Annotated in this window: 58 protein-coding genes, 1 tRNA gene and 1 other annotated feature (2 of these 60 cut by a window edge); of the genes, 19 read left to right on the top strand and 40 right to left on the bottom strand. The window is 44.3% G+C overall.

What is annotated here, in order from left to right:
• Positions 1–738, bottom strand: partial view of a M42 family metallopeptidase gene (locus BLQ32_RS10465; RefSeq protein WP_074510269.1) — the 5' portion only. Its footprint begins 318 nt before the window's first position; only the first 738 of its 1056 coding nucleotides appear in the window; the start codon lies at positions 736–738; its stop codon lies off the left edge, out of view.
• A gap of 102 nt (positions 739–840) precedes the next feature.
• Between BLQ32_RS10465 and BLQ32_RS10470 the strand changes: the two genes are divergently transcribed.
• A complete protein-coding gene (locus tag BLQ32_RS10470) occupies positions 841–2412 on the top strand; it encodes a two-component system sensor histidine kinase NtrB (protein WP_074510270.1) in 1572 nt (523 codons plus the stop codon).
• A gap of 28 nt (positions 2413–2440) precedes the next feature.
• Here the strand turns inward: BLQ32_RS10470 and BLQ32_RS10475 are convergent, their stop codons facing one another.
• From BLQ32_RS10475 to BLQ32_RS10500, 6 genes are all read right to left on the bottom strand, one after another.
• Complete coding sequence (locus BLQ32_RS10475; protein WP_083335304.1) at positions 2441–3049, bottom strand: PepSY domain-containing protein; 609 nt, start codon at positions 3047–3049, stop codon at positions 2441–2443.
• A 151-nt stretch (positions 3050–3200) separates the two neighbouring features.
• Positions 3201–3899 carry a PepSY domain-containing protein gene (locus tag BLQ32_RS10480; RefSeq protein ID WP_074510271.1) on the bottom strand — a complete coding sequence of 233 codons (699 nt, stop codon included), beginning with the start codon at positions 3897–3899 and terminating at the stop codon, positions 3201–3203.
• Positions 3896–5266, bottom strand: a complete 1371-nt coding sequence (locus BLQ32_RS10485; protein ID WP_074510272.1) for a sensor histidine kinase — start codon at positions 5264–5266, stop codon at positions 3896–3898. The genes BLQ32_RS10480 and BLQ32_RS10485 overlap by 4 nt, the downstream gene beginning before the upstream one ends.
• Positions 5250–5948: a response regulator transcription factor gene (locus tag BLQ32_RS10490; RefSeq protein ID WP_074510273.1), complete on the bottom strand. Its 699-nt coding sequence runs from the start codon at positions 5946–5948 to the stop codon at positions 5250–5252. Before BLQ32_RS10490 ends, BLQ32_RS10485 begins: the two co-directional genes overlap by 17 nt.
• Positions 5949–6009: 61 nt before the next feature.
• Positions 6010–7398: an aldehyde dehydrogenase gene (locus BLQ32_RS10495; RefSeq protein ID WP_074510274.1), complete on the bottom strand. Its 1389-nt coding sequence runs from the start codon at positions 7396–7398 to the stop codon at positions 6010–6012.
• A 61-nt stretch (positions 7399–7459) separates the two neighbouring features.
• Complete coding sequence (locus tag BLQ32_RS10500) at positions 7460–8386, bottom strand: Gfo/Idh/MocA family protein (protein WP_074510275.1); 927 nt, start codon at positions 8384–8386, stop codon at positions 7460–7462.
• 119 nt (positions 8387–8505) lie between these two features.
• Between BLQ32_RS10500 and BLQ32_RS19845 the strand changes: the two genes are divergently transcribed.
• On the top strand, positions 8506–8649 hold the full coding sequence (locus tag BLQ32_RS19845; RefSeq protein WP_175557101.1) for a hypothetical protein: 144 nt from the start codon (positions 8506–8508) through the stop codon (positions 8647–8649).
• Between the two features lie 96 nt (positions 8650–8745).
• On the opposite strand, the gene BLQ32_RS10505 is transcribed toward BLQ32_RS19845, so the two are convergent.
• The gene (locus tag BLQ32_RS10505; RefSeq protein WP_074510276.1) at positions 8746–9591 is read right to left on the bottom strand and encodes a DNA-3-methyladenine glycosylase family protein; all 846 of its coding nucleotides are present in this window, start codon (positions 9589–9591) and stop codon (positions 8746–8748) included.
• Between the two features lie 90 nt (positions 9592–9681).
• Between BLQ32_RS10505 and BLQ32_RS10510 the strand changes: the two genes are divergently transcribed.
• The 4 genes from BLQ32_RS10510 to BLQ32_RS10525 all read left to right on the top strand — a co-directional run bounded on the left by BLQ32_RS10510 (position 9682) and on the right by BLQ32_RS10525 (position 12344).
• Positions 9682–10404 (top strand): thermonuclease family protein, encoded by a 723-nt coding sequence (locus BLQ32_RS10510; protein ID WP_074510277.1) that lies wholly within the window; start codon positions 9682–9684, stop codon positions 10402–10404.
• 14 nt (positions 10405–10418) lie between these two features.
• Positions 10419–10940, top strand: coding sequence for a 2'-5' RNA ligase family protein (locus BLQ32_RS10515; RefSeq protein ID WP_074510278.1), 522 nt, complete (start codon positions 10419–10421; stop codon positions 10938–10940).
• Between the two features lie 51 nt (positions 10941–10991).
• Positions 10992–11064 (top strand) — tRNA-Val (locus tag BLQ32_RS10520).
• A 194-nt stretch (positions 11065–11258) separates the two neighbouring features.
• Positions 11259–12344, top strand: coding sequence for a tyrosine-type recombinase/integrase (locus tag BLQ32_RS10525; protein ID WP_074510279.1), 1086 nt, complete (start codon positions 11259–11261; stop codon positions 12342–12344).
• Positions 12345–12803: 459 nt separating this feature from the next.
• Here the strand turns inward: BLQ32_RS10525 and BLQ32_RS10530 are convergent, their stop codons facing one another.
• Both BLQ32_RS10530 and BLQ32_RS10535 read right to left on the bottom strand, forming a co-directional pair.
• Complete coding sequence (locus tag BLQ32_RS10530; protein ID WP_074510280.1) at positions 12804–13202, bottom strand: HNH endonuclease; 399 nt, start codon at positions 13200–13202, stop codon at positions 12804–12806.
• Between the two features lie 177 nt (positions 13203–13379).
• On the bottom strand, positions 13380–14228 hold the full coding sequence (locus BLQ32_RS10535) for a hypothetical protein (protein ID WP_074510281.1): 849 nt from the start codon (positions 14226–14228) through the stop codon (positions 13380–13382).
• Between the two features lie 337 nt (positions 14229–14565).
• Between BLQ32_RS10535 and BLQ32_RS10540 the strand changes: the two genes are divergently transcribed.
• Together BLQ32_RS10540 and BLQ32_RS10545 are read left to right on the top strand one after the other, a co-directional pair.
• Positions 14566–14751 (top strand): hypothetical protein, encoded by a 186-nt coding sequence (locus tag BLQ32_RS10540; RefSeq protein ID WP_074510282.1) that lies wholly within the window; start codon positions 14566–14568, stop codon positions 14749–14751.
• Between the two features lie 286 nt (positions 14752–15037).
• Positions 15038–15454 carry a hypothetical protein gene (locus BLQ32_RS10545; protein WP_074510283.1) on the top strand — a complete coding sequence of 139 codons (417 nt, stop codon included), beginning with the start codon at positions 15038–15040 and terminating at the stop codon, positions 15452–15454.
• 109 nt (positions 15455–15563) lie between these two features.
• Here the strand turns inward: BLQ32_RS10545 and BLQ32_RS10550 are convergent, their stop codons facing one another.
• Positions 15564–15902, bottom strand: a complete 339-nt coding sequence (locus BLQ32_RS10550) for a hypothetical protein (RefSeq protein ID WP_074510284.1) — start codon at positions 15900–15902, stop codon at positions 15564–15566.
• Between the two features lie 551 nt (positions 15903–16453).
• Here BLQ32_RS10550 and BLQ32_RS10555 point away from each other — a divergent pair.
• Positions 16454–17002, top strand: a complete 549-nt coding sequence (locus BLQ32_RS10555; RefSeq protein ID WP_074510285.1) for a hypothetical protein — start codon at positions 16454–16456, stop codon at positions 17000–17002.
• 202 nt (positions 17003–17204) lie between these two features.
• Here the strand turns inward: BLQ32_RS10555 and BLQ32_RS10560 are convergent, their stop codons facing one another.
• The 4 genes from BLQ32_RS10560 to BLQ32_RS10575 form a co-directional block, all read right to left on the bottom strand.
• Positions 17205–19238 carry a TRAP transporter permease gene (locus BLQ32_RS10560; RefSeq protein ID WP_074510286.1) on the bottom strand — a complete coding sequence of 678 codons (2034 nt, stop codon included), beginning with the start codon at positions 19236–19238 and terminating at the stop codon, positions 17205–17207.
• A complete protein-coding gene (locus BLQ32_RS10565; RefSeq protein ID WP_074510287.1) occupies positions 19228–19749 on the bottom strand; it encodes a DUF1850 domain-containing protein in 522 nt (173 codons plus the stop codon). Before BLQ32_RS10565 ends, BLQ32_RS10560 begins: the two co-directional genes overlap by 11 nt.
• A 75-nt stretch (positions 19750–19824) precedes the next feature.
• On the bottom strand, positions 19825–20805 hold the full coding sequence (locus BLQ32_RS10570; RefSeq protein ID WP_074510309.1) for a TAXI family TRAP transporter solute-binding subunit: 981 nt from the start codon (positions 20803–20805) through the stop codon (positions 19825–19827).
• A 112-nt stretch (positions 20806–20917) separates the two neighbouring features.
• Complete coding sequence (locus BLQ32_RS10575) at positions 20918–21502, bottom strand: phosphatidylglycerophosphatase A family protein (protein ID WP_074510310.1); 585 nt, start codon at positions 21500–21502, stop codon at positions 20918–20920.
• Positions 21503–21604: 102 nt separating this feature from the next.
• On the opposite strand from BLQ32_RS10575, the gene BLQ32_RS10580 reads away from it, so the two are divergent.
• From BLQ32_RS10580 to BLQ32_RS10590, 3 genes are all read left to right on the top strand, one after another.
• Complete coding sequence (locus tag BLQ32_RS10580) at positions 21605–22327, top strand: alpha/beta hydrolase (protein WP_074510288.1); 723 nt, start codon at positions 21605–21607, stop codon at positions 22325–22327.
• Between the two features lie 75 nt (positions 22328–22402).
• Positions 22403–22921 carry a YjcG family protein gene (locus tag BLQ32_RS10585; protein ID WP_074510289.1) on the top strand — a complete coding sequence of 173 codons (519 nt, stop codon included), beginning with the start codon at positions 22403–22405 and terminating at the stop codon, positions 22919–22921.
• A gap of 1 nt (position 22922) precedes the next feature.
• On the top strand, positions 22923–23354 hold the full coding sequence (locus BLQ32_RS10590) for a GNAT family N-acetyltransferase (RefSeq protein WP_074510290.1): 432 nt from the start codon (positions 22923–22925) through the stop codon (positions 23352–23354).
• A gap of 62 nt (positions 23355–23416) precedes the next feature.
• Here the strand turns inward: BLQ32_RS10590 and fabI are convergent, their stop codons facing one another.
• A complete protein-coding gene (fabI, locus tag BLQ32_RS10595; RefSeq protein WP_036807295.1) occupies positions 23417–24187 on the bottom strand; it encodes an enoyl-ACP reductase FabI in 771 nt (256 codons plus the stop codon).
• Between the two features lie 294 nt (positions 24188–24481).
• Positions 24482–25852 (bottom strand): magnesium transporter, encoded by a 1371-nt coding sequence (gene mgtE / locus BLQ32_RS10600; RefSeq protein WP_036807298.1) that lies wholly within the window; start codon positions 25850–25852, stop codon positions 24482–24484.
• A 94-nt stretch (positions 25853–25946) separates the two neighbouring features.
• Here mgtE and prpE point away from each other — a divergent pair, with 94 nt between their 5' ends.
• A complete protein-coding gene (prpE, locus tag BLQ32_RS10605; RefSeq protein ID WP_074510291.1) occupies positions 25947–26684 on the top strand; it encodes a bis(5'-nucleosyl)-tetraphosphatase PrpE in 738 nt (245 codons plus the stop codon).
• On the opposite strand, the gene BLQ32_RS10610 is transcribed toward prpE, so the two are convergent.
• From BLQ32_RS10610 to BLQ32_RS10625, 4 genes are read right to left on the bottom strand one after another with little or no spacing between them, the layout of a single operon-like run.
• Entirely contained in the window at positions 26669–27556 is an 888-nt protein-coding gene (locus BLQ32_RS10610; protein WP_074510311.1) for an RluA family pseudouridine synthase, read from the bottom strand. The genes prpE and BLQ32_RS10610 overlap by 16 nt on opposite strands.
• 11 nt (positions 27557–27567) lie before the next feature.
• Complete coding sequence (locus BLQ32_RS10615; RefSeq protein WP_036807304.1) at positions 27568–28368, bottom strand: NAD kinase; 801 nt, start codon at positions 28366–28368, stop codon at positions 27568–27570.
• Positions 28365–29042, bottom strand: coding sequence for a GTP diphosphokinase (yjbM, locus tag BLQ32_RS10620; RefSeq protein WP_036807307.1), 678 nt, complete (start codon positions 29040–29042; stop codon positions 28365–28367). Before yjbM ends, BLQ32_RS10615 begins: the two co-directional genes overlap by 4 nt.
• 22 nt (positions 29043–29064) lie before the next feature.
• Entirely contained in the window at positions 29065–29454 is a 390-nt protein-coding gene (locus BLQ32_RS10625) for a UPF0738 family protein (protein WP_074510292.1), read from the bottom strand.
• A gap of 124 nt (positions 29455–29578) precedes the next feature.
• Between BLQ32_RS10625 and BLQ32_RS10630 the strand changes: the two genes are divergently transcribed.
• From BLQ32_RS10630 to BLQ32_RS10640, 3 genes are all read left to right on the top strand, one after another.
• Positions 29579–30160, top strand: coding sequence for a CYTH domain-containing protein (locus BLQ32_RS10630; protein ID WP_074510293.1), 582 nt, complete (start codon positions 29579–29581; stop codon positions 30158–30160).
• Positions 30161–30280: 120 nt separating this feature from the next.
• Positions 30281–30679, top strand: a complete 399-nt coding sequence (locus tag BLQ32_RS10635) for a globin domain-containing protein (RefSeq protein ID WP_036807316.1) — start codon at positions 30281–30283, stop codon at positions 30677–30679.
• Positions 30676–31473, top strand: coding sequence for a ClpXP adapter SpxH family protein (locus BLQ32_RS10640; RefSeq protein ID WP_074510294.1), 798 nt, complete (start codon positions 30676–30678; stop codon positions 31471–31473). The genes BLQ32_RS10635 and BLQ32_RS10640 overlap by 4 nt, the downstream gene beginning before the upstream one ends.
• 478 nt (positions 31474–31951) lie before the next feature.
• On the opposite strand, the gene pepF is transcribed toward BLQ32_RS10640, so the two are convergent.
• The 10 genes from pepF to BLQ32_RS10690 form a co-directional block, all read right to left on the bottom strand.
• Positions 31952–33760, bottom strand: a complete 1809-nt coding sequence (gene pepF / locus BLQ32_RS10645) for an oligoendopeptidase F (protein ID WP_074510295.1) — start codon at positions 33758–33760, stop codon at positions 31952–31954.
• Positions 33761–33820: 60 nt separating this feature from the next.
• Positions 33821–34912, bottom strand: a complete 1092-nt coding sequence (locus tag BLQ32_RS10650; RefSeq protein WP_175557102.1) for a competence protein CoiA — start codon at positions 34910–34912, stop codon at positions 33821–33823.
• Positions 34913–35050: 138 nt separating this feature from the next.
• Positions 35051–35707 carry an adaptor protein MecA gene (mecA, locus tag BLQ32_RS10655; protein ID WP_053165614.1) on the bottom strand — a complete coding sequence of 219 codons (657 nt, stop codon included), beginning with the start codon at positions 35705–35707 and terminating at the stop codon, positions 35051–35053.
• Positions 35708–35946: 239 nt separating this feature from the next.
• A complete protein-coding gene (gene spxA, locus BLQ32_RS10660; RefSeq protein WP_175557103.1) occupies positions 35947–36342 on the bottom strand; it encodes a transcriptional regulator SpxA in 396 nt (131 codons plus the stop codon).
• A 367-nt stretch (positions 36343–36709) separates the two neighbouring features.
• Entirely contained in the window at positions 36710–37918 is a 1209-nt protein-coding gene (locus BLQ32_RS10665) for a putative glycoside hydrolase (protein WP_074510296.1), read from the bottom strand.
• 159 nt (positions 37919–38077) lie between these two features.
• Entirely contained in the window at positions 38078–39016 is a 939-nt protein-coding gene (locus BLQ32_RS10670; protein WP_036804279.1) for an ABC transporter ATP-binding protein, read from the bottom strand.
• Complete coding sequence (locus BLQ32_RS10675) at positions 39006–40073, bottom strand: ABC transporter ATP-binding protein (RefSeq protein ID WP_074510297.1); 1068 nt, start codon at positions 40071–40073, stop codon at positions 39006–39008. Before BLQ32_RS10675 ends, BLQ32_RS10670 begins: the two co-directional genes overlap by 11 nt.
• A gap of 15 nt (positions 40074–40088) precedes the next feature.
• Positions 40089–41108, bottom strand: coding sequence for an oligopeptide ABC transporter permease (opp3C, locus tag BLQ32_RS10680; RefSeq protein ID WP_036804289.1), 1020 nt, complete (start codon positions 41106–41108; stop codon positions 40089–40091).
• Entirely contained in the window at positions 41105–42043 is a 939-nt protein-coding gene (opp3b, locus tag BLQ32_RS10685) for an oligopeptide ABC transporter permease (protein WP_036804290.1), read from the bottom strand. The genes opp3C and opp3b overlap by 4 nt, the downstream gene beginning before the upstream one ends.
• Positions 42044–42245: 202 nt before the next feature.
• Positions 42246–43952 carry a peptide ABC transporter substrate-binding protein gene (locus BLQ32_RS10690; protein ID WP_036804292.1) on the bottom strand — a complete coding sequence of 569 codons (1707 nt, stop codon included), beginning with the start codon at positions 43950–43952 and terminating at the stop codon, positions 42246–42248.
• A 241-nt stretch (positions 43953–44193) separates the two neighbouring features.
• Here BLQ32_RS10690 and BLQ32_RS10695 point away from each other — a divergent pair, with 241 nt between their 5' ends.
• Positions 44194–44535: a DUF3899 domain-containing protein gene (locus BLQ32_RS10695; protein ID WP_036804294.1), complete on the top strand. Its 342-nt coding sequence runs from the start codon at positions 44194–44196 to the stop codon at positions 44533–44535.
• 43 nt (positions 44536–44578) lie between these two features.
• Positions 44579–44789, top strand: a binding site (T-box leader).
• 44 nt (positions 44790–44833) lie between these two features.
• Entirely contained in the window at positions 44834–45823 is a 990-nt protein-coding gene (gene trpS, locus BLQ32_RS10700) for a tryptophan--tRNA ligase (protein ID WP_074510298.1), read from the top strand.
• 44 nt (positions 45824–45867) lie between these two features.
• Here the strand turns inward: trpS and BLQ32_RS10705 are convergent, their stop codons facing one another.
• The 8 genes from BLQ32_RS10705 to BLQ32_RS10740 form a co-directional block, all read right to left on the bottom strand.
• Positions 45868–47568 (bottom strand): peptide ABC transporter substrate-binding protein, encoded by a 1701-nt coding sequence (locus BLQ32_RS10705; protein ID WP_074510299.1) that lies wholly within the window; start codon positions 47566–47568, stop codon positions 45868–45870.
• 187 nt (positions 47569–47755) lie between these two features.
• A complete protein-coding gene (opp4C, locus tag BLQ32_RS10710; protein WP_036804299.1) occupies positions 47756–48673 on the bottom strand; it encodes an oligopeptide ABC transporter permease in 918 nt (305 codons plus the stop codon).
• Positions 48674–48685: 12 nt separating this feature from the next.
• The gene (gene opp4B / locus BLQ32_RS10715; protein WP_053165617.1) at positions 48686–49651 is read right to left on the bottom strand and encodes an oligopeptide ABC transporter permease; all 966 of its coding nucleotides are present in this window, start codon (positions 49649–49651) and stop codon (positions 48686–48688) included.
• 155 nt (positions 49652–49806) lie between these two features.
• On the bottom strand, positions 49807–51534 hold the full coding sequence (gene opp4A, locus BLQ32_RS10720; RefSeq protein ID WP_074510300.1) for an oligopeptide ABC transporter substrate-binding protein: 1728 nt from the start codon (positions 51532–51534) through the stop codon (positions 49807–49809).
• A gap of 27 nt (positions 51535–51561) precedes the next feature.
• A complete protein-coding gene (locus BLQ32_RS10725) occupies positions 51562–52572 on the bottom strand; it encodes an ABC transporter ATP-binding protein (protein ID WP_074510301.1) in 1011 nt (336 codons plus the stop codon).
• Entirely contained in the window at positions 52569–53615 is a 1047-nt protein-coding gene (locus BLQ32_RS10730; RefSeq protein ID WP_074510302.1) for an ABC transporter ATP-binding protein, read from the bottom strand. The genes BLQ32_RS10725 and BLQ32_RS10730 overlap by 4 nt, the downstream gene beginning before the upstream one ends.
• A 250-nt stretch (positions 53616–53865) precedes the next feature.
• Entirely contained in the window at positions 53866–55107 is a 1242-nt protein-coding gene (fabF, locus tag BLQ32_RS10735; protein WP_036804309.1) for a beta-ketoacyl-ACP synthase II, read from the bottom strand.
• 27 nt (positions 55108–55134) lie between these two features.
• Positions 55135–56067, bottom strand: coding sequence for a beta-ketoacyl-ACP synthase III (locus BLQ32_RS10740; protein ID WP_036804311.1), 933 nt, complete (start codon positions 56065–56067; stop codon positions 55135–55137).
• Between the two features lie 187 nt (positions 56068–56254).
• Between BLQ32_RS10740 and BLQ32_RS10745 the strand changes: the two genes are divergently transcribed.
• Complete coding sequence (locus tag BLQ32_RS10745) at positions 56255–56440, top strand: YjzD family protein (protein ID WP_036804313.1); 186 nt, start codon at positions 56255–56257, stop codon at positions 56438–56440.
• A gap of 31 nt (positions 56441–56471) precedes the next feature.
• Here the strand turns inward: BLQ32_RS10745 and BLQ32_RS10750 are convergent, their stop codons facing one another.
• Positions 56472–57671: the 3' portion of an ATP-dependent Clp protease ATP-binding subunit gene (locus BLQ32_RS10750; protein WP_074510303.1), read on the bottom strand. 936 nt of this gene lie beyond the right edge of the window; the window shows 1200 of its 2136 coding nt (coding positions 937–2136); its start codon lies beyond the right edge, outside the window; the stop codon is at positions 56472–56474.

Genomic DNA, 57671 nt, shown 5'->3' on the forward strand with positions numbered 1-57671 from the left:
TGCCCCCATATCCACAGCAATGTATTCTGCTGTTTGTTCCGGAATATTGGAGTTGCCGCCGTATCCGATTTCTTCATTATTCGAAATGTAGAAATGGGTAGTATGCGGCAATTCTTCGCCTGAAGCCTTCAATTGCTTAAGCAATTGAAGCAGCAGCGCCGTACTGGCTTTGTCATCCAGATGGCGGGATTTGACGTATCCTGAAGCCGTCGCCGCAAAACGCGGGTCAAACGATACAAAATCGCCCACTTCGATGCCGAGTGCCCGGACTTCATCTGCCGAAAAGGCTTTTTCATCCAAACGGACTTCCATATTATTTTCATCCCGATCAGCGGTGCCAGCGTCCTTATAGACATGGACCGTCGTCTGATGCATCAGAATCGTGCCAGACAAAGTTGTGCCATCCGCTTTATGTATAAGGCAGTTTTCGCCTTCAATCGCATTAAATTTAAACCCGCCGACAAGTGATAATTTCAAACGGCCGGTTGGTTTGATTTCTTTAACCATCGCGCCGAGCGTATCGACATGGGCCGTCAGCAAGCGGTGCCTGCTTTGGTCTTTCCCCTGAATGGTCGCAATGACTGCCCCTTTTTGCGTCATTCTGTATTCAGCGTTCCAGTCGCTCAAGTGCTTTTTGATGGCCTTCATAATGTCCATTGTATAGCCTGATGGACTGGGAATTTCCACTAGCTCTTTCAATAAATCCAGCGTTTCTTGTTTATTCCACTCAACTGCCATGCTTAACGCCTCCCTAATTACTTTATCATATCAAAATGAATCATGTTCTGACAGGGCATTCTATAGTAATATTAGTACGAATCCCCAAGATTGAGGTGCATTATGGAGCGTTCTTCAACCAATCAAAACAGAAACAGGCTATTTATCCATTTATTTGGAGGCGCGAGCGTTATCCATTTGCTTCTCCCGCTGATTGCCGATTTTCCTATGGCCACTTATTCCCCGTTGTTCGGGCTAGCATCTTATATTGTCCTACTTGTCCTTCAAACTGTTAAATACAATGAGCGGAAAATTCAAATTCTGGTTCTTCTTTTCATGAACCTTTATGTATTTATCTTAAATTTCGAGGCATTGTCTGCAGTAACGGTCATCTACTTTGCGATCCCGATTATTGCATCCGCCTTGTACTACGATACGTTGCCGATCATCGCCTTAGGGGTATTGACCGCCATCGAAACCTTTTTACTGGCTTTTGTTTTTGATGAATTAAGCGACAGAGCATCTGTCCACTATGTTCATTTATCGCTATTTGTTTTTATACTCTGCATCCTGCTTTTGACTACGCTCCATTCGCTTTATTTCAGCCGAATCTGGTCGCAGCTGGAACAGCAGAACGAATCGATGGAGAAAGCGCTCATATCAAAAGAAGGCTACCTTCAACTGTTTTTTGAAACGGCCAAAGACGCGTTTGCCGTTTTTGATACGGACAATAAAATCATTGCCATCAATCCCGCTTTTGAAGAATTGTACGGCTGGACATTGGAAGAATGCATCGGGCAGTCGATTTCGCTCGTTCCGCCTGAAAAGTCAGAAGAAGCGGCCGTCCGCACCCTGCAAGTCCAAAAAGGCGAAAGTTTTTCCTTGCTTGAAACCGTGGACGCCAAAAAAGACGGCACCCGCTTCCATGCCCAAATCACTTTGTCGCCCATTACAGACGAAGCAGGAAATGTCGTGGCTACTTCCGTTATTTCACGGGATATTTCGTATCAGAAAGAAGCGGAACGGCTCATTGTCCAAGCTGAAAAAATGAAGCTTGCCGGGGAGATCGCCGCAGGTGTTGCCCACGAAGTCCGAAATCCGATGACAGTGATTTCCGGCTTTGTGCAAATGATGCATAATGATCTGGATCATCCGTACAAAGATTACACGAAGTTGATCCAATCTGAATTGGAGCGCATTAACCTTATCATCAGTGAGTTTTTGGTGTTGGCAAAACCACAGGCTTCTGAAGCCAAAAGGATCAGTTTGCGCCAAACCTTGGAGGATATTTTTGTTTTGTTCGGCCCGGAGCTGAACAGGCAAGGCATTCAATTCATCAAGCATTGGGAAAAAGATGATTTTGATGTCCAGGCGGAAGACCATCAGCTGAAGCAAGTGCTGATCAACTTGATAAAAAATTCAATCGATGCAATCGAACGGCAAGGCGAAATCACCTTAGTTATTGAAAACTTCGACGATGGATTCGTGTCGCTGCGCATTCGGGATAATGGCGTTGGCATTCCCGAAGAAGTAATGGCGCGTATATTTGAACCGTTTTACACCACCAAAGCGACCGGAACGGGCCTCGGCCTGATCATTTCCCAAAAAATCATCCGTGAACACGGCGGCAGCCTGGAAATCGACAGCCAGGAAGGAAACGGCACCACCGCCACTATTCTTTTGCCAAAAGCGTAAAAAAAGAGCCCAAGGGCTCTTTTTTTAATCAATCATCGTCGTTGTCGTCATCATCATTTTTGTCGGTTTCATGTTTGATGATGGAACCGTCTTTTGCATTGACGGTCACTTCGTGTTCGGTTTTGCCGTCTTCGATTTCAAATTCGTATTGTGCAACACCGTCGTCATTGTCCAATTCCATGTCTTTTACCGTTCCGTTAGCTGCTGCAAGAGCGGCTTTTGTTGCTTCTTCTGAACTGATCAAGCCTTCAGTTGAGACAATATCGTCTGAATCGTCATCGCGGTCGTCTTCTTTTTCACGTTTTTGTTCCAAGACTTCCCCTGTGTTGGCATCAAATTTCAAATCGTACTCATAGCCTTCGTGCGTCACGTCTACTTCATAGTAAGCACGGTTCATATTTCTTTCCAATTCAATGTCTGTGATGGTTCCGCCCACAATTTCAAGCGCTTTTGCAGAAGCGTCATCAAACGTAAGCTTCGTTGCTTTTTGGTTAGACTGCTGATTGCTGTTTTGGACATTGGCACTGTTTGAATTGGTTTCAGATGTTCCTGCTGGATTTGCGTCTGTGTTGGCCAGTACAATACCTCCAAAAGTTAACGCGCCTGCTACTACCGGGATGTAAATGAATTTTTTCATGTTAATCTCTCCTCCTCATATGTTCTATCTTTACTATAGCCCCCGCTTCTGTGAAGACGATTAAGGGTTTATTAGAATTTGATGAGAAATTTAAGAAAACAAAAAAACACTCAGGCAGAAAGGCAACTTTCCCGCTTGAGTGTTTTTTGGTTTAATCGTCCCATTCAACCGTTAAGGTTTCACCACGGATTGCATGGATCTGGACCGTCACTTCCCGTTCGGATTCTTCATTTTCAATTTCGATCAGATAATAGCCTCCGCCTTCGGTCTGTACAAACTCGGCTTCCTGTACTTCGCCGTCGAGCGTTTGTTTCGCAATCGCGATGGCTTCGTCCTGGGTGATGGCCGCATCCGGTTCGGGCTCCGGTTTCACATCCGGTTTCGCAATGGGTTCAGCGGTGATGTTCCCAATTTCTCCTGTCGCCGCTGCTACAATCACAGTTGTGATATTTTTTTCATCTTTTATTTTCACTTCGTATTGCTGGTTGTCTTTCAAATACGTGACGCTTTCCAGCGTTCCGTCCACTTTTTTTAATGCAGCCGCTCCTGCCTGTTCTTCGGTCAATCGGGTAGCTGGTTCTTTTTTCTCGATCAGTTTCATCGATTCCACCTGTCCCGTCGCTTTGTTGACCATTGCGGTATAAAGGCCATCCGCTTTATTGAAATCCACCGCAAAACGGTTGTCCACTTCGGAAGTTCCGACAAGTTCTCCTCCGTATAGATCCAGCACCGACTGCTCTGCCTCTTGTGCACTGATGCTTTCGCTGCCGATAAACGGATTCAAGAGAAAGGCAATGACAATTACTCCAAGCAAAACCGTCCCGGCCGCCATTAACATCCATTTTTTCATCCTGATCCCTCCTGGCTTGATTGTACCGCGCCAACATTAAAATCCGATGAGAAAATGATGGAAACTGTCGTACCCATTTGTTCAATGCTTTCAATTTCCAGCTTGACTCCCAGTGAATCAGCCAATTGTTTGGCAAGGGATAAGCCAAGTCCGGATCCTCCGGTGTCACGGCTTCGCGCTTTATCCACACGGTAGAATCGTTCAAAGATAAACGGCAGCGATTCTTTAGGGATGCCGATGCCATAATCCCGGATTTGGATGACAGTGTGCCCTTCGTTTTTTGCAATCACTTCAATACGGTCGCTTGAGTATTTCCGCGCATTGTCGAGCAGAATATACAACAGCTGCTTGAGTTTCGCCAAATCGGTCGTGACGTATAATTCCGGAGAACTGGCAGTCAGCTGAAATTCCCGGTTATAGGAAGTCCCAAGCGCTGCAGTCGTTTGCTCAAGTACTTTCGTGACATTCACGTTGGTCAATTCAAGCTGCGCCTCGCTTTGGCGGGCAATGTGCAAAAGCTGTTCAATCAATGCCTTCATGCGGTCGGTTTCAGTCCGGATGGCTGTCAATCCTTCATCGGCAATTTTTTCATCCTGCATGCCGCGCCGCTGCAGAAGTTTGGCATAGCTGCCAATGACCGTTAAAGGCGTTTTCAATTCATGAGACGCATTTGAGACAAATTGTTCCTGCTTGGTATAGTTTTCTTCAAGAAGGGCCATCATTTCATTGAATGTCCGGCCCATCTGTCCGATTTCATCATTCGTTTCCTCGGTGATCTGCAGCTTCTCAAATTGACCGTTGCGCTGGATGCGCGTCATCGTATTGGTAAGATCGGTAATAGGCTTCGTAATGAGCCGCCCGAGGACGATGCTTGAAACCACTACCGGTATCATGGCCAGCAAAGCTACCGTGATCAAGACAAGGCGCAGCGTTTGAAGATTGCCGCTCACTTCCCTCATCGATTGGGCAATCGTCAAATTTGCCACTTCGCCGTCCGTCCAAATGATCGGCGTCGTCACATAAGCGAATAGCTCATCTTCCGCTTGAATGGTTCCGGATGCATCCGGCAAGCCTGCAGGAAGTTCTGTTGGAACCGCAGGGTCTTGAATCGTCCGGATCAGTTCCTTGCCGCCACGGGTAACTTGAATTGAACCGTTCACCGGCACATATCCCCGAAGCACATTCTGGGGATCTCCCGGATTCTCATTCAGCTTTGTAACCACTAGATTGGCTTCGGTGCGCAGTTGGTCCACTTCCGTTGAATACGTTAACCGGCTGAACGAAAAGTAGATGACGATCATAAGCACCAGCAGAATGACCAGCATCAGCAAAGTGGTCCAAATATGGATTTTATTTTTTAGCTTCATGGACATGCTCCTTCAGGACATACCCTACGCCCCGAACCGTCTGGATATAAGTGGAGGGCTCACCTGCATCGATTTTTTTCCGCAAATAGCGGATGTAGACATCGATGACATTGGTATCCCCGTAATAGTCGTAGCCCCAAACAGCATTCAACACTTGTTCGCGGCTCAACACTTGCTGCGGATGCTGCATCAAATACAGCAGCAAATCAAATTCGCGCGGCGTCAGTTCGACCGAACGTCCGCTACGGGTAACCTCACGCGTCGTTTCGTTCAATTCCAGCTGTTCAAAGCGGCAAACTTCGGAATTCCCGTTCCCTATCGACTGCCGGAGGCATGCGCGGATGCGGGCAAGCAGCTCTTCAATTTCAAATGGTTTCGTTACATAGTCATTAGCGCCTAAATCAAGGCCCGCCACTTTATCTTTCACATCGTTTTTCGCTGTCAGCAAAATAACCGGAATGGCAGGATCTGAAGTACGAATGCGTTTTAACACATCCAGCCCATGGATTTCAGGCAGCATCAAATCAAGCAGGACCAAATCCCATTCGTTTTCGCGGAACTGAATCAGCCCTTCCGAACCTGTATGGGCCACTCCTGTTTGATAGCCTTCATATGTAAGTTCCAGTTCCAACACGCGTGCTATGCTTTTTTCATCTTCCACTATCAGAATACGCTCTGTCATATCCGTCACCTCTTACTGTTTATTCTAGCAAACATAAAGAAAAAAGCGACCCGGAGGCCGCTTATTTCAATAAGGTTCTAACCATATTCACTTTGTTGCCATAAGGCGGAAACAGAACATTGGTCGACAGTTTGGTCGATTTTTTCAAGATGGATTTTGCATGAGTAAAAGTTTCAAAACTCGTTTTTCCGTGGTAGGAATTAACCCCCGAAGTACCGACTCCGCCAAACGGCAGGTAGACGCTGCCGACATGGGACACCGTATCGTTGATGCAGCCGCCGCCAAATGGCAATTCTTCCAGGAAGAAATTAGTGGCCCGCTCATTTTCAGAGAACATATAAGCGGAAAGCGGCTTCGGCAATTTGCGGATTTGGCGCAGCAGTGCAGGCAGGTCGTTGTACGTGATGACCGGCAAAATCGGCCCGAACAGTTCCTCTTCCATCGATGGGCTGTCCCAGTTGATATTGTCGAGTACAACCGGTTCAATATAACGCTCATTGCGGTCCATCCCGCCGCCAGTCACAATACTTGCCGCTTCTTTTTTGATGATCTCAGCGAGCCGGTCGAAATGCTGGACGGAAACGATGCGCCCGTAGTCCGGACTTTTCAGTGCGTCTTTTCCGTAGAAACTCCGGATGGTCTTGATCAACTTTTTCATGAACTCTTCTTTGACCGATTCATGGACGCAGACATAATCCGGCGCCACGCAAGTCTGGCCGGTATTCATCAATTTGCCCCAAGCAATGCGTTTTACCGCCAAGTCGAGATTAGCCGTCTGGTCGACGATAGCCGGGCTTTTCCCGCCAAGTTCCAGCGTGATCGGTGTCAGGCGTTCCGACGCAGCTTTCATGATCACTTTCCCGACATTGACACTGCCAGTGAAGAAAATATAATCAAAAGATGCATGGATAAGTGCTGTCACTTCTTCCCGCTCGCCTTCAACAACCCGAATATAGTAGGAAGGGAAAGCTTCTTCAATGATGGTACGCGTCACTTTCGTCACGTTCGGCGTGGTTTCGGAAGGTTTGACCACTGCACAGTTCCCGCCGACAATTGCCCCGATCAACGGCTCCATGATCAATTGGAACGGATAATTGAATGGCCCAATAATGAGAACGGATCCGTATGGTTCCCGAATGACAAAACTTTTGGCAGGCTGCAGATGAAGCGGTGTTTTCACTTGTTCCGGCTCCATCCAGTTGTCCAAATGCTTCGACATATAACCGATGCTATCAAGAATGAAACCTACTTCGGTTGCATAGGCTTCAAATTCGCTTTTTCCTAAATCCAATTTCAAAGCGTGGAGAATTTCGTTTTCGTGAGCTTTTATGGCTTGCTTCAGCCGCTCGAGCTGTGCTTTTCGGAAACTGACGCTTTTAGTGGCCCCTGTGTAAAAGAAATCACGTTGTTCGTTAATCATTTGTTCGACCGTCAATGCAGTAACTTCCATATATAAAGCCTCCTTCTTAGTGAAAACATCTTAGCATTAATTTTTTAATACTTCACTTCATTTAGCTCTCATCAAGCAATTGGTCGATGTACCGCTGCACAACGAGCCCTTCTTCAAAAGGCACCAGAAAAGTGGATTGTTCACGCATTGCCTGGAACAGTGAAGGAACTTCCAGAAAATCCGTAATGGGCTTGCGTTCTTCATGTTTTCTTTCTTCGTATAAATCCGACCAGTTCTCCAATGTCAAGACGCCTTCTTCGCCGTAGACTTTGAATTGCAGCAATTCTTTTTGCCCGATGCCGCTAAGCCCGGTGATCAAAAACGGAATGTTGCCGGCCGTTACCCCGTGCGCCACGATTCCCGTCTCGCAAAGCTCCGCTTGTTCTGGATAAGTGATGTGATGGGACAAAATCGTCAGCTCACCGAAGACCCGGTTAAAGAGCTGGAGGTAATGGGGAAACACTTCCCTTACAAAACCGCCTTGGCTTCTTGAGGCAATCCACGGATTTTGCTGCCACGCGCGCGGCCAATCCGGGAAAAAGGTCTGCAGCTCAATGCGCACCACTTTTCCGATATTGCCGCTCCGGATGCGCTTGACCATATCGTGTACAGCCGGCTTGTACATGAGCGGAAAATGCATCGCCGTTCGGATCCGGTTCTTTTTCGCTGCCTCCACCATTTCTTTTCCGTCTTCTGCGTTGTGCGCAAGCGGCTTCTCGCTCAGCACATGAATTCCGGCCCCCGCTGCACGTTTGGCAATTTCTGCATGGGAAGCGGGCGGCGTTCCGATATACAGCCAATCAATATTGGAATGGAGAATCGAATCGAAGGACTCACAAATCGGCACCCCGTACGTGTCATGAAGAAACTGCAGACGCTCCTGCTGTTCATCGTAAACACCTTTGATTTGTACTCTGCCTTCTTGCTGGATTTGCTTGATAATGCGCTCTCCCACGATTCCTGCTCCGATAATCCCGATCGAGATCATGTTACCCCTCTTTTCTGTAAGGCCTAAAGGCTTATTTTAGCTCTCTCTGTTTATTAGTGTAACCTTTAGGGGTATAGAATAGTCAAACAATTACAACACAAACCAAGGAGGAAAACATCATGAACAAACAAGCAAACTGGTGGGAACCGATTTTTTCAGGAGAATTGGAAGTTGGATTAAACAAAGAGAAGCTGGACAGCCTGGAACAGGAATCGTTTTTATATTTTGATGAGACGCAAATCGACATGGAGACCCACGCTTAATTGGTGCGCATAACTTTAGCAATCAGACGCTGCAATACATAGAAAACGCCTTGTTCAATCTATATTGAAAAGGCGTTTTGTCATGTCCGGAGGTTTTTATTCAACGCTTCTCCACAAATACAGCGAAGCGTAGGAAAGATAAGGCTCCCATTCCGGCAGATGAAGGAGAATTTCTTCAGCCTTCGGTTTTTCAGGCCGTCCCCATTGAATTTTTAACGCATTTTGCAGGCCGATATCCGCCAATGGAAATAAATTCGGGCGGCCCAGTCCAAACATAAGGAAACTTTGCGCTGTCCAGGGCCCAACCCCTCTATAATGAATCAATCGGGCGGCCACTTCATCATCGTTCAGCTTCGCCATATTTTCCAAGTCCAATTCCCCGCTCGCCATGGCCCGCGACAATCCAATCACATACTCGGCTTTTCGCGTGCTGAACTGAAGTTCCCTTAAACTTGCCGGCTCAAGCTGTGCAATCGTTTCAGGAGCCGGATAAAACCAGACGCCGTCTTTTTGTTCCCCGTATGTTTGGACAAACCGGCTCGTTAAAGTGTGGGCAAACGACAAGTTCAATTGCTGGTGGATAATGCTTTTCATCAAAGAGCCATACAACGAAAACTCGCGGACCAGCGGCGTTCCTCTATGCTCCTCAAACAGATGGGCCAGGCTGGTCCCCCGGAAATGTTCCGCGACGGGGTCAAGAGAGCGATTGAAATGCAGCAGATCCGCTATCAACTCAACTTGTTCTTCTGTCGCCTCGGTAATTTCAAACAACGGATTTCCGGTGGTCCCTATCGCTTTTACTTTTGCAACATTGCCTTCCGGCATCGGAATCCGGACGGAGCGGTCCGACAAATCGACTGCATGCAAAGGATCCAGCGACAGCCGCTCCAGTGCCCGGTCAAAATTATAGGCAAACGGCAATTCCAATCGCATTTCTCTCATCCCCTTTTTCTTCAACGGTATCTCACCCAGATTTTGATTGCAAGCCGCAGAAGCAGGAAATATAATGGAAAAATGAAAGCAGGGATAGCCATGAAACAAATTGCAGCTTTACTTACAGCTTTGATGCTGCTCACAGGATGCACAGCACTGGAGTCCACCGATACAGGCGGGACAACAGACCAGATTGATGTAGAAGTCACTTCCGTAATTGACGGAGACACCATCAAGATCATGTACGAAGGCAAAGAAGAGACAGTCCGTTATTTGCTGGTGGATACACCGGAAACCAATCATCCGCGCCTCGGAAAACAGCCCCTTGGCAGCGAAGCGACCGCAGAAAACAAACGGCTCATCGAATCAGGCGACGTTTCCATTGAATTTGATGTAGGCGACCGTTTTGATGATTACGGCCGTTTGCTTGCTTATATTTATGTGGACGGGGAACGCGTGCAGGAACAGCTGCTTGAAGCGGGACTCGCCCGTGTAGCCTATGTTTATCCCCCCAATACCCGCTATGTCGACGAATTCGAAGAAGTGGAAGATTCTGCTAAAGAAGAAGGGATCGGCATTTGGGAGTTTGAAAACTATTCAACAGACCGCGGTTTTAATGCCGATGCATATGGAAAAGAATCCAGTCAATCCAAATCCGAGTCCCCAAAAGGCGATTGCCGGATCAAAGGAAATATCAACCGGAACGGAAATAAGATTTATCACATGCCGGGTGAAGGGTCCTATGAGCAGACCAATCCTGAGGAATGGTTTTGTTCGGAGCAAGAAGCAAAAGATGCAGGATTCAGAAGCACCGGAAGCTGACAAGGAGGTTATTTATGCAAGTCATCGTTTTACGGCTTGATTACCAGTCGTCCACCATTTTCGAGCAGCTTCAGCAGCAGGCGCAAAACGCTGCCTCCAAGCAAAAAGCGGCTTTGCCGCCGCATATTACGCTGCAGTCGTTCACCCAGTCCAGCCCGCTTGAGCTGAAAAAAGCCATTGAGCCTTGGGCAGCGAAAATGAAGCAATTTTCTTTGTCTTTCGCTTCGCTCGGCTTCTTCAAACAGCAGGGCAGTTTTTACGCGGCACCGGTTGTCACCAAGCCATTAGCCCAAATGCATTCGGCACTCAGCCTGTCGACTCAGGAATTTACCGGGCACAATGCTTTCTATACGCCGGATCAATGGGTGCCCCATGCGACCATTATCAACCATATTGCACCGCCGTTCTGGGGACCGCTGTTTGCCCGTCTTTCAATGGAATTCGAACCTTTTGAAGCAATGGCCGTTGCCATCGAATGCTGGTCTATTGTCCAAGGGAAAGCGCAAACGGAATGGAGTATTTTTCTATCGGAATAAGTATTGACTTTTTTCCTGGGCACGATATAATTATATTTGTCCTGGAAATGAGATTCCTTAGCTCAGCTGGGAGAGCGCTACCTTGACAGGGTAGAGGTCGCTGGTTCGAGCCCAGTAGGAATCATTGGGTGCCAAACCCACAGCAAGCTTTAGGAACAAAGTTTGCTTATGAAAAGCCGTGTGAACTTTATTGTTCATGCGGTTTTTCTTTTTACGTTGCTATTATCAAATACTAAAATAATGTGTGCAGACCTGCACTCAACTTTTGAGCGGAACACTTCGTTATTCTGTAAACCACAGAATGAGGAGTGTTTTTTTATGTCCATCAACTTTTTTGAAGAGAAACCACGTATCGCTAAAAGACAACCGCACAAACGACAGCCAGAAAAAGTCATCAAAAGAGAAGATATTAAACCTGTATTTGAAAAGTTCCTTGACGCCAAAGTGAAGCAAAATCTTCGCCCCACTACTTTGAATAAATACGTTATTGCTTTTAAAAGTTTTGAAAAGTTCTACAGCACTGTTAGCGACCAACCTCTATACCTCAGCAATATCTCCACCGAATTAATCAGCGATTATGTATATTGGTTGAAAAATGATTGCATTAAGTTTGAAGGCCATAAATACACTCCTGCTCAGTTTCAGACCAAAGGACTTGCAGATGCTTCCGTGGAAACAAGAATTAAAAATCTAAAAACTTTCATGAATTGGTGCCAGAAAGAAGAGTTGATTCAGAAAAATCCTTTCGACAGATTTGAAGGATTCCAACAGAACAAAAAAGACATTGATATACTCACCCGCTCCGAAATTGACGAATTATTAAAGGTCGCAAAATTTCATTCAAAGAAGTCCTTTAAGCATTTTCGTGATTACGTCTTGTTGCATCTATTGGTAGACGGTATGTTACGCATTACCGAGGCATTGCTGATATCACCAAACGATATTAATCATTCTGACAAGTCAATACTAATCCAATCCGAAAATGCGAAGTCACGCAAAAGCCGTATGATTCCTTTATCGAATAAAACGTATCGACTGATTGAACAACTTCTGATTGAAAACGAGGCGTTCGAGGGCGAGGTCGATGATTTGCTGTTTTTATCGCTGAGCGGGAAAATGTTAAGTAAGAACAATGTGCTCAGGGATATAAGAAAATATGCAGTCGAAGCGGGAATCACCAAACGATTTTATCTGCATTTACTAAGGCACTCATCTGCCACACATTACTTGTCATCTTCAGGCGATGTAGAAAGTTTAAGGAAAATCCTTGGACATTCGGATTTACGAACGGTTCTCATATATGCCCACATGGCAGACAATACGGTTCAGGAACGACATGCCTCTGCTGGATTCTTCGGAACTGAAAACAAGACTTACAGAAAACGGAACAACAAGCGGATATGACAAAAAAGGTCTGGGCAATATGCTCAGGCCTTCTTTTTTGGTCTGTATTACAGTCTGTGAATATCTTACAGTAAAATGTCTGTTTTATTGCTAATCATCTACAGTAGTCAACTCCAAAAACACTGCTTTTTTGTTCTATTTCTATAGGTTTCTTGCAATTTTCTAATGTTTTTTAACGCCTTTTTCATCAGTTTTCTACGGCTTTTCGTGCATTGCTCCGTTATTCTGCTTGGAGTTTTAATAATTAAAGGGAAAAGTACGGGGAAGAAAACCATTGGTGGTGCGTGTTTGCTCGGTTTTCTTGTTAAAAGTCATGCAATTTTTCCATAAGATTTATACAGGTTTCCAGTATGATAATTCATATTTCCAAATAGATTTTGGTGGGAATCGTTTTTTTAGTTACCACCCACCCCTTAGTCCTCTTCTCCCCAAATGGTTTTTTCTTTAGACCTAGGGGGCTTACAAGCAGTACATATTTTCATCACTTGGCACTATAAATTCAAAATCAAGTTTATCCTGTGTTCCTAATTGTGTATTGCAAAGACGGCACAATGTCACCAAATTTGTTTCGTCCCATCGAAGTTCGGAATAGTTCTTTCGAGATTTGATGTGATGAACCTGAAGATTGCTTGATTCAACGATGTTGTATTTACTTAAACAACGCTGACAAGAGCCGCCATCTCTTTTGATAATTCGCAACCTCAACTTCCTCCAACGTGCCGACTTTAGAAACTTTGCTTCTTCCACTTCTTGTTCGTTTAAATGCTTTCTCCGCAGTGCTTTCTGTAATTTCTTACACGAACATGTATCCACTGAAGGAATAATTTTACCGCAACTACATATCTTCATTTTTGCCATTAATATCGTCTCCTTTATTATATCGTTTGCTTGTGTCACCGTTCCGTTTACTGATTAAGTATGAGGAAAGTATTCAGTAATTCAGTATGTTCCGTAGCGCATGAAGCAAACGTATTTACAAATGTTTAAGTTGAATAAGTAAAGCGGACGTTGCGGAGCAACGATCCGCTCATAACATCATGTGACCTGATAAAAATATTCTTTCAGTCGCTGTTTGATTTCTGGATTGATAATAGGTTCTTCTATCCTCACCAAGTACTTCATACCAAAAGTGGTTCCGATATCTTGTATGATTGTACCTTGCAATCTTTGCCTCTTTCCTTCAATAAACTCAGGTGCATGGTTTTGAGCATACAACGGATATATTTGATTTTCTAACGCTTCAGGCCATAAATTATTAAAGGCTGCTTCTATTGCTTTATGTACCAATGGAGAAACCTTTTCTCGCTGTGAATCAACAGCGTCTTTATCAAAGTCGAAGAATATATAATTAACGATTGTTTTGCAGTATGATGGAAATACTTCGCCAGTTTCCTTATCGTATTTCCTGGTTAAATTTAATTTTGTGCCATCTCTTCTTCTGATTGGGTTCTCAATCCAAACGGGTACTTGTGCTGGTTCTAGAATGATATTATTCTTTTTTAACGAAGCAATATAGTTACCTACAGTGCCACGTTTTTTCGTAATTCCCAGTTTTTTGGCGTGAAGGACGATTTCCTCCTGAACTGGGACAATTTTTTTATCGAGCATCGACTTAAGGATAAACTTCATCAATTCTATATCTTTGTCGCCAATATTGAATCCCAGAATATCTACAAATTCTTTATCCTGCTTCTCCTTTTGAGATACTATCCGAATGGTGTCCTCCAATATATAAGTTACAAATCTTCCACGTTTCCCATAACTAATATTATGGTCTTCTTCCAAATCCTTAATATACTTGCTTTTGTTTCTCCTAAAGGTATCTGCTTTTATTCCACCTAATTTTTGCTCGCACAGTTCCTCTGCAATAAATTCTTTTATCATTTTTCATGACTTCCTTTTCAAGTTTATTAGCGCTGAGTGCACTTGGCATCTTAAAGATACTTAATATAAGATGTCATGATGACTCAGCACTAAACTATTGTATTGACGAAACCTGAAATCGCAGTAGGACCTTTGAGGTATCTTTACGTTCTGTCCAATTTTGTACTAACATTGATTGCTCATATTGTTGCGTTTGTTAGCACAAACGCTTTTCCTGCTGGACTTCGCTCAGCAGGGCGACTTTTTCCCCTTGGGGTTATAAATATAAAAAGCAGATTGCCAGCACTTTAGTGATGAATGATAATATTATTAATACAAATCAAGGAGGAATAACGAAATGGGTATAACTGAAGAAACTGCTTTGAAGTTGGTCAAGTCGTTGGATAGTATCGGTTATGAACTGAAGCGTCAAAATGACATGAAGGAGGATTTAATACTGGAGAGGGTTGCTGACCAAGTCGCCTATCACGAACCGAACTTGGCAATGATAATCGACATGATGCGGAATAAATATGAGAACTGATATAAACATTATTTATAGCAGGCCTGAAGCAGATACGAAAAGTTTTCGTATCAGGTCTCCTCTTACGCCATAAGAGGTTTTTCATGCTGGGCATATAATGCCTATCCTTCGCGTAAATAATTCTTACGCATACATCTTTGTATTGGTTTAATCCCAAGGTCATTTGTAATGACCTTAAAATCACATCATATATCAGGACTTGCCACTTGGCAGGTCTTTTATTTTTGCATTGTAAACTTTTCCCACCATAGTTATACTTAGGAGAAAAGTTACATTGGGGTGAATTATGGAAAAGCCTAAATCATTCAAAGAGTCTATGGTAGAAATTAAAAATCAATTTAAAGAAGACCAGCAACGCAATAATGCAAAATTCAAGGCAGACCGTGAGCAAAACAAAATTCAAAACGCTGAGAGAAAAGAAGAGATTAAAAAAACAGCACAAATAAAAAAACAAGAGCAACAGCAGACACAAATTCAATCAGCGCCAGTAGAAGCACCTATTGTAAGAGCAACAAAAGCCCCGAAAAAACCGAAGCCGAAATCAAGACGAAGGAGTTCACTTGATACTTCTGGTGGGAAAAATGATGTGTTCAACCTATTTGCTCAAATGCTGCTTGGATTGATATTGTCTATTCCGATATTTTTAATAGGTCTGCTCGTTCTCGTCTTTATAGTAATGTTCATATGGACTTCAATTTTCTAATGTCACTAAACACCGTTTGCTTTACGCCAGCGGTTTTTTTATTTTGTTTTAATGTACTTACAAAGAGAAAAATAAAGACCCTGCCACAACGTGGCAGGATCGGTTCTGATTATAAATGTAGCGGGCTGAAATTCGGTTTTGTTTTTTCAGTGGTTGACATCCATTCTCCTAATTGGTCGAAATAGCCTTGTACTTCTTCTTTGCTCTTAGTTTGTGAAGCATCCCATATTTCCGAGATGAAGTATTCCAAGTCATTTGGATAAGAAATGGATTCCCCAGTAAATGCTTTTTCTAAAGTTGGATGACCGAACCTGTCGCAAGGTGCGTCTGTCGCTTTGTTAAATGTTAGCAACCAGCCTTCTTCTGTTTTTGTTAATTTATAAGTGTCATTATGTCCCCACCGTTGACTATACACACTTAATCTAAATTTTTCGCCAATATTCTGCATCTAATCTCCTCCTTAATTGTCAATAATTTCAGTTTAACATCAATCATTAAGATTTGACGAATAATACAGTTATATACTGGCAGATTTTGTCCAAGAATCTCAATCAGGTATCTCCAGCGTTAGCAGAGTATCAACTGGTCCTCTTGCTTCTACTATATTTTTTCTACTGGCGGGGCGGGGCTTTAGCAATATTAATTGAATATTAATATTCAGCGAACAAATGTTCCTACATGCTAATGTGCTAGTCTGATTTCTGTAAGAAACTGTTTATACACTCCAGTCGTGAAATATCATGCAAATCTACTCCAGAAACGTTGCAGAATCAACGATGTATGAAAAATGTATACATGACACTTCCACACATGTTCAGAAACGTTGTAGGACCAATGATGCTGAAAACATTTAGTTTACATAAGTAAAGTTATCGGAGGTTGAAACCTAATATCATATACACTTCATGTATACCATAAGGTGTCAAGAAATTTATGTAACTGCCTTCTCCTTACATCTTTTTGCCTTCCAATATACTGATAATAGGAGGCGAAATAATAATGAATAAAAAAGACCACGCACAATACGGACGATGGCACGAGATGATGGGTCGCTGTCATAATCCGAATCATAAATTATATAAATACTATGGTGCCAAAGGTGTCACAGTACATGAGCGGTGGCATGAATTTTGGAACTTTGTCGAAGACATTGATAACCGTCTGCCAAACGGTCATCTCCTTTATCAGTCACGCCTTGAATGGCAACTTGATAAGGATATTAAAGGCGGTAACATTTATTCGCTGGAGAACTGTACAGTAGTTACCGCAGACAGAAATCGAAAAGAAGCGTATAAAAAGCAACAGAGAAAAATTATTGTCTATGACGATACTCAAGAAATCGAATTTGAATCCGTATCTGAAGCAAGCAGGAAACTTAATATCGGCAGGAATGGTATCCAGTTTTGCCTGAAAAACGGTTGGCAGAATAAAGTAACAGGCTTTCGTTTCAAATATAAAAATGATGAAAGTTCTGTAGAAATGCACTCAAATTCTGTATATTTAACACAACAGAATAACGAAAGTGTTCATATATCAACGTTTCCCTGATTCTTGCCTGCAGGAATTTAAGTCACTCCTTGACAGGGTAGAGGTCGCTGGTTCGAGCCCAGTAGGAATCATTGGGTGCCAAACCCACAGCAAGCTTTAGGAACAAAGTTTGCTTAGAAAAAACCGTTGCCTTCTGGCAGCGGTTTTTTATTTTTTCAACTATAAGGGGGCCTGGAGCTAAAAGCTTCAGGCCCCCTTTTTTTTATGCTTCAGATGCTTTAGACGCCTTTTTATCACGCGCCGTCCACTGAATAGCCCAAAGAACAATAAATACTACCACTCCCACGTAGGAAAAGATGCCTTCCGGATACACCAGGGCGAGTCCGGTAACCAGTGCCAGGATGCGTTCAATCCAGGTAAGTTTTCGGTACCAAAACCCGATCAGCCCCGCACCGAGCGCAATCATGCCGGCAAAAGCAGTTGCCACAACCCAGATCAGTTCAAGCCAGGTCGTATCAATCATTAAGAGCGATGGAGACAGGACAAACATATAAGGAATGATAAACGCAGCAGCAGCCAGTTTAGAAGCTATGATGCCTGTCCGGATCGGTTCCCCTCCGGAAATGCCCGATGCTGCAAATGCGGCCAGCGCGACTGGTGGTGTAATATCGGCAATGATCCCAAAATAAAACACGAATAAGTGGGCAGAAATCGCGATGACCATCGGCACAGCAGCACCAGCCGGTTCATCCAGCATCAACAGCGTAATGATGGCCGGCGCTGCAATTGTAGAAGTGATGACGTAATTGGCGGTTGTCGGTGAACCCATGCCCAGGACAATGGCAGCGAGCATCGTGAAGAACAAAGTCAGCAAAATGCTGCCTCCCGATGCCGAAATCAAGCCGTTTGCCAGGCTTAGCCCCAGACCCGTTTTTACGACAACCCCTACAATAATGCCGGCTGCCGCGGTAGCCGCTCCGACCGCCAAAGCCGTCCGGGCACCGTCCACTAATGCATGAATCATGTCTTTTAAACTTAACCGCGTTTCTTTATTGATGGCACTGACCAGGATGGTAGCCAGAATGCCATACAAAGCCGCATGCATGGTCGGAACCCCTACCATCAAGAAGACGATAATAATTACAATTGGAAGCAGGAGATGTATTTTCTTCAATACCTCTCTGCGGTCCGGCAATTCGTCTTTTGTAAGACCTCTAAGGCCCACCCTTTTCGCTTCAAAATGCGTCATGATCCAGACACCTGAAAAATAGAGCAGCGCCGGAATCGCGGCAGCTTTCGCAATATCCCAATAGCTGATGCCGCCGATGAACTCGACCATCAAGAAAGCGGCTGCCCCCATAATCGGCGGCATTATCTGGCCGCCTGTGGAAGAAGTCGCTTCCACCGCACCTGCAAATTCTTTATTGTAGCCCAGTTTCTTCATCATCGGAATGGTGTAAGCCCCGGACGTTACAACGTTTGCGACGGAACTGCCGGATATGGTTCCCTGCAGCGCACTGGAGAAAATGGCGACTTTTGCAGGACCGCCTATTAAATGCCCAGCCAGCGAAACCGACAAATCATTAAAGTATTCCCCAACGCCTGTCTTTACCAAAAAAGCGCCGAACAATAAATAGACAAAGATAAACGTTGCGGAAACGGCAAGCGGCGTCCCCAAGATTCCGTCAGTTGTGTAAAACATCAGCTGGACCGTCGAATCCAGATCCTGTCCGCGGTGTTTCAAAAACCCGGGGAAATAAGGCCCCCAAAAAGCATAGGCTAAAAACAGCGAAGAAATGATGGTAATCGGAAGCCCGACAGCCCGCCTGGTAGCTTCAAGCGTCAGCACGATGGCAAGTATCCCGACAACCAAATCCATCTCCGTGACCCGGCCGACTCGGAACACCAAATCATCGTACATAATCGGCCAGTATGCCCCTACGGCCACCGCCAGCAAAGCGAGCAAATAATCGTAAAAAGGAACTTTGCGGCGATCGCCTTTCCGCTTCACAGCTGGAAACAACAGAAAAATTAGCGACAAGGCAAAGCCCAAGTGAATCGACCGCTGCAAATAAGCAGTCAATTGCCCATCGATGGCGGTATACAACTGGAAAAGCGAAAATGCCAACAAGCCGAAAAAGACGAGATGTTTGGCAATGCCGCTTAAATCGCGCGTGTTTGATTCGGGATCATATTTCTGCAGTATTTCTTTTTGCTTTTCCTCAGAGATGTAGCCTTCCTCTTCGGGAGGCAACTTCATTTTTTCTTTCTCTTTTGGAGGCAGCTCATTGCTCATCGATGTTCACTCCTCTTAATTGTTGGATAAGAGATAGACGCTGAACTTTAAAGGTGTAGGATTCGCCGCGGGTTAGCGTCTTTTTTAAATCGTATTTCCTGCCATTGTTCTTAAAAGACAAGCCTGCATCAATATCGCCAATGAAGATTCTGAAGTCGGGCAGTTCCCTTTTCATGCCGGTGATAAAATATTTCCCGTCTTTTTCGACAAAAGTTTCCCCTTCTCCTGCATTGGAGGGCATGCCAATATTGAAATCTTCATATTCCAATTCAACCATTCTCAAGTTATTGTCCGGAAGCACTTTGTAGCTCTCAATTACTTCGGATAAATGGATGGAATGGGTATATTCAATTTGAAAGTCCCGGGCATTGACTGGCAGGTGAGCCGCAATATTCCCGGTTTTATTGTCAATGAAAACATAATGTTTGTTTAAAGGCATCCATGCAGCTATGAAAAGCAAGATGGCAGTGACTAGGATAAGAAAGCTTAGCTGCAGCGGTTTTGACTCCATTAGACAAACTCCCCTTACGAATAAATAAATAACGACGATAAAGCTGCTGCTTTATCGCCAATTATTCTTGTCGTTTTATTTATTCACTTCGTCAAAATACTTCTGTGCGCCCGGATGGACGTCGATGCCAATGCCATCCAAAGCCGTTTCCGCTTTGATCAGTTTCGCTTTGGCATGCTGAATCTGATCGGTGTTTTCATAAATCGCTTTCGTAATATCGTAAACCAGATCTTCCGAAAGGTCATTTTGAACCACCAGCATCGCCAGCACGGAAACAGTCGGTACATCTTCCGTCAACCCGTAGGTCCCTGAAGCAATTGTATCTTTTGCATAGTAAGGATATTTTTCAATTAGTTCGGCCGCTTTGTCGTCCGCCACCGGAACAATGGAAACATCCGCTGTAGCACTTAAACTTTCCACCGCACCGGTCGGGGTTCCTGCAGTAATAAACGCTGCATCAATCTGTCCCCCCTGCAAACTTTCCTGGGATTCGGCAAAATCCAGGTTCTGCTCTTCAATGTCTTCCATGGTCATTCCGTGAATTTCCAGCAACTGTTCCGCATTGATGTAAGTTCCAGAAGCCGGAGCTCCCACAGAAACTTTTTTCCCTTTCAAATCTTCAAACGAAGCAATGCCTGAATTGGCGGTCGTCACTAACTGAATCGTTTCGGGATAAAGGGCACCGATGGCCGAAACCGTATCAATGACTTCGCCTTCAAACATATTCGAGCCTTCCGCTGCATAAAAAGCGGTATCAGTCTGAACAAAAGCAATTTGTGCGTCACCATCTGCAAGAGCGGTCATATTGGCAGCTGAAGCCTGGGATACCTCCGCAGTCGTATCAATGCCGGTTTCATTTTCAATGATTGTTGCCATTGCACCGCCCAGCGGATAGTATGTGCCTGTAGTTCCACCAGTTAGAACGCTCAGGAATTCCGGATCTTTCGCTTCGCCGCCTTCTCCGCTGTCAGTAGCTGTGTCTCCTCCGCAGCCTGCCAGAAAAACGGATCCTGCCAAAGCAATTGCTGTGAACAACCCAAATTTACGCTTAGCCATCATAAAATTCCCCCTTCTGAATTTTCTTAATATTTCGATTTCATCATAACATGTCTTTCGACTTGTTTGCCAACTGAATTTTCCAAAAATTATAAGGAGAAGGAACTTATTTTCAGGTTTCTGCGCCTTCTACATGAGTTTCCGGAGCGGTATCTTCCGGGGACACATCTTCAAACGTCATGCCTCTTTCTTCGAGGTCTCTTGTCCGGTGCGCGATGCGTGCAGATGCACAAGCGGCAATGCTTGCGACCAAATCATCCAAGAATGTGTGGACCGCTCCTCCGGCTTTCGTATCCAGCTTACGGATGATGCCCACTTTATTCTTGTCTAAATGGCCGAAAGTGGTCACTGCGATGCTGCCATATGTCAGAACGGCTCCAAGGCCGATCATTTCGTCTACTCCAAATAGCCCTTCATCCGAATCGACGATCTGCTGAAGCGGACGCGACAATTTTCCTTGCTCCGCCAGTTCATCCAATTCGATGCCCACAAGCAACGCGTGCTGCATTTCACGTTTCCGGAGAACACTTTCAACCGATTCAATGCAATGATCGATTGTCAGCCCGTCATTATAAGGCAATTGCATTTCAAGGACGATTCTTGCGATTTCATCCAAGCTGATTCCTCTGCGTTCTAACGCTTCATGCGTTGCTTTTGTCACTTCTTCTGAATGTACACGGAATTTTCCTCCATCCATCCCAAACATCCCCTTCCATTTTTCTTTAGCTTTCCTGCCCATTATACCTCTCTCTTTGAATATGTTACAATTTTCGTACAGAAAGCAATAGGAGGGTTATTGATGAATAAAGGCAGTGTCCAGGATTTAACCATTTACAGCAATGAATTGCAGGAAGAAATGCAGCTACTGGTTTACCTTCCTTCTAATTTTTCACCATTATATAAATATACTTTGATCATTGCATCGGATGGCAAAGATTATTTCCAGCTGGGGCGGCTGCCGCGGATAGCAGATGAACTTCTGGAAAATAACGAGATTGAAAGCATCATTTTCGTCGGTGTCCCTTATAAGGATGTAAAAGATCGCAGCAGCAAATATGAACCGACCGGCGAAAAACACGGCGCTTATTTGCGGTTCTTGGCACATGAACTGGTGCCATATTTAGATGAACATTACCCGACTTATCAAGTTGGTATGGGGCGCGCCTTGATCGGCGACTCACTTGCGGCTACCGTTTCTCTAAGTGCAGCTTTAAAATATCCGAATATCTTTGGGCGCGTGATTTTACAGTCACCAAAAGTCAGCGATGAACTGATGAAAGCAGTGGATGGCTTCAATTCTGCCAACTCATTCACCGTATACCACGTAATCGGCAAAGGCGAAACTGAAGTGAAATTAACTTCCGGAGGCACGGCTGATTTCCTGGAACCCAATAGGGAATTAAATAATTTAATGAAAAATAAAGGGTTTTCCATCTTTTATGAAGAATTTGATGGAGACCACACCTGGAAGCATTGGCAGCCAGACCTTAAACGCGCTTTGCTCCAAAATTTCGGTCTATAGTCAGGCGTTCGCAGCCTAGAAGTTTTTTTGGTATAATAATTTTAGAATTTTCACTACTGACTAGGAGGGTTATTTATGAAATTTGGAGTTGTTGCATTTCCAGCGAAAAAATTGCAGGACGTTGCAAATTCATACCGCAAACGCTACGATCCGCATTACGAATTGATTACACCTCACATGACACTGAAAGATGCGTTTGAAGTGGATGAAAACGAAACGAAGAAACTTGTGCAGGGATTGGAAGAAATAGCTAAGCGCCACAAGCCGTTTAAACTTCATGCTACCCGCGTGAGTACATTTTCTCCTTTAACCAATACCTTGTATTTCAAAGTCGATCCGGATCCAGGAATTTTGTCTTTGCACAAAGATTTGCATACCGATTTTTATGACAGCCAGACAAAATATTCTTATGTCCCCCATATCACCATTGCGCAAAAAATGTCTGATTCGGAACACGCAGATATTTTCGGCCAGTTAAAAATGGTCGGCATCGACCATGAAGAAATCATTGACCGCATCCATCTGCTGTATCAGCTTGAAGATGGATCCTGGACGGTTCATGATACATTCCGCTTAACAGGAGATGACCAGTAAATTGCAGAAAGTAACAATTGCAGAAACTCCACTCGAAAAAGAACAAGCTTTTGAAGTGAGAAGAAAAGTGTTCGTCGAAGAGCAAGGGGTTCCCTTGCACATTGAGATGGATGAATTTGATGAATCAGCTGTTCATTTTGTCGGCTATGAGCTTGAACAGCCGATTGCGGCTGCACGCATCCGCGAAATTGAAATGGGCACAGGCAAAATCGAACGGGTATGTGTACTTCCTGAATACCGCGGCCTGCATGCCGGGGTGCTCATGATGGAGGAAATGGAACAGTACGCCTTAAAAGCAGGCTTGTTCACATTAAAACTCAATGCCCAATCCTATGCCGTCCCATTTTATGAAAAACTCGATTATGTCGTAACCACTCCTGAATTTATGGATGCCGGGATTCCACACCGCGGCATGGAGAAAAAAATTATGTAAAAAAGCAGGGCACCCTAAAAAGGTTGCCCTGCTTTTATTTTTCTTCATTTTCAAAAAAATTTTTAAAGAACGTGATACCCGCTGTCGACATGGATAGTTTCTCCGGTAATTCCGCGGGACATATCGCTGAATAGGAAAGCCGCTGTGTCTCCGACTTCTTCAGGTGTCGTGTTGCGGTGAAGCGGCGCTTTTTCTTCAATTTCATGAAGAATCGTGTTGAAACCGCTGATGCCTTTTGCTGACAAGGTACGGATCGGGCCGGAAGAAATGGCATTTACCCGAATGCCGTGGCGTCCAAGGTCAGCCGCCAAATAACGTACGGACATTTCAAGTGAAGCTTTAGCTACGCCCATGACATTATAGTTCGGCATTACGCGCTCTCCACCAATATACGTCAATGCGACAATGCTTCCGCCTTCTGTCATAAGCGGCTTCGCGTGCTTCGCGATGACCGTCAGAGAATAGGAGCTGATGTTTTGTGCCAGCAAAAATCCGTCACGTGATGTGTCCGAAAAGTCGCCTGCCAATTCTTCCGTTTTAGCAAAAGCGATGCAATGAGCCAATCCATCGATGCTGCCCACTTCTTCTTTGATGGAAGCAAAACAGCTTTCTACGCTTTCATCGCTTGTTACATCACAAGGCAAAATCAGTTCATGATTGCCATCCAATGTCGCTACTAAATCGCGTACCGGCTTTTCAAAACGTTCGCCGGCATATGTAAAGATTAAACGTGCACCGGATTGATCCAGTGACTGTGCAATTCCCCACGCAATACTCCGCTTATTGGCAACCCCCATAACGACGTATGTCTTTCCTGCTAGTGATATTGACATTCTTTATTCCCCCTGCATTTTTTAATATTCAGAATGCCTCTATGCAGACATTCCGGACTTTTAACTTTTTAATTGTCCAGCGCTTGCCGGGACTAAACGGCCGCCTTCGCTTTTATTATTATCCAGCTCCGGCGGCCAGCCCTTCGAGTCGCTTCAGCCTTGCCCTGAATGGCAAAGTGCGCCATTCATGCCAATTCTTCCAGAGCTTGTCGGGACTAAACGGTCGCCTTCGCTTTTATTATTACCTGGTACTAATATTACCCTATAAAAAAGAAAAGTGCAATTCGCACTTTTCTAGAGTTGGTTTAAGAATGTCGTAGCCAGTCCCAAGTAAATCAGAATGGAAATAATGTCATTCAATGTGGTGATAAACGGTCCGGATGCAACGGCTGGGTCAATGTTCAGGCGATGGATCAGCAGCGGAATAAATGAACCGGCAAGGGTCGCCACAAAAATAGAACTCATGACAGCAGTGCCAACCAATGCACCGATCAATAATTCGCCTTTCCAAAAATACACGAGTCCAACGACGACCAATCCGCATACGACACCTGTAATCAAACCGGTGCCCGCTTCCCGGAACAGTAATTTCATTTTGCTTTCTTCTTCAATATCCCCTGTGGCAATCCCGCGGACTGCTACAGCAAGTGCCTGCGTTCCGCTGTTGCCCGCCATACCGGCAATCAACGGGATAAAGACAGCCAACAGTGCCACTTTATCGAGCGTCGCTTCAAACATTCCCATCAGATTGGCAGTCAGCATGCCGAGGAACGTCAGCAAAATAAGCCACGGCAAGCGTTTCTTTGCCGCTGTAAACGGTCCTCTGTCAAACGTATCCATATCGGATACCGCAGCCAGTTTGGAGTAATCGTCTGATGCTTCTTCGTCGAGGACATCGATGATATCGTCGACGGTTATAATGCCAAGCAAATGATTTTGAAAATCAATAACCGGCATTGCCAGGAAATCATAGTCCTTGATCATCCGTGCGACTTCTTCCTGGTCTTCACCGACCGATACAGAGACCACACGCTCATTCATGATGGATCTGATTAAGGTATCTTCATCAGAAATGATCAAGTCGCGCAAAGTAACGATGCCTGACAGGCGTTTATCTTCATCCACAACAAACACATAATAGATGGTTTCGGCATTCGGTGCTGCATTCCGAAGAATATTCATCGCTGAACGTACAGTCGAGTTTTCAGGGATGGAAACAAATTCTGTAGTCATGATTGAACCAGCCGTATATTCTTCGTAATGCAGCAAATCTTTGATCTGGCGCGCTGATTCTTTGTCCATGATGGTCAAATAGGCAGCAACCTGATCTTTGTTCAATTTATTGAGAATATCGACAGCATCATCGGTGTACATGGCAGAAAGCAAATCCGCCGCATAATGGACATTGATTTCTTTAAACAGATCTTCGTATTCATCATCATCTAATTCAATGGCTTCAAAAATGTCGGCCATTTCTTTAGGAGAGAGATACTGATACAGTTGATGGCGGATTTCTTGCTCCGCTTTTGCATAAAATGTCGCCTGGTCATATGGATGCTGGGCAAGGAACTCTTCCCGAAAACTTTCCAGGTCGCCGCTTTCCAATAAACCCAATAGCAGTTCGTCATTTATTTCTTTTTCATTCATTACTTTTTCTTCTATCATGTAAACTCCCTCCTTCCGATTGTTCAATGTCCTGCAATTTCCTTCTATACGTTACACTATGTGTAGAGATAATCAAGATTTAAGAGGTGATTTTTTGAAATACGATATTATCGGCGATATCCACGGCTGTTTCGACGAGCTGCTGGATTTAATTGCAAAACTTGGCTACGAAGAAATCCACGGTGTCTATGTCCATCCCGAAGGCCGGCAGCTGGTCTTTGTCGGAGACGCTATGGACCGGGGCCCTAAATCACTCGAAGTGCTCCAGCTCTTGTTTCGAATGCAGGATAAGGGCATTCTCTACTATTCCCCGGGAAATCATTGCAACAAACTTTATCGCTATTTTAAAGGCCATAATGTCCAAGTCAATAACGGACTGGAAACGACACTTGCCGAATGGAGGACACTTCCGAAAAAAGCGCAGCAGGCGTTCAGAGCCCGTTACCGGCGCTTTTATGAAGAGCTTCCCATCTACCAGGAACTTGGTACTGAACTGATTGTCGCCCATGCTGGCCTTAAATCAGAGATGATTGGGAAACCGCTTAGCAGAAGCATTGCCACTTTCGTTTTATACGGCGATATTACAGGTAGTTTTGATCAAAACGGCCGGCCCATCCGAAGAGACTGGGCAAAGTCCTACCGAGGGGAAAAGTGGATTGTTTACGGCCATACTCCCACCGAAAAGCCCTACATGATCAACCAGACCGTTAATGTTGATACGGGTTGTGTATTCGGGGGATCGTTGACGGCCTTTCGCTTCCCTGAAAGAGAACTGGTCGCTGTCTCTTCACACCAGCCTTATCAGCCGGACCGTTTTCATCGTTTTGCATAAATCAATTGTTCCATATCTTCTTTTAAAGGAGAAGTGAAATAAATGGGTTCTCCCGATACGGGATGGACCAGCTCAAGCGATTTGCAATGGAGCGCCTGGCGGGAAATTCCGGTCCGCTTTCCTCCGTATAAATCGTCGCCGAGCAGCGGATGCCCAATATGCGACAAGTGAACGCGAATTTGATGGGTTCTGCCCGTGTTCAATCCGAGCTCAACATGGGTAAAGCCGTCAAACTCCTGGAGGACTTCCACTTCTGTCTCAGCAAATTGGCCATCTTGGCGCACTTCCCGTTCGATGATGCTGGTATCTTTCCGGCCAATCGGTTCGGTAATCACAAACTTCTGCTCGGCAAACTTTCCATGGGCAAAGGCATCATACCGCCGTTTCATCACCTTTCCTTTTTGCTGCATGGAAAGCATGTGATGGATATGGCGGTTTTTTGCGATGCACACAAGCCCCGATGTATCACGGTCAAGCCGGGTAGCGATATGCAGCGTCGCCGGAATTTCGTTTACTTCGAAATGGTTGGCTACAATATTGGCAAGGCTTCCAGCAGGGTGTTCACGCGAAGGAATGGTGTTTTGCAGAGGGGGTTTATCGACAATCAGCAAAGCTTCATCTTCATAAACGATCTGCAGCGGCCCTGCCTCCGGGATCAATCCTTCCCCCAGTTCTTCATTCGGAAAAATAACGGTCACGGCATCATCTTTTTCCAAGACATGCCGGACCGTTACTTCATTTCCGTTGACTAAAATCTGGCCGCCGCTGTATTTGACAGATGCCAGCGTTCTTTTGGAAATTCCCCAATCGTGCAGGGCTTCCCGCAGCAAACCGGAATCTTTTGCGGTATATGTTAATTGGAACGGCTTCAATTGCTTCACTTTTAAACCTCACTATCAATGAATGAATCATGGACCCTTTTCCAAAATGGATGATTTCGGAACCGGGCAAACCGGACTTTCTCGTCTGCTACTCTGTACTCGATGGATTTTACGTCTTTATGGAGCAGCTGCAAATGGTCGACCGTTACCATAAAATCCACCGCTTTGACTGGACGCAGCGCACACCGGTGATGCGAAGGCAACACAAGCGGTGAGCCTACGGTACGGAAAACCCGATTGTTGATCGACGCCATTTCAGTCAGCTGCATCGCCTGCAGCGAAGGATGGATGATGGCTCCTCCAAGCGCTTTATTGTAAGCCGTGCTTCCTGACGGTGTGGACATGCACAATCCGTCTCCCCGGAACGTCTCGAAATGGCTTTCGTTTAGAAAGACATCCATGACGAGCGTTACGTCAGGAGATTTTACTGTCGACTCGTTCAACGCCAGGTAGACGGCCGGTTTTTCCTTATTGCGGTAATGGATGCTCGTTTCAAGCAGCGGGTATTCGATGACTTCGTAATCCTTTTTGGCAATCGACAGCACCAGCTTTTCAATTTCAAGCGGCTTCCAGTCTGCGTAAAATCCCAGATGCCCTGTATGTAACCCGACAAAAGCAACAGAGTCCAGCTGATTCCGGTATTTATGGAATGCATGCAGAAACGTTCCGTCTCCGCCAATGGACAAGACGACGTCAGGAGATTCTTCGCTCCATTCCAAACCAAAATCCTGTAAATACTCCCGTGCGGTGGCCATTAATTGATTGGATAACTCATCACTTCTCGATTGAATATAAAATTTCATCTCGATGATTTCCCTCCTTCACGATCATTCGGAAAATGTGTGCTCGGGGATTCTTTAAATTCGCTGAAATAAGCCTGAGCTTCCTGAATTTCATCCCGGATCTGCGACATTTCTTCGTCCAGCTGAAACGCAGCTTCTGCAGCCCGCTGCAGGCGGTTTTTAATTTCTGCCGGGAAAATCCCTTTGTATTTATAATTCAGCGAATGCTCGATCGATGCCCAGAAATTCATCGCGAGCGTGCGGATTTGTATTTCCGCCAAAATCAGCTGTTCGCCTTTGATCGTCTGAACCGGATATTCCACAATGACGTGGTACGAACGGTAGCCGCTTTGCTTCTCATGCGAGATATAATCTTTTTCTTCAACAATCCGCAAATCGTTGCGCTGGCGCAAGAGCCCCACGACCGTTTCAATATCTCCGACAAATTGGCACATCATTCGAAGGCCAGCAATATCCTGAAGCTGATGCGCCAGTTCCTCCGATGGCTCAAACGGAATGCCTTTTTCAAGTGTTTTATCATAAATGCTTGCCAGCGGTTTTACCCGGCCCGTGACAAATTCAATTGGTGAATTGGTGTTGTCGGTTTCAAACTGCTGCCGCATTCCTTTAAATTTAATTTTCAACTCATCTACTGCCTGTTTATAAGGTGCTAAAAAACGATCCCACTGACCCATAACCTGTCCCCCTCACTTCTCTTTAGCTGCGTGAAGCAAGTGCCTCTTGAAAAACTTCTTCAACCGCTGTGCGGAACACTTCGCCGTAATTATCATTTCCTTCAATATTCTCGATCAGCAGCCACATTTCCTCGTGGAAAGCGCTAAGCGGCATAATTTGTTCTCCCCATTGCAAAAGCGGCACTTCGGTTCTTTTCAGGGCCTCAGCCAGAACAGACCATGTATGCTGTTTGAAATGCACATAAATATATTCAGTTCCCGTATCCACTACATAAACAAAAGCGCAATCGTCGCTGTCTGCAAGCATTTTCCCTGCCGCTTCTACTGCTTCGAACGGCTCATTTGCCAGGATGCTGAATTGTATTTGGTTTTCGGTAATGGTTCCTTTTTCTACTTCAACTAATTTACGCAATGAATGTACTCCCCTTCTGCCGTTTTTGCCATTTCTATATAGGCATATTTTAACACAGCTCTGCCATTCGTTGCAGTTTGCGGCCAACTATCCGATAATAAATTTAACAGAGAGGTGTTTGATTATGTCCAAAGAACTTGAAATTGAATTTAAAAACATGCTGACCCAAAAAGAGTACGAACAACTGCTGGAACATTTCAGCTATACTGCAGCTGATGCCAAAACACAGGTAAATTATTATTTCGATACGGCGGACTTCGCTTTAAAATCGTTGAAATGCGCACTCCGTATCCGCAAAAAACACAACGGCTTTGAATGCACGCTAAAAACACCGGCGCCGGAGGGAAATTATGAAACCACCGATTTGCTGAATCAACGGCAGGCGCTAGAATTTATAGAAGGTGTTTCTCATGACGCACCGGAAGTTTGTGAGGCGCTGCAAACCTTAAATGTAGAACCCGCACAGCTGAAGATGATCGGCAAACTGACCACCCACCGCATCGAATTTGATTTTCAATCCGGTCTGCTCGTCCTGGACCACTCTGAATACGGAGAGACAGTGGATTATGAGCTGGAATTTGAAGTGGCGGATGCAAAAACCGGTGAACAGCAATTTACAGAATTCCTTCAGCAGCGACAGATCCCGCTTCGTCCGGCTGATAAAAAGATTGCCCGTTTCATGAACTCCGCCAAATCCGAGCACTGAAAAAAATTGCTAAATCCAGTGGATTATTCCACATCTCCCAATCGGTTCAGTCGATTTGTTTGAGAAATTCCTTCTCCGTTGTTAAAATGAATTTACAGCTAAAGCAAAGGAGACACAATAATGACTGGAAAACCGATAATTCCGTACGAAGAAATTGGTGCGGAACGCTTGTCACAGTTGATTGATGCATTTTATGCACGTGTGGCAAAGCATCCAAAGCTGCAGCCTATATTTCCTCAAGATTTAACTGAAACTGCGAGAAAACAAAAACAATTTATGACTCAATATTTAGGTGGACCTAATTTATATTCTGAAGAACACGGACATCCAAGACTTAAAGCGCGTCATCATCCTTTTCCAATAACGCCTGCCCGGGCCCAGGCTTGGCTGGAGTGTATGAGCGAAGCCATGGACGAAATTGGATTGGAAGGGAAATTCCGTGAAATCTTTTTCCAACGGCTTGTTATGACTGCTCATCACATGGTGAATGAGCAAGATAGCGAGGAGGAGTTAGAGTGAACAATCTGGACCTGGTTCAAGAAATGGACCATCAGGCTAAGCCACTGAAGCCCATGGAACTGTATGTTTTTTTTGACCCGTTAAATCCAGAATGCTGGGAACTGCAAGGAATCATCCGTAAGCTTCAAATCGAGTACGGCCACTACTTTTCCATGCGTTTTGTATTAAGCACCAAGCTGTTCACCTTGAATAAGATCAGTAAAACAGTCAACGTTGACACAACAAACCTTTCGCATCCGGTGCTTGCCTCAGTTGCCGTAAAAGCGGCGGAACTTCAGGGGAAGCGCGCGGGAAACCGTTTCTTGCATAAATTGCAGGAATACTTGCTGCTTCAGACGAAAGATGTTTCCTCCTATGCCATCTTGTTGGAGATTGCGGAAGAATCCGAACTGGACCAGGAAGAATTCAAACGCGATTTCCACTCGGTCCACACCGCAAAAGCTTTCCAATGCGATATGCATATCACTCGGGAAATGGAGATCGATGAAGTGCCAAGCATCGTTTTCTTTAACGAATGCATAGAAGACGAAGGCGTGAAAGTATCCGGACTCTATTCATATGATGTTTATCAAACCATTTTGCAAGAAATGCTTGGACAGGAACGGCTGAACCGCCAGTCTCCGCCATCACTGGAAGAATTGTTTTTAAAGTATTCTACTCTGGCTACGAGAGAAATTGCCTCTATATATAATATTTCTGAACAGACCGCTGAGCGTGAATTAAAAAAGCAGCTGCTTCAGCAAAAGCTGGAACGCATCAACTTGCCGGATCAGACTTTATGGACATTAAAATAGCCTTCCGCATCTGCGGAAGGCTTTTTTGTGCATCTTTTTATGTAGCTATGGCGCTTCCGCTTTTCTTTATTGTCTAGCTGCTGCGCCTAGCTCCTCGGGTCATAAGCCACTTTGGCTGTGCGGCTGAAAATATGCCGCTTCGCCAAATCGTCTTACGCCGGTCGGAGCTGAACAGGCGCTTCCGCTTTTCTGTAAAAAACGTGAAAGGCGCCTTCCGCAAGCAGAAGGCGCCTTTCCATATTACACAAAGGGGATGGGAGAAATGTTCACGCTCAAACAAAGGGGTGTATGTTTGTATGTGATTTATTTCACAACCTTACTTTATCACGGAATAATAGTTAATGCAATATTTCACAAAGAATTTCACAAATTTGTCATAATGTCATAAGTCAATCTATCTTCATATTTTCTTCATTACTATGTTAATAAAACAAAAAAAGAGAAAGCACATTTCAAAAATGCACTTTTCTCTTTAAGATTATTTTTTCAATAATAGTTTTTCCAGCTCAATCAGTTTTTCTTCAAAAACTTTGCAAGCTTCTGCAACAGGTTCCGGAGAAGTCATGTCCACTCCGGCTTTTTTCAATACTTCGATCGGATAATCCGAACTTCCGGCTTTCAAAAATTCGCTGATATAACGGTCGACTGCCGGTTGGCCTTCTTCCAAAATGCCTTTGCTTAACGCGGTAGCCGCACTTAAGCCAGTGGCATATTGGAACACGTAATAATTATAGTAGAAGTGTGGAATGCGTGCCCATTCCATTCCGATTTCCTCGTCCACCGCTACTTCTTCGCCGAAGTATTTTTTGTTGAGTTCATAATAAACTTCGGTTAAACGATCCGCTGTCAGCGCTTCGCCGTTTTGATCCATTTGATGAATCAGATGCTCAAATTCAGCGAACATTGTTTGGCGGAATACAGTGCCTCTGAACCCATCCAGCCAATGGTTCAATAAGTAAATGCGCTCCTGTTCATCTTCGGTTGTTTTCACCATATATTCATTTAAAAGAGCTTCGTTTGTTGTCGACGCTACTTCCGCAACGAATATGGAGTAATCTCCGTAGACGTATGGCTGAGAAGCACGCGTATAATAACTGTGGACACTGTGGCCGAATTCATGAGCTAACGTGAACAAATTGTCCACATTGTCCTGCCAGTTCATCAAGATATACGGGTTGGTGCCATAAGCACCTGAGGAATAAGCTCCGCTGCGCTTGCCCTTGTTCTCTTTAACGTCTACCCAGCGGTTGTTGATGCCTTCTTCCACAATTCCGGTATATTCCTCACCTAAGGCACTTAAGCCCGCCAGCATGGTTTGGGTCGCTTTCTCATAAGGGATTTCCATCTTCACTTCTTTTACTAAAGGCGTGTACATATCGTACATGTGGACTTGATCCAGGCCCAGCACTTCTTTACGAAGAGCCGCGTAGCGATGAAGCAAATGCAGATTGTTGTTAACCGTTTCTACGAGATTGTCGTAAACGCTCTCGGGAATATGATCGTCTGACAATGCCGCTTGGCGAGCCGATTCATATTTCCGGATACGGGCATTTACATTGTCCCGTTTAATGTTGCCTGACAAAGTGGAAGCAAACGTATTGCGGAATTTTCCATACGTTGCATAAACCGCTTTAAAGGCAGCTTCCCGAACCCCACGGTCTGAACTTTCAAGGAAACGGCTGTAATTGCCATGTGTAATCTGCACTTTTTCGCCGTCTTCATTTTCTATTTCCGGGAATTCCAAATCAGCATTGTTCAGCATGCCGAATGTATCAGATGAAGTGCTCACTACTTCCGATAATTGGGCAAGCAAAGCCTCTTGGTCTGCCGGAAGCACGTGGGGGCGGACCGAATTCAGTTCTTCAAGCGCATGCTTGTATAGCTGCAGGCCTTCGTGGCTTTCGATATAGCCGGTTAAGGCAGCTTCGTCCAATCCAAGAATCTCAGGGGTTAAAAAAGACAACCCAGTTGAGACTTTCGCATAAAGCGATTTGATCCGGCTATCCATCGCTTGATACGTTGAGTTTGTCGTATCCTGGTCATAGCGCATATGCGAATACGTATATAATTTCTGAAGCCGCTGCAGCAATTCGTCTTTATAAACCAAGACATTATACAAAGCTTCCGCACTTTCCTGCAATTTTCCTTGATAGGAATCCGCTTTTTCTGCCAAGGCAGTCACTTCTTTAAATTCCTGCTCCCAGACTTCGTTGGACTCAAAAATATCTTCGAGCTTCCAGGTCATTTCTGTAGGAACTTCATTTCTCAATAGTAATTTCTCCGCCATTGCAATTCCTCCTTTGCCCCACTCTTTCGGGAGTCGAACTACGTACTATTTTCTCAATTTTCATACGTTTTTGCAATAGTTATCATACAAAAGTTCCAAAAGAAGCTCACGCTCGTGCTTGCGCCGCTCCATCAAACGGCAGAGTTTCAGATAATGCTCCAAATGGTGGACAACGGTTGGAACGGAAGCCTCTGCTGCTAACTTTACTTGACCGCTTTTCACAAGTTCGGACATGGAAAGCCCTTGAGATTGTGCCAGAAGCGCTTGCAGCTGCCAGACAACGGAATGGCCTTCCAATAAATGATTGCCGGTTAACGGAGCTCCAATCGCCAGCGGGAGATTGTCTGCATCCAGCTGAAGTTCATAACAGGCACGCCAAAACCGATTCCGAAACCGATTTTGTACAAATTGCTGGCTGCGGAGAAAACGCCGCCTTTCGGTTGCTGCTAACTCAAAGGCCAGTTCGAATTCCGCCTTGGTCAGCTTGCGGGGCAGCGCAAAAGGAAAGGTCTGTTTTCCAGCAGCCAAAGACTTGATTTTAGCAATCCACCGAAAGCCGCCGAGGAAAAACAGGCTGGAGCAATAATAGAAGCGATTTGTCACTGGGTCGAACGACAAAAGAAAGGAACAATCTCTCGCTTGTTGAATTAAAGCACGCTCATAACTCTTTAATTTGATGATTTGAATTCCTTCCGTCTGCCCGCTTTTTGCGGATAACAGCCATAGCGGCTGGATTCCCTCTTCTAGATAGCCTTCTGTTCGTGCTTTGATCTGCTGAACCGGAATAGGGCTGCATTGAAATTCCACGGCAAACCGCTGGTCAATAAACAAGTCAGCCCGTTGCCGAATGATGGGGAAATACTTTTCGAGTTCTGCATGGTGATTTTTTTGTGTGAAAAAAGTATGGAGCATCGTTTTGCCGTGCAGATGCAATGGGGATTCGGATTCACTGAAAGTTGCACACTCCGAGTGGATTGTGTGGGAAAAATGGGGGATTTTAATGTTGCCGATTTTCAAAAGCAGGGATTCGCCGCAGGATGGACAAAAAAATTGCTCACTGGCTCTTAAGTGAGCCAAACGTTCCCGGTTTAGGTGTGGGTGCAAATAAATTAGTCGATTGGTCGATGTCTTAGCTACTAATATAGCATTCACTCTCCTTTTCTCGATTGTAGAAGAGTTATGCCGCTTAGGCAATATAAAATATTTAATGGTTTCCATCCAGTTTCTTTCGCTGGTCTTTACTTGCCCCTTAAATTTAAGCAAAAAAAATAAGACCTCCCATAGGAGGCCTTATCCAAAGTAATGCAGCACATTTGCTAATGCATCTTTTTTGAAGATGGGTTTGCCGTACTCCTCTAAACGGTGAATCGTAATTGGAGAACTTTGCAAGTATTCGGTGAATATACTGATATTGTCTTTAACGTCGCTTTCTGAATGAAGGAGTTCATCAAATCCTACATACAGATAGTATTTGTTTTCAAAGTGGTAAAGCGCTGATTCAATCGGCACGTACATTAAGCGGCGGGCCAATGGCAGCAATTCGTCCACTTCAGAGAAGACAAATGTGTATTCGAGTTTTTTCAAATCCGGTTCATCGAAGATTGGTTCAAATTCATCGAATTCGGATGCAGCTGCATCATCGCCGCCGAACATTTTGCGGCGTTCTTCTATATCATCAGGCAAATCAATTTTTTGCCCATCTTTAGTAAGTTGAGCTCGGGTAACCGTTACTTCAAGCCCTTTATCCATTGCCTGGACTTGAATCCACAGCGGCCCTTCCATAACGAAATCAGCTTCTTCGTTCACTTCGTCCATCATTTCCCAGAACAATTCTTCGCTTTTGTCTCTGTTAAACCAAATTTCGTCACGGCTAAAGCCACGTTCTTCAACATCAAGATAGGAAATGTAAAATTTCACTGTGTTATCATTGATTCGTTCGATCTCCATTTTACACCTCTCCTTTCGAAATGGACTAAGAGGATCGTCCTTCTATACCGTGCTGTGGTACTGCCTTAATTATATCCTGTTTTATAAAGGAAGAGAAAGTATATGCCTAAGGCTGCCTAAGCTTCAAGTAACTAAGAGTTTAATGGATTGTACAGATAAATGCAACTAATTAAAATAAAAGAAAAACTGTCCGGGATCCATTATGAATTGTCATAAAGACCGGACAGCTTAAAACCTTTTTAGTTCACCATACGCTGAGCCTCTAGCAATTGGTAAGCTCTGACTTTACGAGGCAGGAAGCGACGAATTTCATCTTCGTTGTAGCCAACCTGCAAGCGTTTTTCGTCCATAATAATCGGACGGCGTAGCAAACCTGGGTATTCCTGAATTAATTCATATAGACGTTGTAGAGGCAAGCTTTCTACATCAACATTTAATTTTTGGAAAATTTTCGAACGGGTTGAAATGATTTCATCCGTCCCGTCTTCAGTCATACGTAGAATTTCTTTTATTTCACTGATCGTTAAAGGCTCAGAGAAAATATTGCGTTCTGTATATGGAATTTCATGTTCTTCCAACCATGCTTTCGCTTTTCGGCAAGATGTGCAGCTTGGAGAAGTAAATAATGTAACCATCATAATGGAGCACTTCCTTTCGGATTCAAGTTAGTTCAGGAATTATTAAATTAGAATCACTATAATGTAGAAGCTTTACATTCATTATACAACAATCGCTATCTATTGAATATAGATATTGATAATATTTATTTAAAAAACTGATTGGATGTCACATAATTGCTACATAATTCTAAATTCCTTCATTTATTTATATTATTTATTTTACCCTTGTATAAAGACTTTAAACCCTCATTAATAAAATTTTTATTCTCAATTACGCATTCTGTTTGAAAATCACATACCCTTCTTTATATAGTACGATTGAGAATAGAAATAGTTGCAAAAAAAATAAACCCAATCCAATGATTGGGCTATTCTCTGCTTATCAAGGGGTGTAATCCACTCCTTTGGAATAGGTGTTCCCCGCATTCCATAACAAAAATTCCTGGATTCCATTCTCATTTAAAGCTTTTATTTGAGCTTCCACTTCTGCTTTTCCGTACCTTTTATAATTGCCGGCGCCTAAATAAGAAGCTGTAAAGTCCTGAAGCCAGGGCCGTGACACCGGTGGGTTTTTCAATGCCGCCAACTTTTTATTTTCAACTTTGGCGTATTCGGCCACTAATTTATATGGTTCCAAATCGGGTTTGGCAATGCCAAAATAAGAGGTCCAATGGCTGGGGTAAATCATGGAAGAAATGACATCCACATTTTCCGAGATTTTGGAGAAGTTCTGCCCAATGCCCGGCGCCTCCGGTAGTGTAGCTGAATAGCCGAAAATATCAACGGAAACTTCGACCCCGTAAGGCTCCAATTGCTCTCTGGCATATGCGACAAAGTCCGTTACTGCTTCCACTCGCCGCTGAACCGGATCAAGATCCGACTCGGCGTATTCTCCCATGGAATATTGCAGTGTATCCGCCCTGTGTTCAAATCCTTCCGGGAAACGGACATAGTCGAACTGAACTTCTTTAAACCCTAATTTAGCAGCTTCAATGGCGATTTGAACGTTGTAATCCCAAACCTCTTTCAAGAAAGGATTAACAAAAGATTCGCCCCTCCCGTTTTTCCATACGGTATTGCCATCGACAAAAGACCATTCGGGCCGTTCATTAGCCAGGACGGAGTCTTTAAAAACGACTACCCTGGCAATGGGATAAATCTTCTTTTCTTCAAGCCGCTCCAAGACTGCACGCGGTTCTTTTATGTAAGGTTCACCAATTTCAAGCGATGCGAGAGGTGTGCCTTCTTTCGGCTCATATGTTAAATGGCCAAAATCTTCTTTAATGTCTATCACCATCGCATTTAAATCTGTCGTATCCACCAATTCAACAAGCTGATCGAACCGAGCGCCGCCAGCAGAGTGGGCAGTGACAAAAATGCCTCTTACGGCATCCGGGTAATCAAAAGCTAAGCCGGAATCAAATGCAAATAATTTAGAAGAAGCCAGTACTTCCGGGTTAATCGTTGCAGCATGGTATGTACGTGTTGCAAAATCCGGCGGCTGAGACTCATCTTCGGCGGCTGAAGCTGGCGTAGCCAGCAAGGTTCCAAGCAGCAATGAACTAATTGCTATCGATAACTTTTTCTTCATTCAATCATGCCTCCTCTGTCAGTATCTGTAATTATTTTAACATTCTTCTGAATATTTTATATAGCAAAGCAAGAAGCTCTCCGACATTTTTTTCAATGTTTCCAGAATGTAAATACATAAAAAACGGATGCCGCATTGGCATCCGTTTTTCCATTTATCTTATCTTACAGCACTGGCAGCTTTTAAAGATTCAAATTCCTTCTCAGAACATTGAACAAAATGGCCAGGCGTGATTTCTCTCATTTGTACATTATCAGCTTCCGTGTAGTTGTGCGTAGCTGGATCGTATGATTTACGGACACGGTTGCGTTCGTAGTTCGGATCCGGCAGCGGAATCGCTGAAAGCAGCGATTGTGTGTATGGGTGCATCGGATTGTTGTATAAATCTTCAGCAGGAGCCAATTCCACAAGTTTACCGAAATACATAACGCCGATACGGTCGGAAATGTATTTTACCATCGACAAGTCATGGGCGATGAATAAATACGTTAGCCCTTTTTCTTCCTGCAGTTCTTTCAGCAAGTTGACAACCTGAGCTTGAATCGATACATCAAGTGCCGAGATCGGCTCATCGGCAATGATGAAATCCGGATCTACCGCAAGTGCACGGGCAATTCCTAAACGCTGGCGCTGTCCGCCTGAGAATTCGTGCGGATAGCGGTTTGCGTGCTCTTTGTTCAATCCAACCGTTTCAAGAAGGTCAAACACCATTTTCTTGCGGTCAGCAGCATTTTTAGCCAATCCATGGATATCAATGCCTTCTGCAATAATATCCATAACTTTCATACGCGGGTTTAATGAAGCGTATGGATCCTGGAAGATCATCTGCATTTTGCGGTTGAATTTTTTCAAGTCTTTTTTGGATTTTTTGCCGTGTACATTTTCGCCTTCAAAGAAAACATCCCCTGAAGTCGCATCATACAAGCGGATAATCGAGCGGCCGGTAGTGGATTTCCCACAGCCGGATTCGCCAACCAAGCCCAAAGTTTCGCCTCTGTAAATATCAAAACTGATATCATCGACAGCTTTCACTTCGTTCGCTTTGCCAACATTGAAATGCTGTTTTAGGTTTTTGATTTCCAATAATTTATCTGCCATTGTAAACCGCTCCTCCTTCATAATATCTGCTTCCTGGGAACTTCTTCATGCGTTCCACTACGGTTGCAGGAGGTTCAACTTGTGGTGCGTCGGGATGCAATAGCCACGTTGCCGCATAGTGAGTATCGCTTACTTTAAAGAATGGAGGGTTTTGCTCCATGTCGATTTGAAGTGCGTATTCACTGCGGAGTGCAAAGGCATCTCCTTTAGGCGGTGCCAACAAGTCCGGCGGTGTTCCGGGAATTGCGTAAAGTTTTGCATCTGAAGTATCCAAAGATGGCATTGAACTCAACAAGCCCCACGTATAAGGATGCTGCGGGTTGTAGAAAATTTCATCTACAGTTCCGATTTCGACAATTTTTCCGCCGTACATAACCGCTACACGGTCTGCAACATTCGCTACGACGCCAAGGTCATGCGTGATGAAGATAATCGATGTATCAATTTTCTTTTGCAGGTCTTTCATTAATTCCAGAATTTGCGCCTGGATGGTTACATCAAGTGCTGTAGTCGGCTCATCCGCAATCAAAATCTGTGGATTGCAGGCAAGCGAAATAGCGATAACGATACGTTGGCGCTGTCCACCGGAAAACTGGTGCGGATATTGTTTCATGCGCAATTCCGGTTTTGGCATCCCAACTAAGCGAAGCAAATCAATTGCTACTTTTTTCGCTTCCGCTTTGCTGATTTTTTGGTGCTTTAAAATCGGCTCCGTAATTTGGCGGCCAATTGGCATCGTCGGGTTTAACGAAGTCATCGGATCCTGGAAAATCATCGAAATGTCTTTTCCACGGATTTTTTGCATTTCTTTGTCGCTCAATTTGGTCAAATCACGTCCGCCAAAAAGAATCTCGCCATTTTTGAATTCAGCTGAATTCTCAGGAAGCAGGCGCATGATGGATTTTGTCGTAACGGACTTACCTGATCCCGACTCACCTACGATTGCCAGTGTTTCCCCTTTATATAAATCAAAGTTTACGCCTCGGATTGCTTTTACTTCCCCGCCAAAAGTGTTGAAGGAAAGTTCGAGGTCTTTTACTTGTAGAATCTTTTCCATTTGTAACTTTCCTCCTTAATCTTTCATCTTAGGATCAAGCGCATCACGAAGGCCATCACCGATCAAGTTAAAGCAAATCATGATTAAGCTGAGCAAAATCGCCGGGAATGCTAAAATGTGCGGCTGGTATTGAAGCAATTTGTATCCATCATTGATTAAAGTACCGAGCGATGCGTCCGGTGCCTGCAGCCCTAATCCGATAAAGCTCAAGAACGCTTCGAAGAAAATAGCGCTTGGAATTGTAAACATCGTGTTGATGATGATAATACCTAGAACGTTTGGCATCAAGTGTTTCCAGATAATGCGCGAGTCGCTGGCGCCTAAGGTTCTGGCAGCCAAGACGAACTCCTGGTTTTTATATTTAAGAACTTGTCCACGGACTACCCGCGACATTCCGGTCCAGCCGGTGATGGTCAGAGCGATGATAATGGCAATAATCCCTGGATCCATGATCAAGATAAACAAAATTACAACGACCAGGTTCGGAATACCTGTCAAAATTTCAACGATACGCTGCATTAAGTCATCTACGCGTCCACCGAAATATCCGGAAATCCCGCCGTAAATAACGCCGATCAACATATCAATCGCTGCCGCTACAAATGCAATGAACAGAGAAACTTGTGTCCCTACCCAAAGGCGGGAGAACATATCTCGTCCAAGACCGTCTGTACCGAACCAATAGTTGACTTCTACCTTTTTCATTTCATATAGATTAACTTCTTTGCCGCCTAAAGTTCCTACTCCGTCAAAAATTCCTAATTTCTCAAGGCCGGGAATTTTCGGTGGCAAGTTGGCATGCGTTATCGTTTGAGCATTCGGTTCGTATGGGCTGATCATCGGCCCTACGAATGACATGATAACAATTAGAAGAAACAGAATTAAACTGGCAATGGCACCTTTATTTTTCTTCAGGCGATGCCATGCATCTTGCCAAAAGCTGACACTCGGTTTTGAGATGCGCTCGGCTTGTTTGGTATCTACCGTAATTCGTTCAAACGAACCTTTCGGTAATTTTTCTAGATTTTGTGTCATGAGCTTTTACCTCCTGAAAGACGGATCCGAGGATCAATGATGCCATAAAGAATATCTACAATCAAAATAACGACAATTAAGAATACAGAGAAGAAAATCGTTGTGCCCATGATAATGGAGAAATCATTTACCATAATGGATTTAACGAACTGTTCTCCAATTCCTGGAATCGCAAAAATTTGTTCTACTACTAGTGAACCAGTCAGGATACCAACAGTCATTGGCCCTAAAACTGTAATTAATGGAATTAATGCATTGCGGAATGCGTGTTTGAAAGCGATTTCAGAACCACTGGCCCCTTTAGCTTTCGCCAACGTAATATAGTCTGAACCCAATACCTCGATCATTTCGGTACGGATAAAGCGTGCTGCAGTTGCAAGCGGGAACATCGCCAGTGCAATGGATGGCAGGACACTGGACATAAATCCGTCTTTCCATAAAGCGACTGGGAACCATTCCAATTTTAAACCGAAGAAATATTGCAGCATAGATGCAAAGACAAAAGACGGAATCGATATTCCGATGATCGCAATCAATGTACTGCTGTAATCCACCCAAGTATTTTGCCGCAATGCAGCAATCATACCAAGCAAAATCCCGATGATTGTACCAAGGACCATTCCTTGGAATCCGATTTGTGCGGAAGGACCCATTCGGCTCAAAATTAAATCTGTTACAGGAGCACCTTTAAACTGGTTAATGGAAATACCCAAATCTCCTTGTGCTAAGTTGAACATGTAATTAAAATACTGAACCGGTAAAGGATCATTTAAACCGTAAGCTTCTTCAACCACTGCTCTTTGTTCTGGAGATAATTTACCTGCGGAAGCAATAGGGGAACCCGGTAAAATTTTCATTAGGAAAAATGTAAATGTGGCAATTAAAGCTAATGTGAGTATCATGTAGATTAAACGTTTGCCGATGTATCGTGCCATGTTGCACCTCCATAAAAATTGTTCTCTATGTGACAAGACTTGTTTTTACATGTAAATAAAAGGCTTGTTTTATTCGAAAGTTAGCAGAAAATGGTCAATTTTCCGTGAATTCTCTTACATTAGAAAAGAGAGTATATCGTCCGTAAACAAGCAGCGATATACTCTCTTACTATTTGTTTTTCACAGTGGCCAATTTACAGAATTATTCTTTTCCAGAAATGTAAGCCCATTTGTAACTGAAGTCTCCACCGAATGGGTGAACAACAATATCATGAACATACGGTTTTTGAAGTGACATGATTCCGCGCTGATAAATACCAGCAATTGCTGCATCGTCTTCGATCAAGATTTTTTCAGCTTTTGCCATTGCTTCCCAACGAGCTGGAATATCTTGAGCCAATTCGCCTTTAGCTTGTTCGATCAATTTGTCGAATTCAGGGTTAGAGTAACCCATTTTGTTCTGTGCAGAACCTGTTACGAACAAATCTAGGAAAGTCATAGGATCCTGATAGTCAGGGCCCCAACCAGAGTTTTGGATATCGTAATCTTGTTTTTCGTCAAGTTCAAGACGTACTGCGAATGGAACTGCTTTCAGGTTGATAGTCAACCCTTCAAGGTTTCCTTCTAGTTGAGATTTCATGTACTCGTCCATTTTCTTGGCAAGTTCAGAATCTCCACCTAGCATTTCAAGAGTTACTTCTGTTACTCCTAGCTCTTTCAAGCCAGTTTCCCAAAGCTTTTTAGCTTCTTCAGCATTAAATTCGTTCATTTTTCCGTTTACTTCACGGAAATCTTTTTTGCTTTCATCAAATGTGAATTCAGTTGGTACTAAGAAATCAGCTGGAAGTGATCCGTTTGCCAATACTACGTCAACTAAATCTTGTTTGTTGTAAGCCATAGAGATTGCTTTACGGATGTTTACGTTAGCAAGTGGTGTTTCTTTTCCATTGCGTTCTTGGTTGAATTTCAAGTAGAACACAGTCGGTTCTAATTCTCTTACTACTTCTGGATCGTCAGCGTATTGCATTGCGTACTCACCAGATAGACCAGCACGGTCTTTTTCGCCTGAAGTATAAAGGTTAACCCCTGTACCAGACTCTTTAACAACGTCTACGTTGATTTTATCAAGTTTTACAGTTTCAGCATCCCAGTACTCAGGATTTTTTTCCATTGTCCAAGTCAGGCCAGTGCCATCCCAGTTTGTCAATGTGAATGGTCCGTTGTAAAGAAGGTTTTCTGAGTTAGAAGCATAAGCATCGCCCTTTTCAGTAACGAAAGCTTCTTTCTGCGGCAAGAATGTACCAAATGCCATCAATGACATGAAGTAAGGAACTGGACGCTCAAGTGTTACCACTAGAGTTTTTTCGTCTTTAGCTTCTACGCCAAGCTCAGCTTTGTCCATTTTGCCTTCTGAAATAGCTGCAGCGTTTTTAATTGTTCCAGCCATCATGTAAGGACCGTAAGGTGATCCAGTAGCCGGGTCAACTGCGCGCTGCCAAGAGAATACGAAATCTTGTGCAGTTACAGGTGAACCATCTGACCATTTAGCATCACGCAATTTAAAAGTGTAAGTTAAACCGTCTTCGCTGATTTCTGGTTCTCCTTCAGCAACTGCAGGTTCTGCAACGTTTTCCTGGTTCAAGCGGTACAAACCTTCGTTAACGTTGTTCATAATGTTGAATGCTACAGCGTCTTCAGCAAGAGCTGAATCCATTGTTGGTATTTCTGCACTTTCCATCAAGTTCAATTCTTGGACTGAGTCCATTTCTCCTGATGCACTTTCTTTCTCTTTGTCGCCTTCTGAATCTGATGGTTCAGTTGAAGTATCTTCCCCGCCGCCACATGCTGCTAGGAAGGCACTAAGAACTAAAACCAGGCTTAGTAGCCAAAATACCTTGCTGTTTCTCACTTACGTGACCCCCTTAAATTTTCTGAAAAATTGGTACACTGTTTATTATACATAATCTTTTTTGCTTGTACAGCACTTTTTTTTGACTAGTTACAACTTTATAACAATGGCATGTCAAAATTATTACACAAAAGAGCATGAATATTGGGTTTATGAGGAATTTTTAACAAAAAGAGTTTTAATATTTTTTGATTTTATTTATATTTTCTTCTACAATAGATGAGAATTGGGGTGCAAAAAAATGAAAAAATCCTTTATTGGAATAATCATTGTACAAGTTTTAATACTTTTGACTATGGTGTTCAGGAGCGAACCATTCTCTCTTTTATCCTATATCAATAATTCTTTTGTCTACGGAGGTACTGTATTATTTATCGGATTATGGGTTTTTGTAATCAGAACTGGAATTTTCGACATCTTTACCATGAGCATGCGAAAAGTCTATAAAGGCAAATCCACATTGGAAGATGACGAAATGCGTGCTCCTTCTGAAATAATGGCCGTATCAAGCGCTCCATTATTGATCATCGGCAGCTTTACGCTGGCAGCAATGATAATTTCACTCATTATTTATCAGTTGTAAGCTTGCTAATAAAAACTTCTTTGTATTATAATAAACCAATATATAATGAGCGATGAAAAAGAAGAGTAAATGCTGTTCCTTCTATAGAGAGTCTGTGGCTGGTGGAAACAGATGAAGTGCAGCATTGAATGGGCTTTTGAGCTGAACCGGTGAAGTAACAGTAGCCGGTTTCGTGTTCTTCACGTTATGAAGAAGAGTGGCCGGTGACGGCAACTAGGGTGGTACCGCGGAAAGACACATCATTCGTCCCTTTTTTGGGGATGTGTGATGTGTTTTTTTATATTGAGGAGGAATTTGGATGAAAAAAATCTTTTCAGGCGTCCAGCCTACCGGTACCGTTACACTCGGAAACTATATCGGCGCATTCAAGCAATTCACCGATCTGCAGGATGAGTATGATTGCATTTTTTGCATCGTGGACCAGCATGCCATCACAATGCCGCAGGACCGGCTGGAATTAAGAAAAAATATTAAAGCATTGGCTGCACTGTATTTGGCAGTCGGCATCGATCCGGAAAAAGTCACGCTCTTTATCCAATCGGAAGTGCCGGCGCACGCCCAGGCGGGATGGATGATGCAATGCATTTCAACCATTGGTGAACTGGAACGCATGACGCAGTATAAAGACAAGTCCGCGAAGAGCTCCTCTGTCTCTTCAGGGCTGTTGACGTATCCGCCATTGATGGCAGCAGACATCTTGCTCTATCAAACCGATGTCGTGCCAGTGGGTGATGACCAGAAGCAGCATATTGAACTGACGCGCGATTTGGCAGAGCGGTTCAATAAACGCTACAATGAAGTATTGAAGATTCCGGAAATCCGGGTTCCTAAAAATGGTGCCCGCATTATGTCGCTCCAGGATCCGACCAAAAAAATGAGTAAATCGGATACAAACAAAAAAGCAATTGTTACATTGCTCGATGACTTGAAAACCATCGAGAAAAAAATAAAAAGTGCTGTCACCGATTCAGAAGGCATTGTGAAGTATGACCCGGAAAACAAACCCGGCATTTCAAACTTGCTGACGATTGAAGCGGCATTAACCAACGAAAGCATCGAATCTCTCGTTTCGAAATATGAAGGGGCCGGCTACGGCGATTTTAAAGCTTCTGTCGCCAAAGCGGTTACTGACCACCTTGCTCCAATCCAAGAGCGCTACAAGGAATTGCTGAATTCCGAAGAGCTCGACCGGATTCTGGATGAAGGCGCTGAGAAAGCCAATTTCTTGGCTAATAAAACCTTAAAGAAAATGGAAAATGCGATGGGCTTGGGCCGGAAACGCAAATAACAAAAAAGGCTGCCGTTATGGCAGCCTTTTTTGTCTTTTTAAATTTACTGTTTTCCTGAAATGTATGCCCATTTATAGCCGAAATCCCCGCCGAATGGATGAACGACTATGTCGTTGACATATGGTTTTTGCAGCGCCATTGCTCCCCGCTGATAAATCGGTGCAATTGCCGCGTCCTCTTCAATCAAAATGCGTTCAGCCTGTGCCATGGCATCCCAGCGTGCCGGAATGTCGAGTGCCAGATCTCCTTTGGCTGATTCCACCAGTGCATCGAATTCAGGATTTGTGTAGCCCATTTTGTTTTGAGGAGATCCGGTTACAAACAAATCGATGAATGTCATCGGATCCTGATAATCCGGGCCCCAACCCGAATTCTGGATTTCATAGTCCTGAGCTTCATCCAGTTCCAGCCGGACATTAAATGGAACTGTCTTAATGGATACAGTTAGCCCTTCAAGATTTCCTTCCAGCTGGGCTTTCAAGTATTCGTTCATCTTCTTTGCAGTTTCCGTATCATCACCCAGATATTCAATTGTGACTTCCGTCAATCCTTCTTCTTCCATCCCTTGTGCCCATAATTCTTTTGCTTCTTCTGCATTGTATTCATTAATGTCGCCGTTGACGTCCCGGAAGTCTTCCTGGTTTTCATTAAATGTAAATTCAGCGGGCACCAAGTAGTTTGCTGGCAAAGAGCCGTTTGCCAACACGACATCCACCAAATCTTGTTTGTTGAAAGCCAAAGAGATTGCTCTCCGAATATTTTCATTAGCTAATACAGTAGGCTGGCCGTTCCGTTCCTGATTAAACTTCATATAAAAGATACTTGGTTCAAGCTCTCTTATCACTTCCGGGTCATCCGCGTACTGCATCGCAAATTCACCAGATAATCCAGTACGATCTTTTTCTCCTGAATTGTAAAGGTTCAGCCCTGTTCCGGGATCTTTTACAACATCGACATTGATCGTTTGAAGCTTAACGGTTTCTGCATCCCAATATTCAGGATTCTTCTCCATCGACCAAGTAAGCCCCGTACCGTCCCAGTTTGTCAGCATAAACGGCCCATTAAACAGCAGGTTATCTGAATTAGAAGCATATGCCCCTCCTTTTTCCGTAACAAAAGCTTCTTTTTGCGGCAGGAAAGTCCCGAAAGACATCAACGAAAGGAAGTAAGGGACCGGCCGTTCCAGCGTTACCACCAATGTTTTGTCGTCCGTTGCCTCAATGCCAAGTTCCGCTTTATCCATCTTGCCTTCTGAAATTGCGGCTGCATTTTTAATGGTTCCGGCCATCATATAAGGCCCATACGGAGAACCCGTAGCTGGATCCACTGCCCGCTGCCAAGAAAATACGAAGTCCTGTGCGGTGACGGGTGTGCCGTCCGACCAGTTGGCTTCACGGAGTTTGAATGTATAGGTCAACCCATCTTCGCTGACTTCCGGTTCTCCTTCTGCCATAGCCGGTTCTGCTATGTTTTCCTGATTCAGACGATACAATCCTTCGTTGACGTTATTTAGAATATTAAAAGCCACTGTGTCTTCAGCCAAGGCAGAATCCATCGTTGGAATTTCAGCACTTTCCATCAAATTCAGCACCTGTTCAGAATCCAACTCTCCTGAGGCACCACCTTCATTTCCTCCTTCCGAATTTTCCGGAGCCGGGGCATCACTATTGCCGCTGCATGCTGCGAGAAAGAAACCTAATCCCAATACCAAACAGAGAAACCAGTACATCTTCTTTCGATTCACTTAGCTCTCCTCCTTAATTTCCCGAAAAGTCTGTTAAGTAGATTATACAACTTATAATTTTAGTGTATAGTATTTATTTGATATTTTTTATTGATAAGAACTAAAAATTATTATATATAATAGAAGAAAATCAAAAATATTTATTTTTCAAATCAAAAAGGGCTACTATAAAAGCAGCCCTTCTGGTTTAACGCAATGACTTTGGATTTAAAGCATCTTTTAAGCCTTCACCAATAAAGTTGATTGAAAGGATTGTCAGTGTGATGACTAAAGCCGGCGGCATCCAGATCCACGGCTTGCCTTGCAAAACATCCGGCTCATTGGCAGAAGACAGCATATTGCCCCAGCTTGGCGTCGTTTGTGGAACCCCAAAACCTAGGTAGCTCAATGCCGATTCCACAACAATCATGCTGGCAAAGATTAAAGTTCCCTGGACAATAATCGTCGACATCACATTCGGCAACAAGTGTTTACGGATTACTTTCCACGGCGAACAGCCAATCGACAAGGCCGCAAGAATGTATTCATTCTCTTTTTCTGCTAAGACTTTACTGCGCACCAGCCGCGCCACACCGCCCCAGCTGAGTACCCCAATCACCATGATCAGCACCCAAAGGCCATCTACAATCCCATAAAGAACGGTATTTAAAACAATAACAAACACCAGGAACGGGAAGTTCAATACGAAATCAGTAAAGCGCATCAAAATGCTGTCCACTGCTCCGCCAAAAAATCCTGCGATGGATCCGACTACCGTTCCGAGAGTAATAACCATCAATGTTGCACTAAAACCTACTAATAAGGAAACCCGACCGCCGTAAAACAAACGGGTTAGTACATCTCTTCCGCTTTTGTCCGTTCCCAGAATGTGTTCGCCATTTGGCTGGATATTCATGGAACCGATATTCACTTTTGTAATATCCGGATTTGGTGACAGGTAAGGCGCCAGAAACGGTGCCAATAAGGAGATGACGGTTACGATTATAATGAAAATGGTGCTTGCCATTGCCAATTTATTGCGCAGGAACTTTTTCCGGGCAATCTGCCATGGAGATAAGCTTCTTTCCGGCTTCTTCTGCTGTGTAATAGTGGTTGATGATGCCATATTTGCTCCTCCTTAATCCAAACGGATTCGTGGATCCACGATTCCATAAAGTATGTCTGCTATTAAATTCCCTGCCAATGTTAAAAATGACAGGAGCATCGTTAATGCCATCAATATCGGATAATCCTTATTCGTTACCGAATCGAGGAACAATTGGCCGATTCCCGGATAGGTGAAAATGGTTTCTGTAATAATGGCCCCGCCGATCAATGCAGCAAAATCAAAGCCCAGGAACGTTACCAGCGGTATGATGGAATTCCGTAAAATGTGGACGTTGTAAATTTTCTTCATCGGCGTTCCTTTTGCACGGGCTGTCCGCACGAAATCTTTGCGCGAGTTTTCAATGATATCATTACGGAGAAACTGCGTATAAGAGGCCGTGCTCATTGCCCCGAGTACTATGGCCGGCAACAGGACATGGTGCAGACGGCTGAGCCAATATTCAAAAGTGCCGTCTTCAACCAAGATATCTACGGATCCCCCAAACGGGAACCAGTTTAAATGGAATGAGAAGAAGTAAATTGCAAATACAGCTGCTACAAATGAAGGAATTGCCAGCATGACATAATTGATGCCTGCGATGGCGTTATCACCGATGGTATACGGCTTCCGCCCGGAATACATTCCCATGATAAATGCCAGGATATACGTGATCAATAGCGCCATTACACCAAGAAAGAGGGTATTTGGAATTTTTTCCATGATGACATCGGCAACTGGCACTTTAAAACGCGTCGATTTGCCGAAGTCCCCTTGCACAAAATCCGTAACCCAATTAAAATACTGCACTGGCAACGGATCGTTATAGCCCAGTTTTTCTCTCATCTCTGCAATGTACTGAGGATTCGTATTAAGCGGATCGATTTCACCGCTCAATGAATCGCCTGGCATCAGCTTGGCAAGGGAAAAAACGACAATTGAAATAAGGATGAGCATAGGAATCATTCCAAGCAACCTTCTAAATGTGTATTTCAGCATATATACTCTCCTTGTCCGTGTTAGTCTTAGTTGCGCTCTCCCGCACGGTAAGAGCTGCTTGCCTTCAAGCATTCCTTACCGTGCATAAGAGCATCCATATAATTATTCAACGATGGGCTTTTTTCAGCCCATCGTTGAATGTTCATCCATGCCTGTTATTCTGTTACAAACCATTCAGCAGGACTGTTTTGGCCAGAAACATCAAACTTCGCGCCGCCAACACGCTGGTTTAAAGCTCGGATTTCTTCAAGTTCTGCAATGTAAAGCATTGGAACTTCTTCGTTTACAATCTTTTGCCATTCGATATACAAATCCGTACGTTTTTGCTGGTCCGTACCGACAATATCAATGTTCAAAGCGTCATCAAGCAATTTGTCCGCTTTTGGATTGTTGTAACGAGGGTAGTTCCACAATTGATTTGCTTTCCAAAGGCCTGATGGATCCGGATCTGATCCAGTTCCCCATCCTCCAAAGAATGTTTCAATAGCAGGATCGTCTTTTTCGATCATTTCGTAATACAGGTTAACTTCGACCATTTCCAATTCTGATTTAATGCCGACTTCTTCCCAGTATTGCGTGATCGCTTGTGCGCGTGACTCGAATGTCGGGTTTCCTGTTGCATAGTGGGAGAATTTCACAACAAACTCGTCGCCGTTCGGATCTTCACGGAAGCCGTCGCCGTTTGTATCTTTATATCCGGCAGCATCAAGCATTTCTTTTGATTTTTCCGGATCGTATTCATACGTGTTCAATTCGCTGTCGTCTGCAGCGTTCCAGTGAGCAGTCGGAACCGGTTTGTTTGCAACTTTCGCGTAGCCGAAGAAGAATGCGTCTACCCATTCCTGGCGGTTGATGGCGTACATCATCGCTTGGCGAAGTTCTTTGCTCTGGTATTTTGGTAGTTCTTCAGTGATGGTCTGTTTTTCATTGTCGAACTTGCCAAGCTTGAATCCTACATAGTAGTAAGATAGCCCAGGGTACGTAACGATATTTACATTTTCCAAAGGCTCTACTTCAGGCCCTGAAACCGGCTGAAGGCTGATCATATCCACATCGCCGTTTTGCAAAGCGCCAACTACTGAAGAGTTGTCGATTACACGGACAACGATTTTATCCAAGTTCACATCGCCATTCCAGTATTCGTCGAAACGTGACATTTCAACCGATTCACCAGGAACGATTTTATCCACTTTGAATGGCCCGATGCCGATTGGCGTCGTGCGTACCCATTCAGATGCCGACATTTCAGCAACCGGTACGTCTCCAAGAACGGATTCTGGAAGCGGGTAAGACCAAAGGTTTGTTAAGTTGTTAACTCGCGGCTGGTCAAAAGTGATGTTGATTTCGTAGTCGTTCACGACTTCAACCCCAGAAATTGTGTCAGCTTCTCCTTTGCGGAAAGCTTCTGCGCCTTCAATTGTCTGGACGTTTGTATAGCGCGGGCCGTCATAGTCAGGGCTCGCGATTGTTTCAAAAGCGAATAACCAGTCATTGACTGTCAGTTCTTCGCCGTTATGCCATTTCACGCCTTCTTTAAACTTGAAGTTGAAGACTTTATTGTCTTCTGTTGTCCAAGAAGCTACGTTTGGTTCCGGTTCTAATTTTTCATTATAAGTGATCAATGACTCATCAAATAGGTCGATAATTTCAGCATCTGTAGCAATACCATAAAATGCTGGGTTAAATAACCCTTCAGGTGGAGCATCAATTCCGTAAACCATCGTACCGCCTTTTTGCGGTTCGCCTTCTGCTGCTGAATCTTTGCTGTCGTCTTTGGATGCATTATCTTTTGACGAGCTGCCTTCATCTCCTCCACAAGCTGCTAAAAAGGCAGCTAGGGCAAGAATCAATGCAAATAGCCAGAATAACTTCCTGTTCTTCATTCATTTTCCCCCTAAATGTTTTTTGATTTAATACAGCAAACACGCAACGTGATGGCCCGGCCGCACTTCTTTTAATGGCGGCTTCTCTTTCGAGCAGATGTCCATTGCCATCGGGCAGCGCGTATGGAACGGGCACCCGGATGGCGGATTTTGCGGGCTTGGTACATCGCCCTGCAGCACAATCCGTTCTTTCTTAATCGCCGTATTCGGTTCCGGGATTGCAGAAATCAAAGCCTGTGTGTAGGGATGCAGCGGTTCTCTGTATAAATCTCTATTTGAAGCAAGCTCGACGAGATTGCCCAAATACATGACTCCGATTCGATCGCTCATATGCTTTACTACGCTCAAGTCATGCGCAATGAACAAATAAGTTAAATCGAATTCTTTCTGCAGATCTTTCAGCAGATTTAGTACTTGTGACTGGACCGAAACATCCAATGCCGAAACCGGCTCATCGGCCACAATCAATTTTGGGTTCAGCGCAAGTGCCCGGGCAATTCCGATGCGCTGGCGCTGGCCTCCTGAGAACTCATGGGCGTATTTATAATAGGCCTCCTCGGGAAGTCCAACGCGAGTCAATAAAGACTTGATCTCTTGTTCCAATTCTTGTTTATTGCGCTTCTCGTAATTGAGAATCGGCTCGGCAATTATATCTCCAACCATTTGCATCGGATTCAATGATGCATAAGGGTCTTGGAAAACCATTTGAAAATCGCGTCGTGCTTTTTGGAGTTTGGATCCCGACACTTTGGTGATATCTTTTCCTTCGAAAAGGATTTTGCCGCCGGTAGGCTTTAACAGCCGCAGTATGGTTCGGCCAGTCGTCGATTTTCCGCAGCCGGATTCCCCGACAAGGCCGAGCGTCTCTCCTCGTCGGATGGTGAACGAAACATCATCCACCGCTTTTACATTGCCGACCACTCGCTTAAAAAAACCGCCGGTCACAGGATAATAAGTTTTAAGATTCTGCACATCCAGCAGTACTTCCCTGCTTTCCAAGCTATCAATTCTTTCTTGTATGAAGTCTCGTGTTGTCATAAAACTGTAGCCCCTTCATTTTGTGGTTTATTTCCTTCCGGCCAGCTTTCTTCATAAAGAAGGCACGCAGTTTCATGGTCTCGTGCCACTGCCCCGAGCTGAGGCGTAACAGTCAAACATTCCGGCATCGCTTTCGGACAACGGTTCGCAAAACGGCAGCCCACTTGAGGCATATTTATAATAGAAGGAACCAACCCGTCAATCGTCGCCAATTTTTCTACATCTTCATCCATTTTCGGAATCGCTTTCATCAATAAATCTGTATAAGGATGCTTCGGATGGTTGAACAGTTCGTCTACAGACGCCCGTTCTGCAATTTTCCCTGCATACATGACAATGACTTCGTCACAGATTTCTGCTACCACTCCAAGATCGTGTGTAATGAGAATAATGGACATGTCATTGGTTTCCTGGATGCCTTTCAGCAATTCCAGAATCTGCGCCTGCACCGTTACATCGAGTGCAGTCGTCGGTTCATCGGCAATCAATAGTTTGGGCTGGCAGGCAATCGCCATCGCAATCATAACGCGCTGCCTCATGCCACCTGACAATTGGTGGGGGTATTCGTTCACGATTTTATCAGCGCGGGGGATTCCGACACTTTTAAGCAGTGAAACCGATCGGAGGCGTGCTTCTTTTTTCGTGATATTTTCGTGGTTCAATATAACTTCTTCGATTTGGTACCCTATCGTAAATACGGGATTGAGCGAAGTCATCGGCTCCTGAAAAATCATCGATATATCTTTTCCGCGGAGTTTATTCATTTTCTTATCCGACAGCTTGGATATATTTTCTCCCTCGAATTCAATTTCACCACCGCGGATCTTGCCGATGCCCGGCGGCAGCAACTGCATGATCGACAGCGACATTACGCTTTTTCCACAGCCTGATTCTCCTACAATCCCGACAATTTTCTTGCGATTTACATCAAACGAAACGCCTTCTACAGCGTTGTAAAATTCTCCGTCAATCTTGAAGCCGGTTTGAAGATTTTTTACTTGAAGAAGGGGTGCCGTCTTATCGGATGAGTATTTAACTGTCATGTCAACACCTCAAAATTCTTTTTTTTCTGTTAATTTGGATTGATTAAAGTTTATTACAAAAACATTACATAATCAATGGCTTTTTCAAAATTTTAGTAATCATTAAACTATTGCAAAAACTTAAACAAGGCCAAAATCCTTACACACCAAGGTTTCAAAAGTAATGTATTTAACTTTATTTTTTTGGATATATTTCCTTAAACGTAAAAAAACCGCCAGGCTTTAGCAGCCTGGCGGTTAACTTCAAATACTATTCTTCAAATTTCTTTAAGACGATTGAGGCGTTGTGGCCGCCAAATCCTAATGAGTTGCTCATCGCATAAGTGAAATCACCAAGCCGCGCTTCGTTTGGCACATAATCCAAATCACATTCTTCATCCGGTGTACCGTAGTTGATTGTCGGCGGCATGATGCCTTCTTTCAGCGACAATGCAGTGAAAATAGCTTCAACGCCGCCTGCAGCGCCAAGCAAATGGCCCGTCATTGATTTTGTTGAACTCATGCCCAATTTATAGGCATGTTCCCCAAATACAGTTTTGACTGCCATCGTTTCAAACAAATCGTTGTATGGTGTACTCGTTCCATGGGCATTGATGTAGCCAATCGACGTTTTTTCAACGCCGCCGTCTGCCAATGCTTGTTCCATCGCACGAGCCGCGCCTTCTCCTCCTGGAGCTGGAGCGGTGATATGATGGGCGTCGCCGGTAGAACCGTAGCCGACGATTTCCGCATAAATCTTGGCGCCGCGTGCTTTAGCATGTTCATACTCTTCCAGAATTACAATCCCAGCGCCTTCCCCAATGACAAATCCGTCACGGTTTTTGTCGAACGGACGAGAAGCTGTCGCTGCGTCAGGGTTCGTCGTCAACGCCGTATTTGCGGTGAAACCGGCAACAGACAAGCGTGTAATCGGAGCTTCTGCGCCACCGGAAATCATCACATCGGCATCGCCGCGCTGGATCACTTTAAAGGCGTCGCCTATTGAGTTCGTGCCCGAAGCACATGCAGTAACCGAACAGGAGTTGATGGCTTTGGCGCCAAAGTAAATGGAAACTTGGCCCGATGCCATGTCCGGAATGATCATTGGCACGAAGAACGGGCTTACTCGCCGCACGCCGCGATTATTCAATACTTCCAACTGGTTTTCGATTGTTTCCATTCCACCAATTCCTGATCCAATCCAAACGCCTGTGCGAAGAGCCGTTTTTTCATCCAGTTCAAGGTCGGCATCTTTCATCGCCATAATCGATGATGCCAATGCGTAATGCGTAAAGCGGTCCATTTTTCTGGCTTCTTTTTTCTCAATGTAATCTTCGATGGAGAAGTCTTTGATTTCGGCAGCCACTTTAGCCGGATACTGGTCCGCGTCCAATCTTGTCAGTGGACCAACTCCTGATACGCCATTTTTTACGGATTCCCAAGTTGTCTCTATGTTGTTTCCTAATGGAGTTACAGCACCGACTCCAGTGATTACTACTCGACGATTCGTCATTCTATCTTCTTCCTTTCGCTTGTCCAATTATTTGCCCCATCTCATTGCTATTGCGCCCCAAGTCAATCCGCCGCCAAAGCCGACCATCACGACGACATCGTCTTCTTTGATCCGTCCCTCTTCGACGTCTTCAACAAGTGAAATCGGAATAGAAGCTGCAGATGTATTGCCGTATTTATGGATCGTCTTCGACATTTTTTCAATCGGCAGGCCTAAACGTTCTCTTGACGCTTCCATAATCCGGATATTCGCTTGGTGCGGAATCAGGAAGTTTACATCTTCCTGGCTTAGCCCTGCTTTTTCAATGACATTTGCCGCAGATTCGCCCATTTGGCGAACAGCAAATTTAAACACTTCACGGCCATTCATCACCAAGTATTCATCCTGGTACAAATGTTTTCCGCCAGTGCCGTCCGCACCCAGCTCAAAGGAAAGGATTCCGCGCCCTTCCGATACTTTCCCGAGAACGGCAGCTCCTGCTCCGTCCCCGAAAAGCACAGCCGTGTTGCGGTCTTCCCAGTTGGTAATTTTAGATAATTTTTCTACTCCCACAACGAGAACATATTTATATACATCAGATTCAATAAATTGTTTTGCAGTTACGAGGCCATACATAAAGCCTGCACAAGCGGCCGAAAGATCCATTGCAGCAGCATTGACTGCACCAATTTCCTGTTGGATGGCACATGACATCGAAGGGAACGGCTGGTCCGGTGTTACAGTCGCAACCAGAATCAGGCCGATTTCTGCCGGGTCTATTCCAGCATCCGCAATGGCTTTCTTTGCTGCATCCAGCGCCATATGGGAGGTATCCTGATCATCTTTTGCAATCCGGCGCTCTTCAATCCCGGTCATCGTACGGATCCACTCATCTGAAGTATCCATGCGTTTTTCCAGATCGAAATTCGTTAACTTATCTTCAGGCAGGCATCTGCCTATGCCGATAATTCCTGCATTCATTATTGGTCCCTCTTTTCACTTAACATCAATTATTAGTACCTGGTAATAATAATACGCCCTTTCAATAATTTTTTCAACTTACTGACATACTTCCGACAAATTATTTTTTAAAATGATAAACTTTCTTTCTGTCAGAGAGGCTCTATGATATGATGATAGAAGATATTTCTATGTTGAGGTGAAACTGATGCAATATATTGGAACATTCTTCTGGTCATTTTTATTAATTTCTTTGTTGAACTACGTAGTAAGCGCAGTCCAAAACGTACCGTTTGATTTTATGCTGGGCGTTTATGTTTCTCTAGCGGTTTCTGTCCTGATCTTTGTAATTTCTGCAATTATCCCGGATGAGCCTGTAGCTGAAAAGCATTAATCATAAAAAGAAGCGTAATCCGGAATCCGGATTACGCTTCTTTTTTGTTGATGATTAAATTACCGTTGTCCATAACTAAATGCAAAACAGTGTTTGGCGCAAGGTCGCCTTTGATCACTTCCCGAGCAATTTTCGTCTCAATTTCGCGTTGGATAAAACGTTTCAATGGACGGGCTCCGAACAGCGGATCCGTTCCCGCTTCAATGATATACTCGATTACCGAGTCGTCTACTTCGAGGCCAAGCTGCTGCTGTTTCATGCGTTTTGCCAATTCAGCCAGCATTTTCTTTGCAATGCCGTAGAAGTGGCTATTGTTCAAAGCATGGAAAATCACGATATCGTCAATCCGGTTCAATAACTCGGGTTTGAAGTGCTTCCGCAGTTCCGACATGACAATGTCTTCAATGTTGTGCTCGGTATCTTTTGCTCCAATATAAGCAGAACCAATATTTGAAGTCATGATGACGACCGTATTCGAGAAGTTGACGAGCCGTCCCTGGCTATCTGTAATGCGGCCATCGTCCAAAATCTGCAGCAGAATATTTGCGACATCCGGATGCGCTTTTTCGATCTCGTCGAGCAATACCACTGAGTACGGATTGCGTCTGACGGCTTCCGTCAACTGGCCGCCTTCTTCATAGCCGATATAGCCAGGAGGTGCGCCGACAAGACGGGAGACGCTATGTTTTTCCATATACTCCGACATGTCAATCCGGATAAAATGGTCTTCCGAATCAAACAAGTTCGCTGCAAGCGATTTCGCCAGTTCCGTTTTCCCGACTCCCGTAGGGCCAAGGAAAATGAATGAACCGATCGGTTTCTGTTCATCTTTGATGCCGGCGCGTGCACGCCATACCGCTTCCGTCACAAGCTCGACTGCCCGGTCCTGGCCAATGACGCGCTCTTTCAAGGTGTCGCCGAGGCGCAGCAATTTCTCGCGTTCGCCTTCCACCAGCTTCGTCACCGGAATTCCTGTCCATCTGGCGACGATTCCGGCAATTTCATCGTCAGTCACTTCTTCCCGCAACAACCGGGCAGCTCCGTCTTTTTTCAGTTCCCCTTCAAGAGCCGCCAATTCTTTTTCCAATTCCGGAATTTTTCCGTGGCGCAGCACGGCAGCGGCATTCAAGTCGTACTTATTTTCCGCGTCTTCCAGTTGTCGGCGGTATTGATCCAGCTTCTCGCGTTTTTCCTGGATTTTTTTCAACGACTCTTTTTCTGTTTTCCATTG

Origin of the sequence: Planococcus glaciei, assembly GCF_900099655.1 — a bacterium.
GTDB classification, from domain to species: Bacteria; Bacillota; Bacilli; order Bacillales_A; family Planococcaceae; genus Planococcus; species Planococcus glaciei.

Coding starts and splice junctions, on each gene's coding strand:
- BLQ32_RS10505 (WP_074510276.1), bottom strand. CDS start 9,591: ATGAGAGAAATGCGATTGGAATTGCCGTTTGCCTATAATTTTGACCGG.
- fabF (WP_036804309.1), bottom strand. CDS start 55,107: ATGACGAATCGTCGAGTAGTAATCACTGGAGTCGGTGCTGTAACTCCA.
- BLQ32_RS10615 (WP_036807304.1), bottom strand. CDS start 28,368: ATGAAATTTTATATTCAATCGAGAAGTGATGAGTTATCCAATCAATTA.
- BLQ32_RS10500 (WP_074510275.1), bottom strand. CDS start 8,386: ATGATCTCGATCGGGATTATCGGAGCAGGAATCGTGGGAGAGCGCATT.
- fabI (WP_036807295.1), bottom strand. CDS start 24,187: ATGTCAATATCACTAGCAGGAAAGACATACGTCGTTATGGGGGTTGCC.
- BLQ32_RS10470 (WP_074510270.1), top strand. CDS start 841: ATGGAGCGTTCTTCAACCAATCAAAACAGAAACAGGCTATTTATCCAT.
- mgtE (WP_036807298.1), bottom strand. CDS start 25,852: ATGATAGAAGAAAAAGTAATGAATGAAAAAGAAATAAATGACGAACTG.
- BLQ32_RS10475 (WP_083335304.1), bottom strand. CDS start 3,049: ATGAAAAAATTCATTTACATCCCGGTAGTAGCAGGCGCGTTAACTTTT.
- BLQ32_RS10630 (WP_074510293.1), top strand. CDS start 29,579: ATGTCCAAAGAACTTGAAATTGAATTTAAAAACATGCTGACCCAAAAA.
- BLQ32_RS10525 (WP_074510279.1), top strand. CDS start 11,259: ATGTCCATCAACTTTTTTGAAGAGAAACCACGTATCGCTAAAAGACAA.
- BLQ32_RS10535 (WP_074510281.1), bottom strand. CDS start 14,228: ATGATAAAAGAATTTATTGCAGAGGAACTGTGCGAGCAAAAATTAGGT.
- BLQ32_RS10560 (WP_074510286.1), bottom strand. CDS start 19,238: ATGAGCAATGAGCTGCCTCCAAAAGAGAAAGAAAAAATGAAGTTGCCT.
- BLQ32_RS10565 (WP_074510287.1), bottom strand. CDS start 19,749: ATGGAGTCAAAACCGCTGCAGCTAAGCTTTCTTATCCTAGTCACTGCC.
- BLQ32_RS10580 (WP_074510288.1), top strand. CDS start 21,605: ATGAATAAAGGCAGTGTCCAGGATTTAACCATTTACAGCAATGAATTG.
- BLQ32_RS10740 (WP_036804311.1), bottom strand. CDS start 56,067: ATGAATGCAGGAATTATCGGCATAGGCAGATGCCTGCCTGAAGATAAG.
- pepF (WP_074510295.1), bottom strand. CDS start 33,760: ATGGCGGAGAAATTACTATTGAGAAATGAAGTTCCTACAGAAATGACC.
- BLQ32_RS10490 (WP_074510273.1), bottom strand. CDS start 5,948: ATGACAGAGCGTATTCTGATAGTGGAAGATGAAAAAAGCATAGCACGC.
- BLQ32_RS10575 (WP_074510310.1), bottom strand. CDS start 21,502: ATGGATGGAGGAAAATTCCGTGTACATTCAGAAGAAGTGACAAAAGCA.
- BLQ32_RS10545 (WP_074510283.1), top strand. CDS start 15,038: ATGGAAAAGCCTAAATCATTCAAAGAGTCTATGGTAGAAATTAAAAAT.
- trpS (WP_074510298.1), top strand. CDS start 44,834: ATGAAAAAAATCTTTTCAGGCGTCCAGCCTACCGGTACCGTTACACTC.
- BLQ32_RS10480 (WP_074510271.1), bottom strand. CDS start 3,899: ATGAAAAAATGGATGTTAATGGCGGCCGGGACGGTTTTGCTTGGAGTA.
- opp4A (WP_074510300.1), bottom strand. CDS start 51,534: ATGAAGAACAGGAAGTTATTCTGGCTATTTGCATTGATTCTTGCCCTA.
- BLQ32_RS10570 (WP_074510309.1), bottom strand. CDS start 20,805: ATGGCTAAGCGTAAATTTGGGTTGTTCACAGCAATTGCTTTGGCAGGA.
- BLQ32_RS10550 (WP_074510284.1), bottom strand. CDS start 15,902: ATGCAGAATATTGGCGAAAAATTTAGATTAAGTGTGTATAGTCAACGG.
- spxA (WP_175557103.1), bottom strand. CDS start 36,342: ATGGTTACATTATTTACTTCTCCAAGCTGCACATCTTGCCGAAAAGCG.
- BLQ32_RS10585 (WP_074510289.1), top strand. CDS start 22,403: ATGAAATTTGGAGTTGTTGCATTTCCAGCGAAAAAATTGCAGGACGTT.
- yjbM (WP_036807307.1), bottom strand. CDS start 29,042: ATGGGTCAGTGGGATCGTTTTTTAGCACCTTATAAACAGGCAGTAGAT.
- BLQ32_RS10555 (WP_074510285.1), top strand. CDS start 16,454: ATGAATAAAAAAGACCACGCACAATACGGACGATGGCACGAGATGATG.
- BLQ32_RS10665 (WP_074510296.1), bottom strand. CDS start 37,918: ATGAAGAAAAAGTTATCGATAGCAATTAGTTCATTGCTGCTTGGAACC.
- BLQ32_RS10670 (WP_036804279.1), bottom strand. CDS start 39,016: ATGGCAGATAAATTATTGGAAATCAAAAACCTAAAACAGCATTTCAAT.
- BLQ32_RS10635 (WP_036807316.1), top strand. CDS start 30,281: ATGACTGGAAAACCGATAATTCCGTACGAAGAAATTGGTGCGGAACGC.
- opp3b (WP_036804290.1), bottom strand. CDS start 42,043: ATGGCACGATACATCGGCAAACGTTTAATCTACATGATACTCACATTA.
- mecA (WP_053165614.1), bottom strand. CDS start 35,707: ATGGAGATCGAACGAATCAATGATAACACAGTGAAATTTTACATTTCC.
- BLQ32_RS10530 (WP_074510280.1), bottom strand. CDS start 13,202: ATGGCAAAAATGAAGATATGTAGTTGCGGTAAAATTATTCCTTCAGTG.
- BLQ32_RS10745 (WP_036804313.1), top strand. CDS start 56,255: ATGCAATATATTGGAACATTCTTCTGGTCATTTTTATTAATTTCTTTG.
- BLQ32_RS10675 (WP_074510297.1), bottom strand. CDS start 40,073: ATGGAAAAGATTCTACAAGTAAAAGACCTCGAACTTTCCTTCAACACT.
- BLQ32_RS10515 (WP_074510278.1), top strand. CDS start 10,419: ATGCAAGTCATCGTTTTACGGCTTGATTACCAGTCGTCCACCATTTTC.
- BLQ32_RS10730 (WP_074510302.1), bottom strand. CDS start 53,615: ATGACAGTTAAATACTCATCCGATAAGACGGCACCCCTTCTTCAAGTA.
- BLQ32_RS10485 (WP_074510272.1), bottom strand. CDS start 5,266: ATGAAGCTAAAAAATAAAATCCATATTTGGACCACTTTGCTGATGCTG.
- BLQ32_RS10510 (WP_074510277.1), top strand. CDS start 9,682: ATGAAACAAATTGCAGCTTTACTTACAGCTTTGATGCTGCTCACAGGA.
- opp3C (WP_036804289.1), bottom strand. CDS start 41,108: ATGACACAAAATCTAGAAAAATTACCGAAAGGTTCGTTTGAACGAATT.
- opp4C (WP_036804299.1), bottom strand. CDS start 48,673: ATGGCATCATCAACCACTATTACACAGCAGAAGAAGCCGGAAAGAAGC.
- BLQ32_RS10725 (WP_074510301.1), bottom strand. CDS start 52,572: ATGACAACACGAGACTTCATACAAGAAAGAATTGATAGCTTGGAAAGC.
- BLQ32_RS10495 (WP_074510274.1), bottom strand. CDS start 7,398: ATGGAAGTTACTGCATTGACGGTCGAACAAATGATTAACGAACAACGT.
- BLQ32_RS19845 (WP_175557101.1), top strand. CDS start 8,506: ATGAACAAACAAGCAAACTGGTGGGAACCGATTTTTTCAGGAGAATTG.
- BLQ32_RS10695 (WP_036804294.1), top strand. CDS start 44,194: ATGAAAAAATCCTTTATTGGAATAATCATTGTACAAGTTTTAATACTT.
- BLQ32_RS10540 (WP_074510282.1), top strand. CDS start 14,566: ATGGGTATAACTGAAGAAACTGCTTTGAAGTTGGTCAAGTCGTTGGAT.
- opp4B (WP_053165617.1), bottom strand. CDS start 49,651: ATGCTGAAATACACATTTAGAAGGTTGCTTGGAATGATTCCTATGCTC.